This window comes from Halomonas sp. 7T, assembly GCF_025643255.1.
Classification (GTDB): Bacteria; Pseudomonadota; Gammaproteobacteria; order Pseudomonadales; family Halomonadaceae; genus Vreelandella.
The window spans coordinates 57,172-112,801 of sequence record NZ_CP087112.1; the positions used below are offsets into that span (position 1 = coordinate 57,172).

Here is a 55,630-nt window from a genome sequence, read left to right on the forward strand (position 1 = left end):
GGCGAAAGCCAACCCTTTTCTCGTCCCCTTTTGACGGTGCTATCGAGCATCAGTTCAAATGCTGCGGGTTACCGGCATATGGGTAGGCGCTTTTCGCTACCTTGGTAGTGCAGGATGAAAACTTGGTCGGAACAGGCCTTACCTTTCACCCGTCTAGTGATCTGATGTGACCACTGTTCGACCGGGCTTTAGGGATACATAAGATTTTCCAACTCATCTGCCCGTTGAGTGGTTTCGCTGAGCAAGCATGAATTGGCGTTGATGCGTGCCATTGTTCCCCCTTCAGGGTCAGCATAGAAACTGCAATTGGCTTCTTTGTATGTAATCCATGCGCGTTGGGCAGTAAGTAACTGGTCGCGCCGTTCACTGCTCAACTGGCTACGAAGCTGCTGGTAATTATCATTGAGCCTCTGATCCTGACGCTCATATTCGTTGGATATACAGGTGACTATATCGAGGGTGCTAAAAGCTTTCTGCATGCACGCTTCATAGGAGTGTGAATATTCGTTACCGTAAGCGATGCCGCTCGTCAGAAGGGTGGCGACGAGTAGAAGACGTTTGATGTGGAGGCGTTTCATAGCGCTATTTCTCGCTGTTCAGTTTTTGTACTAGCGCTTGCCAGTAGAAAGGCGACGGCTGATTTAAATCCATTTTTTCTATTACTAAGATAGCCAATTATTCTGAAGTTGGTCATGAGTGCATATCCCACAGAACAGCAGAGGTTACTAAGTCGTGCAGCTGTTACTTTTTATCAGTGGTTCCACCGGGGTATACAACGCCATCTCTCGTGCATGTCGTTCGGCGTTTTCATCCTGATGCGCGTCAATGCCTTCCAATGCACGAAGTTAATAGGTGGGTAGGCCATGCTCACGCGCCCCAGCGAGTACATGGTGTTTGTACCAGGTATACGGGCGCAGACCGAGCGCGGTGATGTTGCCGATATACGCCTGCACCTCAAACTGTCGGTCACTTGCTAGGTCCGTGACGGTGAGCCACGTCTCGTTATACGCCTCTCCCAGCCCCTCATAGCGATCAAGCGTCGGTTTGTGATGAGACGCCACGTCCCAAATCACACCATACACAGCGGATTGCGCTGAGGCCGGCACAATATCGCACTTGCCTGAACCGTCACCACCGCACTGATGAAACGCCAAGCGGTAGGCGGGCAGAAGGGCAGTGGCCACAAAGCGAGCAGGAACGCGAGCTGCTAAGCGCTGAGTGGCCATATTGGAGCCGTAAGCAAAATAGAGAATGGGAACCTTCCGTGGTGTAGAAAAGATAAGTAATAGTATTTGTTCGGCATGCCGAAAAACGTGTGTCAGACCGTTAGGCTAACGAGGTGTATGAAAATGCGAGGTTAGGGCCATAGTGTTGCCAACCCTGACTGAATTCATGAAAGCGTTGATTTTAGCGTGCCTCATAAAACTTAGCAAAAGGCCGCGTAAATCCTCGCCCAATCGAGTCACACCTTCTTAGTAACTAGCATAAAGTGGGCTTTTCTTTAAACGGTCACGTATCTGCAATGGCGGTGTGGGCACAATTTGGGCACAGAGCTTTTTGGAATGACAGGCATAAAAAAAGGCAGATCAGTAAGTAACTGATCTGCCTTTCAAAATATTGGTAGCGGGGACCGGATTTGAACCGATGACCTTCGGGTTATGAGCCCGACGAGCTACCAGACTGCTCCACCCCGCATCAACGTGTTGCGTATTTTACGCATTTTTCTCGGTAAGTCAACCCCCTGCATAAAACGCTAGAAGGGCAGGTTGAGACTTTCATCGTGCTGCAACATTAAACGAGTAGAGCTATGCTTTCATTAAGCATAACAAAAAGCTTACTGTTGGTAGGTCGCACAAGAAAAACAGCGACGTACTATGAGTGTTAGAAGCGCTTCCGCGCTTATTTAGAATGGCTTGCGGCGCTATAACATCGCTTAAAGTCCAAGCCATTTGTCATATCAGGGAGGTAGTCAATGGCCAATCAAGCCCCCGTCGCCTGGGTAACTGGTGGAACTGGTGGAATCGGAACGGCAATTTGCCGATCGTTGGCGGATGCTGGTTATTTGGTCGTGTCGGGGTATCGTAACCCTGATAAAGCCAAAACCTGGCTGGAAGCCCAGCAAGCCGATGGTTACAACAACATTGTGTTATCCGGTGTAGACCTTTCCGACCACGATGCTTGCCTTGCGGCCGCTCGCGAGATCCATGAAAAACATGGGCCAATCAGCGTGCTGGTTAACTGTGCAGGCATTACCCGTGATGGCACGATGAAGAAGATGTCGTTTGATCAGTGGCACCAGGTCATCGATACGAATCTCAACAGCGTGTTCAACACCTGCCGCAGTGTCATTGAAATGATGTTGGAGCACGGTTACGGACGCATTATCAATATTTCGTCGATTAATGGTCGTAAAGGCCAATTTGGTCAAGTCAACTACGCGGCGGCCAAAGCGGGCATGCACGGGCTGACGATGTCGCTAGCTCAAGAAACGGCGACCAAAGGTATTACGGTGAATACCGTTTCTCCTGGCTACATTGCTACCGATATGATTATGCAGATCCCTGAGAAGGTGCGGGAGGCTATTCGCGAGACAATCCCGGTAAAGCGTTATGGAACGCCTGAAGAGATAGGCCGTTTGGTCACCTTCCTGGCGGATAAGGAGTCTGGCTTTATTACCGGCGCCAACATTGATATCAATGGTGGTCAATTCATGGGTTGAGGGCGCTTCTGCCCGTGTCGTAAAGCGCGTAACAGTACTGAAAACGGGAGGCAGGTGCCTCCCGTTTCTGTTTTTCGTTACTGTTGCTTCTTACTCGCTTTCGGCTGTCGCGTGCTGATGCAGCAGGCGTTTTTCGTCGCTCAAGGATGGGGAACATGAGCCAAGCGGCTCAACATGCTATCAAGCTCTTCCACCTCTTTTTCCCACAGCGATTCTGGCATCGGGCCTAGCGCCAGCAGCGCTGCTAGCACATCGATAATTTCCTCTGCGCGGCTGCGTACAGTATGCATTCCTTCATTTAAACGCTCGACCTGAATGGCTAAGCGAAGCGGTTCATCGCGCTGTTTAACGCTACCCAACGCTAACAGCGAAAGATGGACACGCAAGCGGGCAAGGTTATCTTCCAGCGTGGCTAACTGTTCAGTAGAGAGCGGCGTTGGTGTATCACGCCGTGATTGATTGCGCTGCTGATGGGCGCGGATAAACACGTCGGGTACCTCAGTGTCCAACAGCGTAGAGGCATCCACCTCTTCTGTAGCACTGCCTGCGAGCGCCTGCTGATCGGCAGCGAGGTGTGCGTTGATCAAAGGTAGCAGGGCCTGCCACTGCTTCACGGTTGCCGCGACCGCTAGACGGCTTAGGCGCTCACGCTTGGCGCGGACAATGCCGCTTAATCGCCGCTGCATGCCATCGCTGCGGCGATTGCGAGGCAATGGCTCAAGCTGGCTGGCTTGTTTTAGGTAATCATCTAAGCGGGAAGCTTCGTTAGCGTGGGCAGGCTGCCAGCTATCCATTTGATCAATCAACGTTTGCATGTCATCCAGCTGCTGTTGCTGGCGGGCCGCTTGCTCGTTCTTATGGGCGTCTCGCTGAGCAAACAGCTGGTCGCAGGCGTGACGGAATGCTTTCCAGAGCGTCTGCTCTTCGCCTTTAGGAGCGCGTCCCAGCTGGCGCCACTGCTGCTGAAGCTGTTTGGTTTGGGTAATGCGTTGTGCTAACGGTTGTTCACTATCGTTTTGCAGCGCTTGTACTTGCTCAATCAGCGCGTGCTTTTGCTGTCCAATATGCTCAGCGCGTTGGTCAATGAGGCGCTGTAAACGATGCCGAACATTGCCAAAGCGACGCCCAATGGCTTCCGCTTGCTCTTTGGGAACCGGGCTGTAATCACGCCATTGATGACGGGCTTTGTCGCGAATCTCTCTTAGCACATCGGGGTCCGCATCTTGCGCGGGTTGGTCAAGCAGGGTTTCAAGCTGTTCACACAATGCTTCACGATGTTGCAGATTGGCTTCACGCACTTGGTTGAGCTGTTCACGCCATGGGGACAGTCGCTCGTGAATCCGGTCCGAGGCCGCGCGGAAGCGGGCGGACTGTTCACGATTGGCTGCGGCGTCGCCGAGTGATTTCCACTCTTTTACTAACTGGCGATGGTGGCGGTTCAACGCGTCTTCGGCCATGTGCTGGTCGTCTGCAAGCGCTTCGATGCTGGCACAGAGCTGCTCACGTTTGGGGCCTGCCACAAAGCCACGCCAGTCGCGCAGTTCCGCAAGCCGCGCGGCAAGGTGCTTGAGGCGGGCTTTGTGCGGTTTGGCGTCATCGGTGGTGAGCGCTTCTAACGAAGGCTTGAGCTGTTGATATAAACGGCTGGCGCTTTTAAAGGCGCCGCGCTCAAGCAGGTGCTCAAAGTTATCAAGCTCGCTTTTAAGGGCGTTAAGCGACGGTGACGGCTGATGTCGCGCCGCGGTTTGCGTCGTTAATGCGGCCTGTGCGCGTTTTAATAATGCCGGGGGGGCAAGGTCACTGGGCCATGCACACTGCTCAACCCGTGCCGCAAGGCTGGCGTGGTCGGGAAGAGCGAGCGCGTTTTCAAGCGCACTGGTGTTCTCTTTCCAGCGCTGCCACGCCTCCATGCAGAGTTCGTAGCGGGCCAGCGCTTGGGTATAGCGCTTCTGCACAGGTTCACTCGGCGGGTGTAGGTCTGAGAGCGACTGCCAGCGTTGTCCCAGCAGCTGGCGCTGGGCATGCAGGCTATCGATGTCTTGTGAGGTGACTTCGCTGGCTTGGTGTAAGCCTTCGAGTGTTTCTTCTAGTCCTTCTAGCAATTGGTCGCGCGTGTTTTCAGCCTCTTCTCTTCGCGCAAGGCTTTGCTGGCGTGCCAGCTCTTGTGTCTCATGGTCATGCAACGTTTTACGACAGCCCAGCAGGGCTTGGTGAAAGCGTTGTTCCTGCTCCATAGTGGGCGGATGTTCCAGATGTTGCCATTCACGCTCCAAATGCCGGAAACGACCGCCATACAGCGGCTCCCAAGGTGCTTTGGCATGCTTTTCTAACTGCTGAAGCAGCTGCTCTCGCTGGTTTTGCTGCTCGGCAAGCCACTCGGCATTGTTGCGGGACTGCGTCAGCTTTTCCCGCGCTAGGCGTACGACCTGGCGATCCCGTCGCGCTTCTTTAAGCAGCCGCTTGAGATTTTCTTCATTCTCAATGCGCTGGGCCGCCTGGTGGCGTACAGCTGCGACGCCGTTATGGCACGCTTGATGCGTAAGGTCTTGTTCGTCACTCAGCTGCTCAAGGGCGGTGAGGCGCAAATTGAGATTGTCGCCTTTTAAAGCGATGGCGTTGAGCAGCCGAGGTTCTGACAACTTGGCGACCAGGGCTTGGCGCTGAGGTAGGTCAGCGTGCCCTTCTGTGCCGGTTAACCGTTGGCAGGCAGCATTGAACCACGCTTCATGCTGTGGGTGATGAGCGTAGCCGTCCACAACGCCTTGAAGATCATCAAGGGCTAATAGCGCGGCAAGCTGTATATCATGGTCGCTATCTTGCGCTAACGCCTGTAGCGCGTCGCGCTGTGCGGGTTGCTGTGGGTCTAGCTGGTTGAGTGCCTTAAGACGCACCTCGGGATCTGGGTGTTGCCACCGAGGTGCGAACAGGCGTCGTAACAGTCCGTGCATGGATCATCCTGCTAAGAGGTGCGGAGTGTGAAAAAATTCAGACATCGATGAGCAGGCGGTTGCAGTCCTGGTCGCTGTCGCTTAGCTTTGCCTTAGCGCTGTGAGTTTTCCAGCGAGTCACAACGCAAAGCGCGAGATTGCGCTACCCTTATCTTACCTGAACATGACATGGAGTTCGGCCATGAGCCTCAACGCCAACAGTGCCGACATAGCCTTCACCTTCAAGGGCGGCATGCTGCCGATGACCGTCATGGAGCTAAATAGTGCTGACCCGGAACATATACGACGTCAGCTAGCGGGTAAATTGTCGCAATCCCCTGCATTCTTTCAGCATACACCGGTTGTGCTGAGCGTGGAAAAACTTGATGAACCGCACTTAGCGCTTGAGCGTATTTGTGCCGTATGCCGGGACCATAAACTGCTGCCCGTTGCCGTGCGAGGGGGGGCCGAGCCTGTGCGCCAATCCGCATGGGCACTGGGGCTAGGCTGGTTTGCCCCGATAGAAGAGGGCCGAACCAAACCCTTAGAAAGCGTTAGCCGGATGGCAGAGCCAGAAGCAGCAGATGAGTACGCTGCAGAAGAATCGAAGGCTCAAGAGAGCGTGCCGGTAGCCACGCGGCTCTATCGCGGCACGGTTCGCTCTGGGCAGCAGGTCAGTGCGGCAGAGGGGGATCTGGTAGTGGTGGGTGCGGTTAACGCAGGCGCTGAAGTGCTGGCAGCAGGCAGTATTCATGTGTACGGAGCGCTGCGAGGCCGTGCGCTGGCAGGCATTCATGGGAATACTCATGCAGGCATTTATTGCCGAGAACTGGACGCCGAGCTGCTCTCGGTGGCGGGTAATTATAAGCGGCTGGAAGATATTGATTCGCAGCTGCTGGGCCGGGCAGCAGAAGTCCATTTTGTAAAAGAGCAGCTGGAAATTAAACCATTAGGTTAAGTCGTCTGCATGAATGTGCGTTGATGTTTCATGCCTAGCGACGTCGCACGCGCTATCCGTTAAAGTGTGCCCGGTTGATGACATTGACGTGCTCGTTAAGTGCAGGACGAATTGAGAACAGCGTCCGCCGTATACGACTTCAAGAAGGAAGTGACTCTTGGCCAAAATTATTGTAGTGACCTCAGGTAAAGGGGGGGTCGGTAAAACCACTAGTGCAGCTGCCATCTCGACCGGGCTTGCCCTGCGCGGCAAAAAAACGGTGGTGATTGATTTTGATGTGGGGCTGCGAAATCTCGATTTAATCATGGGCTGTGAGCGTCGAGTGGTTTACGACCTGGTAAACGTTATTCAAGGCGAAGCAGCCCTTAACCAAGCGTTGATTCGTGATAAGCGTGTCGAGAACTTATTTATTCTTCCCGCGTCCCAAACCCGTGATAAAGATGCACTCACCCAAGAGGGCGTTGAGCGGATTTTGGAGCAGTTGAAAGAGGACTTCGACTTCATTTTGTGTGATTCGCCAGCCGGTATTGAGCGAGGCGCCCAGTTAGCGATGTATTTCGCCGATGAAGCGATTGTCGTCACCAATCCTGAAGTGTCGTCGGTGCGTGATTCTGACCGTATTCTGGGATTGTTAGGTTCTAAGACCCGGCGTGCTGAACAAAGCCTCGATCCGGTGAAAGAACATCTGCTGATTACACGCTATAACCCGTCGCGGGTAACCTCGGGTGACATGCTGACACTGGAAGATATACGTGAAATTCTTGCCATTGATCTGTTGGGTTTAATTCCTGAATCAGAAGCTGTGCTGCGTGCCTCTAACCAAGGGGTGCCGGTGACTCACGATGCCTCAAGTGACGCGGGTCAGGCGTATACCGATACCGTATCACGCTTGCTTGGGGAAGAGACGCCGCTACGCTTCCATGAAATGCAGCGCAAAGGCCTACTTAGCCGCATGTTTGGGGGTAGTCGTCGATGAAACTGCTGGAGTTCTTGAAGCGTGAGCGCAAGAAATCCGCCTCGGTGGCCAAAGAACGTTTACAAATCATCGTGGCGCATCAGCGTAGTCAGCGTGGTCAACCTGACTATATGCCGATGCTTGAGCGCGAACTGCTGGAAGTGATCCGTCGTTATGTCCATGTGGACGATAATGCCATTCAAATTTCGCTGGATAGTGAAGATAACTGCTCGGTGCTTGAGCTGAACGTAACGCTGCCGAAAAGCTAGGCAGGATAGCGTACTTGGCGAGGGCGGTGGTGCGGCGCGAGGGGTTGCGGTTGTGCTAGGCTTGAGTTTTTCATTGCCCAGCGGAGTGCTTTTTCATGGCGCCACCTAATGCCGCCCCTGTCAGCTTTCTTTGGCATGATTATGAGACATTCGGAGCCGACCCTCGTCGTGACCGGCCCGCTCAGTTTGCGGCGCTGCGCACCGATGCTGACCTGAATGAAATCAGTGAGCCAATAGAGCTTTACTGCAAGCCTGCCGACGATTACCTGCCGCATCCGGCTGCCTGTTTAATCACTGGTATTACGCCTCAAAAAGCCCAGCGCAAAGGCCTTCCCGAGGCTGAGTTTGCCGCGCAGGTTCAAGGGTATATGAGTGAGCCGGGAACCTGTGTGGTGGGCTACAACAGCCTGCGGTTTGATGATGAGGTTTCTCGCCACTTGTTTTACCGTAATTTGCTTGATCCTTACGCACGGGAGTGGCAAAACGGCAATTCCCGCTGGGATTTGATTGATGTCGTGCGCGCTTTTTATGCGCTGCGACCCGCAGGCATTGAGTGGCCGTTACGGGACGACGGCGCCCCCAGTTTTAAGCTTGAGGATCTAACGGCGGCAAATGGTATCGCCCATGAGGGCGCCCACGATGCGGTTGCCGATGTGCGCGCAACGATTGCCTTAGCGCGGCTGTTAAAATCGCGTAACCCCAAGCTGTTTGATTATTTACTCGGGCTTAGGGGTAAGCGTGCTGTTGCAAAGCAGCTCGATTTGCCCAGTGCTAAGCCGGTTTTACATATTTCTCGCCGCTACCCGGCTAGCCGTGGCTGCAGCGCCTTGGTAGTGCCGCTGGCTGAACACCCTTCTAACCCTAATGGCGTGATTGTTTACGACCTAAGCGTTGATCCCAGCGAGCTGCTTTCCATGAGCGCTGAGCAGATTCGTGAGCGGGTATTTGTTAGCCAGCAGGATCTTTCTGAGGGCGAAACACGTATTCCGCTGAAGGTTATCCATATCAACCGCTGCCCGGTGGTGTTTCCAGCGTCGGCGCTAAAAGATGTCGAAGGCCCGCAGAAAGGCGCATATGGCGTTATTGTTGAGCGTTTAGGACTGGATGTGGAGGCTTGCCGCCGCCATTGGAAAACCCTTCGCGACGCGAGCGGCGTGGCGCAGAAAGTGGCCGAGGTGTTCAGTGCACCTTACGAGGATGCGCCGCACGACCCTGACCTGATGCTCTATTCGGGCAGTTTTTTCTCTGCGGCAGACCGCCAACAAATGGAGCGGGTGATGGCGATGGAGCCTTGGGACTTGGTAGGCCAGCGTTTTGCTTTCCAAGATCCCCGCTTGGAGGAGATGCTATTTCGCTATCGCGCACGAAGCTACCCGGAAACCTTGGAAGGTGAGGAGCGCGAGCAGTGGGAAGCGTTTCGCTGGATGCGTATCAATGACCCGGCCATTGCAGGCTTTACACTGAAATCCTTTGCGCGGGAAATTGAGCGCTATAATCAGCAGTCGCTGACAGAGCGCGAGCGCCAGATACTCGAAGAATTGGTGATGTACGTTGAGGCAATGATGCCAGCCCAGGCGTTCGACGCCTGAGCTGGGAGGTGGTTAGCGCGCGTCGAACGGCTTGCGCGCTTCGCGATAAGCACTGATGTCGCTGGGCGCGTCGCCGGGATTAAAGCGAATATCTAGTTGGCGTGATAGAAGCTCCGGCCATAGCGCTTGAAGCTCCTCAACGCGTACGTTGAGGGCAAGGGCTGCTAACTGCTCGCGGCGGTCAAAGCGCACCTCATCGAGCGCCGTGGCCTGCCAAAAGCGGTTGGCCATGCCTTGCAAGCTGGTGTCCCGCTGGCGCAGGCGGTCGTGAACCGCTTGGCGGTGGGCAGTCAGCTCGTCATTGCTTAACGCGTTCAGGCGTTCTTCTGCGGCATTCATAAAGGCATCCATCCGCTCGGCTATGGTGCCGCTATCCACATCGGGTGACTGCACGATCAAGCCGATGCCCGGCGCTTCCAGCAGCGGTGAATAGCCCGCGTTAACGATATAGCCGAGCTGCTCTTCGGTGCGCAGCTGCTGGTAGAACGGCGTGTCTAACCACTGAGCCAGTACGCTTAAACGCGCTTGCTCTTCAATGCTGGTGTTGCGGCCTTGCAGATAGCGCAGCACCAGCGACTCCTCGCGGGTACTGTGAGGGTGTAACACCACCGGCTCTTCGCTCACTTCCAGCGGTTGCAGCGGCGGAATGTCGTCACGTGTCAAACGCGGGGTGAGCGCGCCACGGATCAGGTGGGCCTGTTCACGCGCTTGCTCTGTGTTGAGGTTGCCCACCGCCATTGCGTCGATATACAGGCTATCCAGAAAGCGCTGCCGGAAATTTTCCAAGTGGTGCTGCTCCAGTCGATGGCTCGCTTCCAACAACTCCGTTGTCGTCCACTGGGGAGTGAGCAGTGCTTCGCCGAGCGCGCGGCTAGCCTGACCAGTGAGCGATGCTTTGGGCGCGTTGCGCCACTCCCGCTGAAGCTGATAGCGCACTCGCTCAAACTCGCTGGGCGAAATGTGGGCCGTTTTCAACTGCTCAATAGTTTGTTCGATCAGCGGCGTTTGGCCATCGCGCCAGCCAGAAAACGACAGCGTCATACCGCGGGCATGGGCGTAAGCGCTGAACGACTGCCCTGCGAGCCACGCGGGGTAGAGCGATTCATTGAGGCTATCGTTGAGCCAGCCCGCTAGCAGGCGCGTCAGTACCGCTTCTTCAGCGGAGTAGCTGGCGCTGGGGTGCTGTAGGCTCACCCGCCACTCCACGCTGGGCGTGTTGAAACGGCTATCCTGCATGTGCCAAGCGGTAAAGGTTTCGGCGTCTAGCAGGACATTGGGCTGTTCATCTTGCCCTTCCAACAGCGCTAAATCGCTGGCGATAAAAGGGTTGGGCTCCGGTAGTGCTAAGCCGCTGAGCGCTTGGCCTGGCTGTGTAGGCGGCTGTTCTCTCCACTGAGTGTTAAACCAGGGTGATACGGTGTCACTCTCGACATCGGGTGCCGAGTAAAAACGCAGCATGTTGTCGGGGGTGAGTGCTTCCAGAAAAATCTGCTGGCGCTCGCTATCCATGCCGTCCATCCGGTAAGCCGCGTACTGCACATCCTCTACGGGGTAGCGGGAAAGGCTCATGGCTAGCCGCGTCGCTTCTTGCTGAGGAGCGCCATGCTGTTGAAAGCGGAACGCCTGTTCGCGCAGGTTTTGCTGCTCCTCGTAGCGCCATTGATCCAGACCTGCTGCTTGAATCTGTTCAATAGCGGTAAACAGGGTGGCTTCAATATCATCCAGCCGCTCCGCCCCACGGGGGGTGAGGCTGATGGAAATTGTGAATAGCGCGTCGTTGCCATCCCCACGACCAACGCCAGCAGAGAGCGCATCGGCCAAGCCCGCTTCTCGCAGCACGGACAGCAGGCTGCCATCACCCTCATCGCCCAGCAGGTGAGAGATTAGCTGAGTCGGCTTAGTACGATACTCGTCAGTGGGGTCGGGAATCGGGAAGTAGAAGCGCAGCTGGCGCCGATCCTGAAGCGACTGACGCTCAATATAGCGGGGTAGGGTGTCGGCATTCACCAACGGGACATCAATGGTTGGCACGCTAAGGCCGTTATCTGGAATGTCGGCAAATCGCGCCACCACGAGCGCTTCCAGCTCATCCAGGGGCTGAGGGGCGACCACCGCTAAATTCATCACATTGGCGTCGTAATGACGATGATAGAAGTCGATGACGCGTTCACGCAGCGTTGCTTCGCCTTCCGCCGGATTAGCGAGAGTTTCTCGACTGCCGACGGCAAAGCCAGTGGTGGCGTTTTCCGGGTTGAGGAGCTGGTTCAATACATCGTTTTCACGCCGCGACTCATCACGAATCCGGGCCATGTATTCTGAGTGAACAATATTGCGTTCGCTCTCTAGCTGGTCAGCATTGAACAGCGGCGATAGAAAAAACGCGCTAAAACGATCCAGCGCGCCCGGTAGCGCGGAGGGCTCTATGTCAAAAAAGTAGTTGGTGTCCTGCTGGGCGGTAAAGGCGTTGTGTGAGCCCGCGTTGTCGGAAATATATTGCTGGTAGGCGTCCGGTTCTGGGTAAGGCTCGGTGCCTAAAAACAGCATGTGCTCCAAGAAGTGCGCTAACCCTTGCAGGTCGTCAGGATCCTGGGCGCTGCCCACACGGACGTTCATCGATGCGGCGGCTTTATCAGCCTCAGGGTCGCTGACCAGAAGCGCTTGCAGACCGTTTTCAAGGGTAAGCACTCGGTAGTCACGGCTATCAAATGGGCTGACCTTGGGGGTAACCACCTCGGCAATGGGAGTTTCTTCTGCCAAAACGCTTGGTGATAAACACCAAGCTACGCCAACGGCAAGGCTGAGCAACGCTCGCCGCGCGGTCATGGGGGGCAGCATTATTTTATGGGGTCGCAACATTACAGCTCCTAGGACACAGCCCAGCGCAGCATTGGCCCGGTCGGGTGAGCACAGGCCGGTGACTGGTAGGCAGGGTTATTCACATGTTTTGATACCGGGAAAGCGCCTAACAGTTCCAAGGGAGCGGGTGTTAATAGCGCTTCAAGATCGGTTAATTCGGTAGAGGGGGCTAGCCAGCGCGTTAATGCTTCAGGCGCAATCGTCACCGGCAAGCGGTCGGTAAGCGACGATAGGCAGGCGTTAGCCGGTACGCTGATTAACGCCGTGGAGTCGGTAAACGTGGTGAGCGTGGTGTGATAGCGGCACCAAAGCGCGCCCAATAATAGGGGGGTGCGGGCCACGTGAGTGACCAAATAGGGCTGCTTGCTGCGCGGCTGCGTTTTCCAAACGTAAAATCCGCTTACCGGTATCACGCAGCGTCTGGCGCTAAATGCGTCGTTAAACATAGCGCGGGTTTTCAGCGTTTCGGCACGTGCGCAGTGGGGGGCATGGTCAAGCACTTTTAGCCAAGGCGGGGTCAGTCCCCAAAAGAGCGGCTGCAGTCGGTACTTGCCCTGCTCAAACCGGATGGCTGAAACGGGCTGGCGAGGCGCGAGATTGGGCGACTCAATGAGGGGGTGTGGCGTCTCAAGCGAAGGTGCAAGGTGAGCAAGAGAGAGGCGTTGCACGTGTAGTCGTCCTGTCATGCCTGTCTCCTTATGCGAAATTGCCCAAAAAGGTGTGGGGAGGCGAGTAGCGATAAGAATGCGGGAATTGTAGCGTTTTAGTGTCGAAAACAGTGTTCGATGTAAGGTATCCTATATCACCCCTTGCTCACGCTAAAGCGCGATGAGGCATTCTTCCTGTTTGCCGTTGACCCTAAGAGATCGCCATGGCCCGTCCTAGACAGCATGCGCCCGATGCCCTTCACGCGCAGGTCATGTACGCTTGTGATGAGTGGTTGGCTAACCAGCCAGTCCATGGCTTGTCACTGCGTGCCTTGGCCCGAGACGTGGGCTGCGCCCCCAGTACGCTGCTAAAACTGTATGGCAGCTTTAACAACTTATTGCAGCACGTCAACGTCGAGACGCTGGCACGTTTGCAGCATACCATTACCAGCCTGCCAGCGGACGATCCTGAGCCGTGGCTGCGCTCGCTGGCGCTTGCCTATTGGCACTTTGCAGAGCAAGACTGCTATCGCTGGCAGCTGCTGTTTGACTACCCGCTGGCTCAAGAAGGCGAGCTGGATCAGCGTCAAAGTGACTTGATCGAAGCGCTTTTTATGCAAGTTGAAACGTCATTAAAACAGTATCAGCCCGCGCTGGGTGATCTAGAGGCGCGTCGTTTGGGACGCACTTTATGGGGCAGCGTTCACGGGCTGGTGCAGTTGGGTTTAAATGAGCGTTTAGGCTACTGGCAGGGGCAGCAGCTTAAAGTAGACGAATTGCTGGAACAGCTCATGAGTACCGTGCTGGCAGGCTTGCGTCATCGGGAGGCGGCGACGTGACATGGCTGGTTAAATGCGTCCGCTATGTGCTGCGTAGCGCCATCTATTTAGCCATGCGCCTCTGCTATCGGCTTAGCGTTCACGGACGTCACCACTTGCCCAGGCAGGGTGCCGCACTGGTGGTGTGTAACCACGTTAGCTTTATGGACGCGCTGGTATTGGGCGGTGCTAGCCCCAGGCCGCTGCGGTTTGTGATGGATCAGCCTATTTTCGACTCTCGCTGGCTTAAGTGGTGGTTCCAACTGGTCGGCGCTATTCCTATTGAGTCGGAACGGCATAGCCCGGGTGCGCTGCGCCGTGCGCTGGATGATGTGAGTAACGCATTACGCCAAGGTGAGATTGTGATGGTCTTCCCGGAAGGGCGTCTTACCCCCGATGGCGAGATTCACACGTTTCGTCGCGGGCTGGAAACTATCCTGGCCCGGGACAGCGTGCCGGTTATTCCGGCTGGCTTGGCGGGACTATGGGGTTCCTGGACATCGCATTACGGTGGGAAAGCACTTAAGAAGTGGCCGTCACGCTTTCGTGCGCCGGTCAGTCTTCATTTCGGCCCCCCGGTCATGGCCCAAGAGGCTGAGGATATGCTGCTACGGCGCTTTTTAGAAGCGCGTGTGCGGGCGCTGAAGGCGGCGGGCGACAATGAAATTGCCCACCGCTAGTGGGTGCCAACACGAAATGGTCGAAAGTTAGCGGCGGGGCAGGCGCTGTTTTTGCCAGCAGCGTGCTGATGTAATCAAGTTGTCGCGGATTTCCAGAATTTCCATGCGGATATTGCCGATTTGTAGGCTAGCAGGCCCCTCCGGAAACGATTCTAAGTGCTCTAAAATCAAGCCATTTAACGTTTTTGGGCCGTCGGTGGGCAGCTGCCAGCCAAGCATTTTATTGATATCGCGGATGTTGGCGGTACCTTCGATAACATGGCTGCCGTCATCTTGCTTATGAATCTCATCATCTTCCGAAACGTCGGTGGTGAACTCGCCCACAATCTCTTCAAGAATATCCTCTAGCGTTACCAGTCCCTCTACGTCGCCGTACTCATCCACCACAATGCCGATGCGGCGCTTCTGCTTTTGAAAATTAAGCAGCTGCGTATGTAGCGGCGTTGACTCGGGGATAAAGTAGGGTTCGCGAGCCTCCTGCACAATTGCCGCTTTGGTAACTTCGCTGCGTGATAAAAAACGCGCGGCGTTGCGTAAATGGAGCATGCCGATAATGTTGTTGATATCGCCTTTATAGACCGGCAAGCGGGTGTGCTGGCTGGTGCGAATTTGGGTCAGAATATCCTCAAGCGAATCGTCTAGATCGATGCCTAATACTTCGTGGCGCGGCACCAAAATATCGTTAACAGTGACGTTTTCAAGATCAAGAATCGAGAGCAGCATGGCACGGTGGCGGTAAGGAATGAGCGTGCCCGCCTCGTGAACCACCGTACGCAGCTCGTCACGGGTGAGGCTGTCACCGCCGTTCTCAACGCTTTTAACCCCCATTAACCGCAGCAGGCCGTTAGATATGACGTTAACGAGCCAAACTAATGGGTAGAGCAGTTTCAGCAACGGCTCAAGCGCCACCGACGTAGGGTAGGCAATACGTTCAGGTTTGATGGCGGCGTAGGTTTTTGGCGTAACTTCAGCAAAGATCAGGATGGTGATGGTTAACAGCGCTGTTGAGATGGCGGGTCCTGATACATCACCAAAAAAGTGGATGGCAATAATGGTGGCAATAGAAGCGGCTAAGTTGTTAACAAAATTATTGCCAATCAGGATGACGCCAATCAGTCGATCAGGGCGCGAAAGCAGGCGTAGAACACGCTTTGCGCGACGATCACCGCTGCTAGCCTGGTGGCTTAGGCGGTAGCGGTTTATCGACATCATGCCTGTTTCAGAACTGGAGAAGAAGGCAGACAGCAGTATCAAGATAGCTAGCAGGCCGAACAGTAACCCCAGGGGGAAGTCGTCGCTCAAGTCGAAAGTTCCTTTATGGCGTATCAGGCTCGATTTGTAGAAGCAAGGCGGTTGCGTGTCAAGCGCGTGAACACTGAAGGCGCATCGTTAAGTTATCAGGCTTAGCGATTAAGTAAAATTTCCAATACAAATTTGCTGCCAAAATAAGCCAGTATGAGCAGGCCGCAGCCGCCCAGTGTCCAGCGGACGGCACGCATGCCGCGCCAGCCAAACCGGTAGCGTCCTATCAGCAGCGTAGTGAAAATAATCCAAGCCCCCAGCGAGAGAACCGTTTTATGGGCCAAGTGCTGGGCAAAAAAGTTATCGAGGAAAATTAGCCCGCTGGCAATCGACAGCGTGAGCAGCAAAATGCCTGCCCAGACCAGTTCAAACAGCACCCGCTCCATGGTAGTAAGCGGCGGCAATGACTGCACAATGCCGCGGATATGGTGATGGCGCAGCGCTTGGTTTTGCAAGCCGACGAGCACCGCCTGTACGGCAGCAATCGCCAGGATTGCAAAGGCCAGCGCAGAGCTGACAGCGTGTAGAAATATACCGGGCGTTAAACCGCTTTGGCTGCCTTGGCTAGGGAGCCAAGTGGCCACAATGAGCGCGATGCCCGCTAAGGGGAAGAGTACTATCCCTGCGTTTAGTACGGGTTTGAATAGGCTGGCAACCAGCACGACGTTGACCGCAACGGCCATTAATAACGTGGCACTGGTGGTAAATCCAGGTAAAAGCCCAGGGGCTTCACCCACCAGCTGCACCACAACCGGGATGTGCAGTAAAAGACCCAGCGCGCCTAATAAGCGCACCATGCCTTGCCGGGGTGGAACCCGACGAAACAGCGTCATACCCTGCCAAATGGCAGCGGCAACATAAACAACAAAAGCGATCGTGGCGAAAGGGAGCGCCTGCATGATGCTATCCGTGCGCCTTGCAGCGCGTTGCTGTGAAATCAATCAATCTTAAATTAACGCCTACTATAACGAATCACGGCGGCGTCGCACAGCCATGGATAGCCAACGCTGTCACCATGGAGACTCGCGGCGTGAGCGCGTATAATCGTTATCCACATTCGTCCGGTGAATCCGCCCGGCGACAGCGACGGAGGCAGAGGCCCCATGTTTCAGAATCTGAGCGAGCGTCTTTCCCAGACGCTGAAGTCGATTAAAGGCCAGGCACGGCTGACCGACGACAATATCAAAGACACCCTGCGCGAGGTGCGTAAAGCACTGCTTGAGGCGGACGTTGCGCTGCCAGTCGTGAAGGCGTTTATTGAGCGCGTGCGTGAACGTGCGGTGGGCCAAGAGGTTTCTAAGAGCCTCTCGCCAGGTCAGCAATTTGTCAAAATTGTTCAGCAAGAGCTGGAAGCGATTATGGGCGAGGCCAACGAAGGCCTAACGCTCAAAGGGTCTCCGGCCGTGGTGCTGATGGCTGGTTTGCAGGGGGCCGGTAAAACTACCTCGGTTGCCAAACTGGCCCGCTACTTGCGCGAGCGAGAAAAGAAAAAAGTGCTGGTGGTCTCGGCTGACGTATACCGTCCGGCGGCAATCGACCAGCTAGAAACGCTGGCTAAAGAAGTCCAAGTTGATTTTTTCCCATCGCGTTCCGATGAGAAGCCGGTTGATATTGCCACAGCGGCCATTAAGCACGCCAAAATCCAGTTCCATGATGTTGTCTTGGTAGATACCGCGGGCCGCCTAGCCATCGATGAAGCCATGATGGCGGAAATCCAGGCGTTGCATAAAGCCATTTCACCGGATGAAACGCTGTTCGTCGTCGATGCTATGACCGGCCAGGATGCGGTGAATACGGCCAAAGCGTTTAATGAAGCGCTGCCGCTGACCGGGGTGATTCTTACCAAGGCCGATGGTGACGCCCGTGGCGGTGCCGCGCTGTCCGTTCGCCATGTCACAGGCAAGCCGATTAAGTTTATGGGTGTCGGTGAGAAGGTCGACGCCCTTGAGCCTTTCCACCCGGATCGCGTGGCCTCGCGGATTCTGGGAATGGGCGACATGCTGTCGCTTATTGAAGAGGCCGAGCGCACGGTAGATAAAGACAAAGCTGCTCAGCTTGCCAAGAAGGTCAAAAAAGGCGATGGCTTTGATCTAGAGGATTTCCGCGACCAGCTGCAACAGCTTAAAAAAATGGGCGGCATGGGCGGCCTTCTGGGCAAGTTGCCCGGTATGGGGCAAATGGCGGAGATGGCCCAAGGCCCCGGCCCTGAGAAAGAGCTGGGCAAGCTTGAAGCACTCATCAATTCCATGACGCCGAAAGAGCGTCGTGCGCCTGATATCATCAACGGCTCTCGTAAGCGTCGCATTGCGGCGGGTGCTGGCCTGCAGGTGCCTGATTTAAATCGTCTGCTGAAGCAGCACAAGCAAATGCAGAAAATGATGAAGAAGGCCGGTAAGAAGGGCGGCATGCAGAAAATGATGCGGGGAATGTCCGGCATGATGGGCGGTGGTGGCCCCGGCGGTCCTGGTGGCCCAGGTGGTATGGGTGGCATGGGCGGCCCCGGCGGTTTGCCTTGGCGTTAAGCCGTTGATCACCGTTAATGAAGGCTTCGCAAGGTTGACGGCCTAAGAGTTTTCTGGCTGTCAGGCTTTCCAAGCCGGGCGCATTTGCGTAGAATGCGGCCTCTTCATGCGTGGGTGTTGGCACTGCTATGCGTAATTGTAGCCACGGCACCTTGTATTGAAGTGCTTAAAGTACTTTGTTATCACTGACTTATTTATGTGAGTGATCGCAGTACCCTGAAATCAGCATGATGAGTGTTCTGATAGCGATGTGCGCTATTTCACACTCTCGTAACCTCAACCGAAGGATAGTTATCGTATGGTTACCATTCGTTTGGCACGTGGTGGCGCCAAGAAGCGTCCCTTTTATCACCTGACTGTTACCGACTCGCGCAACGCCCGTGACGGCCGTTTCATCGAGCGTATCGGCTTCTTCAACCCGGTTGCCCGTGGTCAGGAAGAGCGTCTGCGCGTCGATCTGGACCGTGTGACTCACTGGCAGAGCCAAGGCGCCCAGCTGTCTGGTCGTGTTGCTGAGTTGGTTAAAGAAGCACGTAAGCAGGCCTAAGCTTGTTGTCGCGTGTTAAGTGCTGTTGCCGTTGGAGCTGTCGTCGATGACGCGTTTTGAAACTAGCCATACAGACGGCGCACATGTGGTGCTTGGTAAGCTCACCAGTCCCCACGGGATAAAAGGTTGGCTAAAGGTGTACTCCTATACCAGCCCCATGGACAGCATTTTGCAATACCCCGAGTGGTGGGTGCGCCAGGGTGATGCCCTGACGAAGATGACCATTGTTCAGGGGCGTCGGCAAGGTAAAGGCTTAGTGGTTCAGCTAAAGGGTATTGATGACCGGACGGCGGCGGAAGCGCTGGCGCAAACGGATATTCTAATGCCGAAAGAGTCACTTCCTACGCTTTCCGACGATGAATATTACTGGCATGAGCTTGAAGGCCTAACGGTTTTCACTCAGTCAGGCGAGCGGTTAGGGCAGGTCAGCTACCTGTTTGAAACCGGCGCCAACGATGTCATGGTGGTGCGTGGTGATAACGACGCGATCGACAAGCGCGAGCGTCTGTTACCTTTTTTGCCCGATGATGTGATTGTTGAAATCAGCCCGGAAAATGGCCGTATGGTTGTTAACTGGGATCCCGAGTTCTGAAAATAGGTTTGAAAACAGCGTTGAATAAACCGACTTCGAATGAGCTTACGGCAACTGATTCATCAGCCCTTGCATCAAGCGATGAAAAAGAGACAGAGCGCGTGCCTGCAATGTGGATTGGCGTGGTGTCGTTGTTTCCCGAGATGTTCGATGCGATTACCCAGCAAGGTGTGGTAGGTCGAGCAGTAGAGAAACAGCGTATTGCCCTGGAGTTTTGGAATCCACGCGATTATGCCACTGACCGCCACCGCAGCGTGGACGACCGCCCGTATGGCGGCGGCCCCGGAATGCTGATGAAGGTAGACACCCTGCGTGCTGCTATCTTCGATGCTCGCCAGCGAGCAGAACAGGCGACCGGCAAAACGCCAACGGTGATTTACCTTTCGCCCCAAGGGCGCAAGTTGGATCAGCAGGGCGTGCAGTTGCTAGCTTCAGCAGGCCCCTTAGTCGTTGTTGCGGGCCGCTATGAAGGCATTGACGAGCGCGTGGTGGAGAGTGACATCGATGAAGAGTGGTCAATTGGCGATTATGTGCTGAGCGGTGGTGAACTGCCTGCCATGGTGCTGATTGACGCAGCGGCAAGGCTGGTACCCGGCGTGTTGGGCCACCAGGACTCCGCTATCGAAGACTCGTTTAATGACGGCTTGTTAGACTGTCCGCACTATACCCGTCCTGATGTCATCGACGGGCGCCAAGTGCCTGAGGTGCTGCTGAGTGGTAACCATGCAGCTATCAAGCGCTGGCGTGCAAAGCAGTCGCTGGGACGTACCTGGCAGCGTCGTCCTGATTTACTGGCAGGGCGCACTCTTAACGCCGAGCAGCAGGCGCTGCTAGACGAGTTTATCGAGGAACACGCTTTGCCCCCTACGGCGGGAAGCCGCACGTAGACCAAAGCGGCGGTGCAGGACGACAGCAGCCAGCGTGCGTACCTGCGTCACCCATAACGACTCCCGCGTAGCTCGTTTCGAGCGCCGGGATCACGGTTTGCCCCTTCCACAACTGCGTGGCAAGCCATTACGTTATTTAGGAGTATCAAGATGAGCAGTAAGAACAAGGTGATCCAGGCGATCGAATCTGAGCAAATGAGCAAAGAGATTCCTGTATTTGCTCCGGGCGACACCATTGTCGTTCAAGTAAAAGTTAAGGAAGGCACCCGCGAGCGTCTGCAGGCGTTTGAAGGTGTGGTCATTGGTAAGCGTAACCGTGGCCTGAACTCCGCGTTCACCGTACGTAAAATTTCTCACGGTGTTGGCGTTGAGCGTACTTTCCAGACCTACAGCCCGCTGGTTGACTCTATTGAAGTCAAGCGTCGTGGTGACGTTCGCCAAGCCAAGCTTTACTACCTGCGCGAGCGCAGCGGCAAGTCGGCGCGTATCAAGGAAAAGCTGGCTTAATCGCCACTTTTTCACGGGCGCTCGGCGCCCGGATACAAGACCCCGTCTCCGCTCTGCGGGGCGGGGTTTTTATTTGCGGAGCCATACTCTTGAGACCGTTAGCCTATGAGCGTAGTTGATGCTTTTCTAGATGCCCTATGGCTTGAACAAGGGGCAAGCGATCATACGCTAGCGGCCTACCGACACGATTTAACAGCTTGGCAGCATCAGCTTGAGGCGGAGGGGGAAACGCTGCTCAGCCCTTCGCCGCAACGCTTTGCTGAATGGCTGGAGCGCCGTCGAGAGCAGGGGTATCAGCTGCGCAGTAATGCACGGCTGCTTTCTTCTCTGCGCAGCTTCTACCGCTGGGCGCGTCTTTATGGACATATTGAGCATGACCCATTGGCTGATATTACCCTGCCCTCCGTGCGGCCGAGTCTACCCAATACCTTGGAAGAAGATGAAGTCGAGCGTTTGCTGATGGCCCCGGATGTGAGTACGCCGCTGGGCGTGCGTGACCGCACTATGCTGGAACTTTTATACGCCTGTGGGCTGCGCGTCTCAGAGCTTGTAGGATTGACCGGTGATGCAGTCAATTTGCGTCAAGGGGTAGTGCGGGTGCGGGGAAAAGGTGACAAAGACCGCTTAGTGCCCATGGGGGAGGAGGCCGCCGAATGGCTGGCACGCTACATGGAAACCACAAGGCCGTTGCTCATGCAGGATCCTACGCGCCCAGCGCTGTTTCCTGGCCGGGCGGGCAAGGCCATGACGCGACAGACGTTTTGGCACCGCATTAAAGCCCACGCGATTACTGCGGGTATTTCACGGCCGCTGTCGCCGCACACGCTGCGACATGCCTTTGCGACTCACTTATTGAATCATGGGGCTAATTTGCGGGTCGTACAGCTGCTGTTAGGACATAGCGACCTATCCACCACGCAAATTTATACGCATGTTGCCCAGGCGCGCCTGGAGCAGCTGCATGCTGAACATCATCCGCGAGGTTAATCAAAGAATGCACCAATGTATGCCGTCAGTTGCAAAATCCTGTGCGCCTTGGCTAGTGTTGGCAGGCAGTTTGCTGCCCGCGGCTGCGTTCGCTGATGCCATCACCGAACGTCTTGCTGAGAATTTACAGGTTAACGGCCAGCCGATGCCGGTAGAGCAGGTGAACGCCACGCCGATGGAAGGGCTTTATCACGTTCGTTTGGAGAGCGGCGAGTCGTTTTATTCCAATGCGGACGGCAGCCATTTTTTGGTAGGGGATCTTTACCAAAATGCGGATAATGGGCTGGTGAATTTAACCGAGCAGTCCCGCAATCAAGAGCGCGCAGCGGCGCTGGCAGCGATTCCAGAGAGCGAGCGTGTGGTCTTTCGGGGTGTCGATGAGCCCAAAGCCACGGTGGTGGTGTTTACCGATCCCACCTGCCCCTACTGCGAACGCTTGCATGAGACCATACCCGAGCTTAATGCGCGGGGAGTTGCGGTACACTACCTAGCCTTTCCACGGGCCGGAATGGCCAGCGGCGCTGCCAACACCCTGCAGCAAGTCTGGTGCTCTGATAATCGCAGTGAGGCGATGAATCAGGCCAAAGAGGGGCAGGCGATTGCCGCGAGCGCTAACTGCGATAACCCAGTGGCAGATCAGTACGGCCTGGGGCAAGCGCTGGGCGTGCAGGGCACCCCAGCCATCCTGTTGCCAGACGGGCAGCTGGTGCCTGGATTTGTACCCGCCGAGCGGCTTGTTGCCATGTTAGGCTTGGAAGACGAATAACGTCACCTGAGTGACGAATGATCACGCTGAGACACTGATTAAGAAGCGGCACCTGCGGGTGCCCAACACGAAAGGGGAAGTATTTTGAAACCGGTAAGAGTAGGCATTTGTGGGTTAGGCACTGTCGGCGGCGGCACCTTTAACGTATTGACGCGCAACGCGGACGATATTAGCCGCCGCGCAGGCCGCCCGATTGTGATTGAGCAGGTTGCCCACCGCAGTATTCATCCCGACTGCGATATTACCGGCATTAACGCGACATCCGATGTCTTCGAGGTGGCAAACAACCCCAGCGTAGACGTGCTGGTTGAGCTGATTGGCGGCTACGATATTGCCCGCGAGCTGGTACTCACCGCGATTGCCAACGGCAAGCACGTGGTCACCGCGAATAAAGCGCTCATCGCGGTTCACGGTAACGAGATTTTCCGTGCGGCCCACGAGAAAGGCGTCATCGTCGCGTTTGAGGCCGCGGTGGCTGGCGGTATTCCGGTGATTAAATCCCTGCGCGAAGGCCTCGGTGCCAACCGCATTGAGTGGGTAGCCGGCATCATCAACGGCACCGGCAACTACATTCTGACCCATATGCGTGACGAAGGCCGTGCCTTTGAAGACGTACTGGCCGAAGCGCAGGCGCTGGGCTACGCCGAATCTGACCCCACCTTCGATGTGGAAGGGATTGATGCGGCCCACAAGCTGACCATTCTTGCCTCCATTGCGTACGGTGTGCCGTTGCAGTTTGAAAAAGCCTTTACGGAAGGTATTTCGCGCATTACCGCTGAAGACGTGGAGCAGGCCGACAACCTCGGTTATGTCATCAAGCACCTGGGTATCTCCAAGCGAACCGATCAGGGCCTTGAGCTGCGTGTCCACCCCACACTGATTCCTAAAGAGCGTCTGCTGGCCAATGTGCATGGCGTGAAAAATGCCATTGCGGTGATGGGTGACGCGGTTGGCCCCACGCTGTATTACGGCGCGGGCGCGGGTGCCGAGCCGACAGCGTCTGCGGTGGTTGCGGACCTGCTAGACGTGGCGCGGGATATCACTACCGACCACCACTACCGGGTGCCTTACCTGGCGTTTAGCGGCATTGATGAAGACGTTAGCCAGCTGCCGATTATGCCCATGGAAGATATTACCACGGCGTACTATCTGCGCCTGCTAGCGGTAGACCGCCCGGGTGTACTGGCCCGCGTGGCCACCATTCTGGCCGAGCAGGGCATCTCCATTGAAGCGCTGATTCAGAAAGAAGCCACTGAAGGCGAACTGGTGCCGATCATTCTGCTGACCCACCGCACTAAAGAGAAGCAGATGAACGAAGCCATCCGTGAGATTGAAGCCATGGCCGATATCGCAGGCCCTGTCACGCGCATCCGCGTGGAAAGCCTGGACGAGGGAGAGTAACCCATGCGCTATATCAGCACGCGCGGGCAAGCGCCCGCCCTCTCGTTTGAAGAGGTGGTGCTCACCGGTATGGCCAGCGATGGCGGCCTCTACGTACCGGAAACACTGCCTGAGTTCTCTAAAGAAGAGCTGGCCGAGATGGCCGGGCTCTCCTATGCCGAGATCGCTTTTCGAGTGATGAAGCCGTTTGTGAACGGTGAAATCGATGACGACACCTTCCGCCGTTTGGTGACCGAGGCGTACGCCACGTTCAACCACGATGCAGTGTTACCGCTGAAGCAGTTAGACGCCAGCCACTTCCTGCTGGAGCAGTTCCACGGCCCGACGCTGGCGTTTAAAGACGTGGCGCTGCAGCTGCTGGGGCGGCTGCTGGATCATTTCCTGAAAAAGCGCAACGAGCGCGCAGTCATCATGGGGGCAACCTCGGGTGATACCGGCTCTGCGGCGATTGAAGGCTGCCGCCACTGCGACAACCTCGATATCTTTATTCTGCATCCCCATAACCGGGTGTCCGAAGTGCAGCGTCGCCAGATGACCTCGGTACTGGCGAATAACGTCTTTAACATCGCCATTGAAGGCAACTTTGACGATGCCCAGGCAATGGTTAAGGCGAGCTTTGCCAACCAAGACTTCTTGAACGGCACGCGGCTTGTGGCGGTGAACTCGATCAACTGGGCACGCATCATGGCTCAGATTGTTTACTACATCGCTTCAGGCGTGGCTCTTGGTGCGCCTCAGCGGGAAGTGAGCTTCTGCGTTCCGTCGGCTAACTTTGGTAACGTCTTTGCAGGCTACATGGCCTACAAGATGGGCCTGCCGGTGAAGCAGTTCATCATTGCCACCAATGCTAACGACATCCTGCACCGCACCCTGGCGGCCAACGACTTCTCCAAAAAAGAGCTGGCGGCCACGCTGGCACCCTCGATGGATATCGTCGTGTCGTCCAACTTTGAGCGCCTGCTGTTTGATGCCTACGACCGTGACGGTGCCGCCGTGGCAGCCCTGCTGGAACGCTTTCAGCAAGAGCCCACCGCGCTTGCCGTTGCGCCGCTGGCCAAACTGCGCGAGAAGTTCGCCAGCTACAGCGTCGATGACGAAACGATCCTGGAAGTGATTCGTGAAGCGCACCACCGCACCGGCGAGATTCTTGATCCGCATACGGCCACCGGCTACCGAGCGGCCGAGCGCGCACGTGCAGACTCGACGACGCCTGTGATCACCCTGGCTACCGCCCACCCGGCGAAATTCGCCGAAGCGGTGGTGAAAGCGGGCTTCCAGGGCGTGCCGCTGCCGACCCACATGGATGACCTGCTAGAACGCGAAGAGCGCTATACGGTGCTGCCCGCAGAGCTAAGCGCGGTACAGCAGTTCGTTGCTGACAACCGCCGGGTGACATGACCCAGGTGTCAACATTGTCTCAGCAGAGTAGCCAGCCCCGCCTAGAGCCTCGTCCCCTGGACGAGGCTGTCTATTTGCGTGCCCAGGCAGAAGGGTTGAGCGAGCTACAGGCGCGGCTCTTGGCATCGCGGCTGCCTGGCTATACTGGAGAGCTTGCGCCGCTGGTAGCACCGAGCCTGCGCTACCTCGTGCACCCTGAAAAACTCGCCGATGGCCGCCGTGCGGCAGAGCGCATTGCGCAAGCGGTGTCCGAAGGCGAGTCTATTGGTATTCTGACCGACTATGACGTGGACGGCATTACCTCCCACGTGGTGATTCGGCGCACGCTGGTGGAGCTGTTTGGCGTGCCCGAACACAAGCTACACAGTTTAATTGGCCACCGCATTCACGACGGCTACGGCATCAGCCTGCCGCTGGTGGAGCGAACGCTCAGTTTAAAACCGCTGCCGACGCTGGTGATTACCGCCGACTGCGGCAGCTCCGACGAGCCGCGCATTGCGCGCTTAAAAGCGGCGGGTATTGATGTGGTGGTCAGCGACCACCATGCGCTGCCTCTGGAAGGCCCGCCGCCTTCGGCCTACGCCTGCGTGAACCCCACTCGAAGCGACTGCGCTTACCCGGATAAAACCATTGCAGGCTGCATGGTGGCCTGGCTGCTGATGTCGCTTGCCCGCGGCGTTTTGGTGGAGTGGGGCGCGTTGCCGGAGGCCACGCCCAAGCTCTCACCGTGGCTCTCCTACGTGGCGTTAGGCACTGTGGCGGACTGTGTATCGCTGGGTGGAAGCCCCGCCAACCGTGCGGTGGTGAGCTATGGCTTGACGCTGATCAACCGCATGGACGCCGCCTGCTGGCGAGCAATGGCCGCGCGCTTGGGGGCGGATAGCGTGCCCTTCAATGCCGAAACCTTGGCGTTCCAGATGGGCCCGAGGATCAACGCCCGTTCACGGCTGGATGACCCTTACGCGGCGCTGCATTTTATGCTGGCAGAAAGCGACGGCGTCGCGAACCGTCAGCTTGAAGTGCTTGACCAAGATAACCAGTCCCGCAAGGCGATTGAGGCGGATATGGCGGAAGAGGCGCGGGCGCTAGCCGTTCCTGCTTTAGAGGCCAACGAGCCTGCGGTGGTGGTGCTGCTAGAAGATGGCCACCCCGGCGTACAGGGCATTGTCGCCTCGCGTTTAGTGCAGGCCTATGGACGTCCTGCACTGGTGCTGACGCGGGCAGCAGCCCCCAATATGCTCACCGGCTCCGGTCGCTCGATTGAGGGGCTGCACCTAAGAGATGCCCTGCAGCGCACCTTTGAGCTGGTGCCAGAGGCGTTACCTCGCTTTGGAGGGCACAGTGGGGCCGCAGGTGTAGGCGTGCCACGGGATCAGCTGGCAGCCTTCAAAGCCGCGTTTTTGCAGGCAGTGGGTGAACAGTTGGGTGACACACCCCTCTACCCGCGTTTGTGGACCGATGGCGAGCTCTCCACCGCCCAGCTGTCACTGACGACGCTGGTGGAAATCGAGACGTTAGGCCCCTACGGGCGCGAGTTCGATCCGCCGCTGTTTGAGGGGCGCTTTATTGTGGAAGCGCTACGCCCGGTGGGCGCAGAGGGCTCGCACCTGATGATGGAGCTGTCTATGGGCGCGGTGACCAGCAAAGCGATTTGGTTTCGCGCACTAACGCCTGGGGAGCTGCCCTCGTTTAGCGTGGGTGATACGCTGCACTGCGCTTACAAGCTCAATCGCAACCGCTGGCGCGGTCGCGAGTCCTTGCAACTGATGGTTGAGCACGCTAGCCCCGTTTAACACTCTCCGCTATCCTCGCGTTCTTGGCCGCTCAAGCGGCCACCCCAACAATCCTCAAAAAGGACGCATCAATGCGGATGGAAGACCTTCCTAAGGACCCCCATAAGCCCTACGAAGACATTATGGCGATGCTCTTAGGCACGTTCTTTGTGGCGCTGGGAGTGACGTTTTACACCCACGCGGTGCTGCTCACTGGGAGTACGGCGGGGCTGGCACTGCTGTTGAACTACATGACGGGGTGGGGGTTTGGCGTATGGTTCTTTGCCATCAACCTGCCGTTTTACTACCTGGCGATTAAGCGGATGGGGTGGAGTTTTACGCTGCGCACTTTTTTGGCTATTGGCTTGGTGTCGCTGTTTTCAGAGCTCACCCAAGGGTGGGTCGAATTTGCCAACGTGCCGTCGCTCTACGCGGCCCTGATGGGCGGCGCGCTGATGGGGATTGGCATGCTGATGCTGTTTCGCCACCGTACTAGCCTTGGCGGCATCAATATTCTCGCGCTCTACCTGCAGGATAAGCATGGCCTGCGGGCAGGCTACGTGCAGCTCGGAATCGATGGCGTGATTCTGCTTATCGCACTGACTCAGCTCCCCCTGGACCGCGTGGGCTACTCGGTATTGGGGGCGCTGACGCTTAATCTGATTATCGCCCTGAACCACAAGCCAGGGCGCTATATCGGCGTGAGTTAGCGGTCACTTCAGCTCGCTGAGCTAAGCCAGAACCACCACACAATGGCGGCGATTAACGCAATGCCCGCTAAGTTGATAAGAAGGCTCATGCCGGTTGCTCCTGGTTGGCTGAGGAAGACGCTGGTGCTTGCTGGCTTTTCCATAGCCGTAGCCGGTTGGCGTTGCTGACCACGGTAATGGATGAAAGGGACATAGCCGCACCGGCGATCATCGGTGAGAGCAGCATGCCGGTTAGCGGATAAAGTATTCCGGCGGCAATAGGAATGCACAGCACGTTGTAACCGAAAGCGCCGACCAGGTTTTGCTTGATGTTGGTGAGCGTTGCCCGGCTGATTTCGATAGCGTCCGCGACGCCGTGTAACGAGCCGCGCATCAACGTCATACCAGCGCTTTCGATGGCTACATCGGTGCCCTGTCCAATGGCAAAACCGACGTTAGCGCGGGCCAGTGCCGGGGCATCGTTAATACCATCGCCTACCATGCCGACGACCTCTCCCGCTTTTTGTAAGCGCTCAATTTCGGCATGCTTATCTTCAGGTAGTAGCCCTGCGCGGTACTCATCAATGCCCACTTCTCGGGCGATGGCCGCGGCGGTGTGTGGGTTATCGCCGGTGAGCATGACAACCTTTAGCCCATCGCGCTGTAATCGCGCAATCGCGGTTTTGGTATCGCGGCGCAGTGGGTCACTGATGCCAAATAGGGCGGTCAGCTGGCCACCGACTGCAAGGTAGACCAGCGTGCGGGCTTTCTCTTCTAGCTGTCGGGCGGTTGCCTGCCCGGAGGTCAGGTCAACCCCCGCATTTTCCAACAGTCGTGCGTTACCGAGCAGCAACTCTTGGTCGTCTGCGGTTTGTGCTTTTACACCACCGCCGGTGACGCTATCGAAGCCGCGAATATCAGCAGCTGTGGCGCCGACCTCTTCACCATAGGTGGTTAACGCCGCAGCCAGCGGGTGTTCCGAGCCGCGCTCTAGCGCCACGACATAGCCTAGCGCGGTGTGGGTATCGCCATGCAGTGCCTCAGCATCCGTCACACTAGGCTTGCCTTCAGTCAGCGTGCCGGTTTTGTCCACCACCAGGGTGGTGAGCTTGCTAGCGGTTTGCAGCGCTTCGCCATTTCTAACCAGCACGCCATGTTCGGCTGCTTTGCCCACGCCAATCATGGTGGAGATGGGCGTTGCCAAGCCCAGGGCGCAGGGGCAGGCGATGATCAGCACGGTGGTCGCGGTGACAAGCATGTGAATCACTCGAGGCTCGGCGCCAAAGTTAAACCAGGCCAGCGCGGTGAGCACCGCAATAATCATCACCGAGGGCACAAAGATGCTGGAAATTTTATCCGCCAGTTCGCCAATCGGGGGGCGTGAGTTCTGCGCGCTGGCCACCTGTTCGGTGATTTGCCCTAGGCGCGTATCGGCCCCTACGCGGGTGGCTTGGTAGACCAAGCCGCCTTTGCCGTTCACGGTGCCAGCGCTGACTTCGTCACCCTCACGCTTTTTAACCGGCAGCGGCTCGCCGGTGAGCATAGACTCATCTATATGGCTTTCACCCTCCAGCACGTCGCCGTCGACCGGTAAGCGCTCACCAGGGCGCACGCGGATATGATCGCCCTGGCGAACCGCGTCGATGTCGATCTCTTGCTCTTCACCGTTGCGAATTACCCGTGCCGTGCGGCTTTGCAGGTCCAGCAGGCGTTTCAAAGCCTCACTGGTGCGCCCGCGCGCTTTGAGTTCTAGCGCATTGCCTAGCAGAATTAAACCGATCACCATGGCCGAGGCTTCAAAATAGATGCCGTGGGCAACCTCCGGTAGCCAGGGAGCAAAGGCTACCACCACCATCGAATAGAGCCAGGCGGTGCCGGTACCCATCGCCACCAGCGTATCCATGTTGGCTTGATGGTGTTTGAGGTTTTTCCATGCGTTTACGAAAAAATGACGGCCTGGAAAGACCAAAATGGCCAGGGTGAGCAGGCCGACCACTAGCCAGAAAAAGCGCCCAAACCCCACCGGATGAGGGTGGTAGAAAAACATGCTTAGCATCAGCGGTAAGGCTAAGGCCAGCGAGTAGGCGCTGCCTTTTAGGCGCTGTTTATAAAGCCGCGCTTCCTGTGCTGCCCGAGTATCTTCGGCTGCGCGCATATCGACAATCGGTTCGGCGCTATAACCTGCGGCTTCTACGGCGGCAATCAGCGTTGACTCATCAACGTGACCAAACACTTGGGCGGTATGGGTGCCGAAATTCACGCTGGCGGTATCAACGCCTTGCGTGCGCTCTAAGGCTTTTTGGACGCTTTTAACGCAGCTAGCGCAGGTCATGCCGCTAATGGCTAAGCGTACCTGCTTGCCACCCTGGCGGGCGGGGCTGCTGACGTCTTCGGTAGGCTGCTTAGCGTTGTCGTCTTCATCGCGCGTCTCGTGCTCCGCCGGTAACTCTCCGGGCGGGTAGCCTGCCTGCGTTAGCGCGTCATCAATGGACGCGACACTAAGGGTTGTGGTGACGTCCAGTCGCTTATCTGCTGGAAATCCTGTTACTTCGGCGCTTGCGTCCTGTGCCTGAATGGCTTCACGCATACGCTTAACGCAGCCCTGGCAGTTCATTCCAGGCACTGTGCGCGTTAGCGTGTTGGATTGCGCGGTGTTTTGCTGCATGGGGCCTCCTCAGGGAAACTCTCAATTAATCGGCAGAGGCTGTGGCCGTCTGGAGTGCCGTCGGGCATCGCCTGCCAACTTTCCAGTGCCTGTTCCATCCGTTGAGCAAGGGCTTCTAGCTCTGCAATTCGGTGGCGAATTTGTGGCAGCCGGGTAGCGAGTAGGTCGCGTACCAGGGGGCAAGGGGAGTCGCCTTGGTCGGCATGGGACAGGATGTCGCGAATTTCCGCGACGCTAAACCCCAGCTTGCGCGCCCGTTGAATGAACTGCAGGCGCTCAGCATCGGCACCGGAGTAGAGCTGGTAGCCATTGTCAGGATGTCGAGTAGGCGTTAACAGGCCTTCGCGCGTGTAGTGGCGTACCGTTTCTGCAGTCACATCCCCGCGTTTAGCTAGCTCGCCAACTTTCAGTGTGGCTGTTTGCATCACTACCTCGCCGTTTAAATTGCGCTACATTGAGTGTAAAACCTTTGGGTTACCCATAGGTCAAGCACTGTGTTGACGCTCAGCTAAAATAACTAAAACACTGATTTAAAACAGTCGTGCGACTAATGTATAAGTAAAAAACAAAATAAAACGCTCGTTTGCCCTTGAACCCAACCCAGCATTGGGCGAAAACTAACGCGTAAGAACAACGAGGGTGGATGGTACTATCCGCCGGATCATCGGGAAGAGAGGCCCACTATGTATAATAACTTCAAAAAACTTACTTTGACGGCAGCCGTCGCGGCAGTCGCCTTTGCCAGCCAGGCGAACGCAGGCGGATATCAAATCAACGAACAGAGCGTCAGCGGCCAGGGGTATGGGCATGCGGGCCGTAGCTCAAACGTTAACGATGCTACGATTGTTTACGGTAACCCGGCAGGTATGTCGTTCCTTAACCGCGCTCAACTGACAGCAGGTGCTACGTACCTGAATGTGAATTCAGATATATCTAACGTTGAAGCCAACCGCTTTATTGATGCGGGCGTAGCGCAAGGCGGTGCTCCCAACGGAAATCAAATTCCTGTAGGCAGCATTCCTGGCGGTAACGATGGCGATATGGTGCCAGGCACTGCGATTCCTTTTGCTTTCTATGCCCATCCGGTTACGGATCGGTTGGCGTTTGGTTTTGGTGTTTATGCGCCGTTTGGCTCTAAAACCGATTATGAAGATGATTTCCAGGGGCGCTATTTTGGCAACTACACCGAAGTCACGGTGATCAGCGCACAGCCTACGGTCTCTTATCGCTTTAACGATCAGTGGGCGGTAGGCGCAGGTATTACTTATAATCAAGTAGAGGGTGAGCTGCGTCGTCAGCTTCCATCAGAGGCTACGTTTAACCCAGATGCTGATATCGATTCACGCGTTGATGGCGATGATGAAGCATGGGGCTACAATTTGGGCGTAATCTATCGTCCGGCGCCTGAAACAACGCTGGGTCTGACCTACCGTTCAAAAGTAGACTACACCCTGGACGGCAACTTTAGTGCCACAGATCCTCTAGGGAACGTCCTGCGTTCTGATACTGCGAGTTTAGATTTAACGACTCCTGAAACGGTCAACTTCTCAGTGACTCAGCAAATGAGCGACCGACTGAAGCTGATGTTCGGTGCTTCTTGGGTGCGTTGGAGCCAGTTTGATCAGATTTTGGTCACCGGCAGTCAAGGTGACACTATTACTCAAGAGCAACAAAATTACTCAAATGCCTGGGCCTTTGCGACGGGTGGTGAATATCAGTTAACCCCGACTTTAGCGCTTCGGGCGGGTGTAACGCTGGACTTTACACCGACCAACGACAATGATCGTAGTGTCCGTATTCCCTCAGACGAGCGACGTATTTTCTCGTTGGGTGCTGGCTGGACTCCAACGCCTGATCTGACGCTTGATTTTGCTTACTCTTACCTGACTGAGCGTGGAACCTTTGTTGAACAGGAGCGCAGCGACCTACTGGCCAGCTCGGCGACAGGTGGCTTCCCTGTTGGCGGGGCTAACTACTCCGCCGACTACAAAAACGAAGCACACGGTTTCGGTGCCCAGCTGACCTATCGGTTCTGATCCGCGGTTCGTGCTTACTGTTCGATTTTCGTGATGACCTACTGACCCGGCCTCGGCCGGGTTTTTTACGTGGCGAACGCCGCCTAGGGTGGATGCGGTGGACGCTGGGTTTCGTTACAATGCATGCCAGAATTTCGCCGCTGGGGTAGCTCGGGGAGGTGTTTATCACCCAACCGTGAGCCGCCCCAGCGGCGCCTGTCTCTTTTGAGCTGCGTTTTAACGCGTGGTGAGACCCCGCTATTTACTGACCAAGGCTAGAGCGATCCATGTTGGAAACCAACCCGATTCATAACCAGATCAAGGACCTGTCTGAGCGGACAGACGTTCTTAGGGGGTATCTTTGACTATGCCGAGCGTAAAGATCGGCTAGAAGAAGTTTCCCGCGAACTTGAAGACCCCAATGTTTGGAACGACCCAGACTACGCCCAGAAGCTAGGTAAAGAGCGCGCCTCCCTTGAAGCGATTGTGGCGACCATCGACGAGCTAGACCAAGGCCTCGCGGATAGCCGCGACCTGTTAGAACTTGCCGAAATGGAAGAGGACGAAGCCACCGTTGAGGAAGTGCGTAAAGAGCTGGGTGGCCTGCAGACGGCGTTAGAGAAACTCGAATTTCGCCGCATGTTCTCGGGAGAAATGGACGAAAACAACGCCTACCTGGATATTCAGTCGGGCTCTGGCGGCACCGAGGCGCAAGATTGGGCGAATATTCTGCTGCGCATGTACCTGCGCTGGGCAGAGAGCCACGGCTTCAAAGCCGAGATTATTGAAATTTCCGCCGGTGAAGTGGCCGGTATTAAATCGGCGTCGCTGCATATTCAGGGTGACTACGCCTTTGGCTGGCTGCGCACGGAAACCGGCGTTCACCGTTTGGTGCGTAAAAGCCCGTTTGATTCTGGCGGCCGTCGGCACACCTCGTTTGCCTCGGTGTTTTTGTCACCGGAAATCGACGACAGCTTTGAAGTTGAAATCAACCCTTCCGACATACGGGTAGACACCTACCGCTCTAGCGGTGCGGGTGGCCAGCACGTGAACACTACCGACTCTGCGGTACGGATTACCCACGAACCCACCGGTATTGTGGTGGCATGCCAGAATCAGCGCAGCCAGCACGCCAACCGCGACTTCGCCATGAAACAGTTAAAAGCGAAGCTGTGGGAGCACGAGATGCAAAAGCGCAACACGGCTAAGCAGGAAGCGGAAGATTCTAAAGCGGATATTGGCTGGGGTAGTCAAATCCGCTCTTATGTATTGGACGATCAGCGCATTAAAGACCTGCGCACCGGCGTTCAGTCCAGCAACTGTGACAAAGTACTCGACGGCGACTTAGACCAGTTTATCGTCGCCAGCCTCAAGCAGGGTTTGTAATCTTTTTTAGCGTTTGAACATGAATAGGGTGCCCGATGGCTAACCAAGACGCGTCTTCTCTTGAAAACGAAAATCACCTGATCGCCGAGCGCCGTGCCAAGCTTGCTGCCCACCGTGAGCGCACGGCAGAGCAGGGTAAGAGCGCTTTCCCGAACGACTTCCGCCGCGACAGCTTAACTGTTGAGCTGCAAAACCTGCTGGGCGATAAGGAAAAAGCCGAGCTGGAAGCGCTGGATCATCAGGCGTCGGTCGCCGGGCGCGTAATGCGCAAACGTGGCCCCTTTATCGTGATTCAGGATGTGGCGGGACAGATTCAGCTCTACGTGGATAAAAAGGGCTTGCCGGAAGACGTGCTGGAAGACATCAAGGGCTGGGATATCGGCGATATCGTTGCCGCCCGTGGCCCGGTGCACAAATCTGGTAAGGGCGATCTCTACGTGATGATGGTCGAGGCGCAGCTGCTCACAAAGAGCCTGCGCCCGCTGCCGGATAAATTCCATGGCCTGACCGACCAAGAAGCGCGCTACCGCCAGCGCTACGTCGATCTGATCATGAACCCACAGTCGCGTAAGGTGTTTGAGACCCGGGCCGCGGTGATCAGCTCCATGCGCCGCTTTTTTGAAGCCCGTGGCTTTATGGAAGTAGAAACGCCGATGCTGCAGCCGATTCCCGGCGGTGCGGCGGCGCGCCCGTTTATTACCCACCATAATGCGCTGGATATCGACATGTACCTGCGCATTGCCCCAGAGCTTTACCTCAAGCGCCTGGTAGTAGGTGGTTTCGAGAAAGTGTTCGAGATCAACCGCAACTTCCGTAACGAAGGGCTATCCACACGGCATAACCCTGAGTTCACCATGGTGGAGTTCTACTGGGCCTACGCGGATTACCGTGACCTGTTAGACATGACCGAAGCCATGCTGCGTACGGCGGCCCAAGAAGTGCTGGGCACCACCACGATTACTTATCAAGGGGCCAGTTACGATTTCGGCCAGCCCTTCAAGCGCCTCACCTTGCGCCAAGCGATTCTTGATCATGGCGACGGCATCACCCACACGGACCTGGAGTCGTTGGAAGCTGCGCGATCACTGGCTGAAACGCTGGGTATCAAGGTGAAAGAGAGCTGGGGCCTGGGTAAGGTTCAAACAGAGATCTTCGAAGAGGTGGCCGAGCACAAGCTGGATCAGCCGACGTTCATCACCGAGTATCCAGCGGAAGTCAGTCCGCTGGCGCGTCGTAACGATGCGGACCCCTTCGTTACCGACCGCTTCGAATTCTTTGTAGGTGGCCGCGAGATCGCCAACGGTTTCTCCGAGCTTAACGACGCTGAAGATCAGGCTGAGCGCTTCCGCGAGCAGGCTACCGAGAAAGACGCGGGCGATCTGGAAGCGATGTACTATGATGCCGACTACGTGCGCGCCTTAGAGTATGGCCTGCCGCCCACGGCGGGTGAGGGCATTGGCATCGACCGGTTGGTGATGCTGTTTACGGACAGCCCCTCCATTCGCGATGTGCTTCTGTTCCCCGCGATGCGCCCCGAGGTAGATTAACGGTTCGGTTACGGACGAAAAGTTGGTAAGGGCGCGTTTTAGCGCCCATAATGGTCAACGTTTCGACGGCGAGGAGAATCCCATGAAACTGCTAAATCGCTCTGCCCTGAGCGTCAGGCCGACCCAGACCTTCGTGGACTGGATCAATGCGCTCGAACCCACCATGGGAGACGACGACCTGACCCTGGACGACGTCGAACGTGAAAGCACCGTGTATCTTATTCCTGAAATGGATACGCCGGAGGCGTTAGAGACGTTTGTTCGCGAACGTCACGTAGAAATCCTGGAGACCGAGCTGCGCGCTTGGGAAGAGGATGAGCGCCAGTGGCCAGAAAAATTAGACTGGTCGCTGTTTCAAAACTTCTTGCGTATTGAGCACAGCTACTTGGCCATCGACTTGGACGACGAAACCGCTCTAGAGATCTCTGAGGTCGAAGATGCGCTGCTGCTCGACAATGAGCAAGATTAGCGTGCTATGATTTTAGCGTAAGCGCACTGTGAAACCGGCTTCGGCCGGTTTCACTGTTTTTAAGGGGCCGTTTAGGAACTGACGACCATGCGACTGTTTGAAACCCGCTCTGGCGACGATGGGCTGCCAGGGCCTGAACGTCTGCTTGCCGTGCTGGCGCTGGTGACGGGCACGCTAATGGCGGTGGTCGACACCACGATGATTAACCTGGCCCTACCCACTATCGCGGCGGATCTTGGGATAACGGCCTCACGCGCGGTGTGGATCACCAACCTGTTTCAGGTCGTTTGTGCTGCGTTTTTACTGGTATTTGCGGGTATCAGTGAGCTGGTGACCCGCCGACGGCTCTACCTACTTGGGTTGGCAACCTTTGTGCTGGCGGCACTAGGGGCGGCGCTTTCACGTAATTTAGAAACGTTGCTGGTGTTTCGTGCCCTGCAGGGGCTAGGGGCGGCGGCTACGCTCTCGATTGGGCCATCACTGTATCGTGCGATTTTTCCTTCACGGCTGCTAGGCAGCGCCTTAGGCCTAAGCGCGCTGGTGGTGGCCGGAGGATATGCGGCAGGCCCTACGCTGAGCGGGGTAATTCTTTCGTTTGCGGACTGGCCATGGCTGTTTGCGCTCAACGTGCCTTTAGGCGTGTGCTCACTATGGCTAGCCTATCGGGCGCTGCCGCGGGATACCCCGCGCCAGGGCAGTTTTGACACGCAGGGGGCCGTGTACTCCATGATGATGCTGGCCAGCTTTTTTATCGCCATGGATGCTGTCGGGCACGCCGCGCCTGCGTGGCAAAGCGGCGGTTGGGCACTGCTAGCGGCAGGAGCCTGCGCGCTGTTTTTACGTCGCCAGCGGCGTGCCCCTTACCCCCTATTACCGCTGAGCGTGTTCGCTGAAAAGCGCTTCACGCTAGCGGTGTCCGCGTCTGGGCTGGCTTTTATCGGCCAGGGGTTAACCTTTGTGGCGCTGTCATTTTTTTACCAAGAGCAAATGGGCTTTTCGCCGCTAGAAACCGCCTGGTTATTCACGCCGTGGCCATTAGCCATTATGGTCATAGGGCCGATTGCTGGGCGGTTAGCCGACCGCATTAACCCCAGCGTACTGTCGAGTGCTGGGCTTGTGCTGCTAATGATAGGGCTGATTACGCTGGCACTGGTGGATGAGAGTACCGGCGTGGCGGGAAGCCTATGGCGCACGGCGCTGTGTGGGATTGGGTTCGGCCTTTTTCAGCCGCCTAACAATCGAGAGATGATGGGCAGTTTGCCACCAGAGCGCAGCGCAAACGTCTCGGGTGTGATGAGCACGACGCGCACTGTCGGGCAGTCGTTTGGGGTGGCGCTGGTGGGGGCAGCGCTGGCGCTAGGGTCACCCATTCAGGTCACGCTGTGGCTGGGAGCGGGCACCACCCTGTTGGCACTGCTGGCTAGCCTGTCCCGCGTTAGCGTGGCCCAACGGGCGCTGCTTGAACGGCGGGCATCGTCTGTTGGCAAGTAAGGGCGTACAATAGAGCGGTTGCTGATTGAAGGAGAGCCCCATGGCGATGCAGACACAAATTGAGCAAAAGTTAGCGGCATTAACCCCCGATGTGCTGCACGTAGAGAACGAAAGCCATATGCATAACGTACCGGCTAACTCCGAAACACACTTCAAGGTGACGCTGGTAAGTGAGAGTTTCGATGGCATGATGCCGGTAAAACGTCATCAGCAAATTTACGCGCTGCTGGCTGATGAGTTAACCGGCCCGGTGCACGCGCTGGCGCTGCATCTGTATACGCCCAAAGAGTGGCAGGCGCGGGGCGGAGCGCGCCCAGACTCCCCTAACTGTCGTGGCGGCGGCCAGTGACTCCAGAGGTTATTCGCAGGCAGTATCTTGATGCCATGGGCATTACAGCCTGGGCGTCTTGTTATCAGCTGCCCAATGCTCGCCCTACGCAAGCCTGCGAGTGGGAAGAGGCGCCTGCACAGGTGCCGTCCCGTGAACGGCTTCATGCGCTGTTAGATGATGCCCCGGCACCGCGCAGCCAGCCCTCCACCAAGCCAGATGCAGCAGCCTCGCCGTCGGCGGTGCGTGCATTATTAGATAATGCGCCGGTGGCGGAGCCGCCGCCGGAAGGCAGTGCTTCGACTGCACCTAGTGTGTCCGTGCCTGAGCCTGCTAAGCCGCTGAACTTTAGCTTTTCGTGCCAGTGTATCGGCGGCCGCCTGCTGAGTGTGAGTGAAGGTGAGATGTCTCCGGTAGAGCAGCAACTGCTGGCGAATATGCTGCGTGCAGCAGGCGTTCTGGAGGGCGACATGCCCACGGTGAGCTATTTCAAATGGCCCCCGATGGCGACCTCTTTTACCCCCGAAGAGCCGCTTGAGGAGGCTCAGGAAGGCATGGCTGCGTTTGTCGCAGGGGCTGCCAGCAGGCAGGGGTGGCGGTTGGAACAAGTGCTCTGGTGGGGGGCACAAGAAGCTGTTGAAGAGTCGCCGTTTGCTCGAGTAATGGCGCTTGCGAACGCGCAGAGCCAAACCCTGGCGCTACCGGTATGGCAAGGGCCTGCGTTGGCGTCGCTTACCCAATCTGCCGAGGCTAAGCGGGCGCTTTGGCCCCGTCTGGTCGCACTGGGCGAACAGTGGCGTAAAAGCGCACAATGATGAGCTGGTTGGTACCCTCACAAGCTGCCTTGCTCCATAGGCTTGAGGATGAGGTGAATAGCGGTGCCAGTCGCCAGCAGTTGGAGGATGCGCTGGCTGATGATCAGGCCTGGGTGATGGGCTATTGGCAGGACGCCGTGTTAGTGGGTTACGCGCTGGTGGCGAAGCTGCCGTTCGATGCCGAGCTGCAGGCGATTGGCGTGAAACCTGAGTGCCAAGGGCAGGGCATTGGCCAGCGATTGCTTCATGAGGTGATCGCCGTGGCGACCCAGTGGCAATCAGAGCGGCTGCTGCTGGAAGTGCGTGCCGGTAACCAGCGCGCCATTGCGCTGTATCAACAGGCGGGATTTCATGAGGAGGGGCGCCGGAAAGGCTACTACCCGGCCGCAAAAGGGGCGACCGGGCGGGAAGATGCGCTGCTGATGTCTCTACTGCTGACTTAAGACGCGCTGCTGTCTTCTATGCCGTCAAACTTTCCGAGTACCCCCTGTAAGCGGCGTTCCCACTCTTCACGCTCCTGCTTTAGCTGAGCATTTTCGTCACGCAGCTCTTCGTTCTCTAGTTTTATCATCTCCAACGCCTCAACGGTGTCGGTGACTTTTTGCTCTAACTGGTTAAAAAGCTCAAGGCTCATGCCTACCTCCGGTAACAAGTGACAAGCAGTGGCCTGTCATTCATGGATATTCAAAATGCAACTAAACCTGCCAATCAGTGGGGCGAGCGTAACGCCGCTGTTACTTGGCGGCAAGCGCTTTACGCGGGCAAGCGTTGATAGAGCCTAGCAATGCTTTCACCTGCTTGAGTTTCACGGTACAGCTGCCAGTTAGCCGGTACCGCCGGGGCGAGGCTCTGTTCGGTTTCCAGGTAGATCATCGCATCGCTGGCAAGCCACCCGCCAGACTCCAGCGCGGCACAGCAAGGCGCGGCTAAGCCTTGGTGAAAAGGGGGGTCGAGAAATACTACGTCCATGGGTTGCCCCGGCGCTTTTACAAACGCCTGGGCGTCGGCGGTGACGACCTTGCCCTGTGCGGTCTTCAACGTGGCGAGGTTCTCACGAATCAGCGCGGCGACGTGGATGTCTCGCTCAACGAAGGTGACCTGGGCGGCCCCCCGTGAAAGGGACTCGATGCCAAGCGCGCCCGTGCCGGCAAACAGATCCAGCACCTGCTTGCCGGACAGCGCCTGGCCTAACCAGTTAAACAGCGTTTCACGGACCCGATCTGGGGTGGGTCGCAGGCCAGGATGGTCAAGCACGGGGAGCTGGCGGCGGCGAAAATCACCGCCAATAATGCGCAGTTTGCCCAGTGGTTTGGCCGATTCGCGACGGGAAGCCGATGGGCGTGAGGATGAGCGGGGAGAGCGTTGTCGTTTCATAATGCGGATTGTAGCGGGCTACTTATCCAAAGTCTTGGTCTGCGGTGGTAGGATAATCGCAATGTTCACCTATTCAGTCGGATGACACCTATGTTCGGTTTTTTCAAACGTAAGAAAAAGCACGACTCCCAGCAGGAGCCCCAGGACACCCAGGCGCAGCCAGTGCCGCCGGAAGCGTCCGAAGACACGCCAGACAAGGCGGCCACGCCCGCTCCTGACGTCACGGTGTCCCCAGAGAAACCGGTTAAGGCTACCAAGCCCGTACCGGATGACTCTTCTGAAGCGTTGGCTAATGAGCAGGCGCCAGAGCCAGTAAACAAAGAGGACGTTCAGCCAACCGGTGTTGACGAGGAAGTCATCCCCGCGCCGATCATGGACACTGTGCCAGAGCCAGAGCCAGAGCCAGAGCCAGAGCCAGAGCCAGAGCCAGAGCCAGAGCCAGAGCCAGAGCCAGAGCCAGAGCCAGAGCCAGAGCCAGAGCCAGAGCCAGAGCCAGAGCCAGAGCCAGAGCCAGAGCCAGAGCCAGAGCCAGAGCCCGCCGCGAAGCCTGCGTTGCAAGAGAAGCCAGTAGCGGAAACGGGCGAAAAGAAAGGCTGGTTTGCGCGTATTAAGTCCGGCCTTGGAAAAACCCGCGCGAATCTGACCGACGGCCTTGCCGACCTGTTCCTGGGCAAAAAGCACATTGATGATGAGCTGCTGGAGGATCTGGAAACCCAGCTGCTGATGGCTGATGTGGGGATTGAAGCCACTAGCGAGATTATTGAGCGCCTGGAGGCGCGCGTGTCCCGCAAAGAGCTTAACGACCCTGAGGCGCTGTATCGTGGCTTGCAGGAAGAGCTTGTCGCACTGTTGGCCCCCGTCTCCACGCCGCTCAGCTTTGAAAAAGAGAGCGATGGCCCCTTTGTCATTTTAGTGGTGGGGGTTAATGGTGTGGGTAAAACCACCACCATCGGAAAATTAACCCAGCGCTTCCAGCGTGAGGGTAAGAGCGTCATGCTGGCGGCAGGGGATACCTTCCGCGCGGCGGCGGTAGAGCAGCTTAAAGTGTGGGGGGAGCGCAACAGCGTACCGGTGATTGCCCAGCATACTGGGGCGGATAGCGCTTCGGTGATTTACGATGCGGTCGCCGCTGCCAAAGCGCGCGGGGTAGATGTGTTGATTGCTGATACCGCTGGGCGGCTGCACAACAAAAGCCACCTGATGGAAGAGCTGAAAAAGGTGCACCGGGTGATGCAAAAGCTAGATAAGTCGGCCCCTCATGAAGTAATGCTAGTGCTGGATGCGGGAACCGGCCAAAACGCGGTGTCTCAGGCCAGCACCTTTAACGAAGCCGTGCCTATCAGCGGTATTACGCTCACAAAACTGGATGGTACCGCCAAAGGCGGAATTATCTTTGCCTTGGCAAAACAGCTGGAAACGCCGATTCGTTTTATTGGCGTAGGTGAGGGGCTGGACGATTTGCGTCCGTTTAATGCTGACGACTTCGTCACTGCGCTGTTTGATCGGCAAGGGGATGACCGCCGCGCATGATCGCTTTTGAACATGTGGGGAAGCGCTACGGAGGGCGCTTTGAAGCGCTGGCGCATCTGGACTTTCGCGTGGCGAGAGGCGAGATGGTGTTTCTTACCGGCCACTCTGGAGCCGGGAAAAGCTCGCTGCTGCGGCTGATCATGCGGCTGGAAAGGCCCAGTCGTGGCCGGGTAGTGGTGGCTGGGCACGACATTGCCCAGCTGCATGCCAGCCAGGTGCCGTTCTACCGTCGCCAGATTGGCGTTGTTTTTCAAGATCACCAGCTGCTGTTTGACCGCAGCGTGTTTCACAACGTCTCGCTGCCGCTGGAAATTCAAGGTGTTGACCCCCGCGAAACGGCGCGACGAGTGCGAGCAGCGTTAGATAAAGTGGGGTTGTTACACCGTGAAAAAGCGCTACCAGTAGAGCTTTCCGGTGGTGAGCAACAGCGGGTAGGTATTGCCCGCGCCGTGGTCAATAAGCCCGCTTTGCTGCTAGCTGACGAGCCGACAGGCAACCTGGATCCGCAGCTCTCCGCCGATATTATGGCGCTGTTTGAAGATTTTAACCGTATTGGTACCACCGTGATGATCGCGAGCCACGATCTAGCGCTGATCGCCCGCCTGCGTCATCGCATATTGCGGCTTCAGGATGGCCGCTTAGTGGCGGATGAAGGAGCTGTATGAAGCGCTCAACCACGCCTCGTCAAACCGGCGCCGCGCCCAGAGCCAAGCGCGCACCGGCAAAGCCCACCGCTCCCACGCCGGAAAAAGCACCACGCAGCGGGGCACGCTCGCAACAAACGCGTTTCAGCAGTCGTCTGCGGGCCTGGGGGCGCCACCACCGGGCCATGGCGTTTGATAGCTTCTATCGGCTGGTGCGCCACCCGGTGGGGAACCTGCTTACGATGCTGGCCATTGCGATTGCCTTGGTACTGCCCGCCGCCCTGTGGCTCACGCTCGATAGCGCTAAGCTGCTGGATGCGGAGTTGGATGAGAGCGCCACATTAACCGTGTACTTGGAAACCGCTGTGGATACCGCGCAGGCGACGCGTATTGAAGAAGCGGTGGGCGCGGAAAGCGATGTTGTGCAAACCCGTCTAATCAGCGCAGAAGAAGGTATGGCGGATTTTCAGCAATCGTTAGGGTTAGAGGATGCCTTGGCTGGCCTTGAGGGGAATCCGCTGCCCGCTAGTATTGTTATTTACCCGCAAAGCGTCGACCCCGCTGCGATGGCGCAATTAGCCCAGCGGCTTGAAACCTTGGCCGGCGTGGATGAAGTGCGCCTTGATTTAGCCTGGGTTGAACGCTTGCGTCATTTGGCGGACCTAGGTCGTCGCGTTGCGCTGGCGCTCGGCGTGCTGTTCGGGTTAGGCGTGCTATTGGTGGTGGGTAACACGATACGCCTGGCTGTCGAGAGTCGGCGGCGAGAAATCGAAGTGGTAATGTTAATTGGCGCCACTCACGCGTTTGTTCGTCGGCCTTTTTTATACAGCGGTGCTTGGTACGGTTTGGGCGGCGGAGTGCTGGCATTAGGTTTGCTCGGGCTTGGCAACCACTGGCTAGCAATGCCTGTTGCTGCATTAGCCGCAAGCTATGGCGCGAGCTTTGTCTTACCGCAATTGGACATGGCGGGGTCTACAATTCTGCTATCTTGCAGTACACTATTAGGGTGGTTAGGCGCATGGCTAGCTGTGACGCGTCATCTTTCCAGTATTCGTCCGCGTTAATAATGGCTAGAACGGCTTTCACCAGCGGATCCTATGCGTTATAGCGCTAATAGCCACTGTTATGTGGGCATAAACAGGAATTACCACCCCTGTTTTATAGATGGCGATGTATCGCCGTAAAGTGTGATATCGCTCGTTTGAACCTTATGCTTAGTCTAAGGTCTTAGTAGTTAATAAATAACGTATGGGTCATTTTTCCGGTACGTTTCCACGATTGGTTACAAGGGAGACCACCAGCACATGAGCACTAGTCTTATACCGGTGGGACAGCTTTCTCCAGGCCATGACCTGGGCGGTTATATTCAAGCGGTCAACGGTATTCCTGTTCTTAGCGTTGAGGAGGAGCGCGAACTTGCGTTTCGTCTCCACGATGAAGGGGATCTTGAAGCTGCACGCCGTCTGGTGCTTTCGCACTTGCGTTTTGTTGTGCATATCGCTCGCAGCTACTCAGGCTATGGCCTGCCGCAGGCGGATCTGATTCAGGAAGGTAACGTCGGCTTAATGAAAGCCGTTAAACGCTTTGATCCCAACCAGGGTGTTCGCCTGGTGTCATTTGCTGTTCATTGGATTAAAGCAGAAATCCACGAGTTTGTGCTGCGCAACTGGCGTATCGTTAAGATTGCCACTACCAAAGCTCAGCGTAAGCTCTTCTTTAACCTGCGTAGCGCTAAAAAGCGTCTATCTTGGTTGAATAACGACGAAGTGAGCGCGATTGCTAAAGATCTGGACGTTAAGCCTGAAGTCGTTCGTGATATGGAAGGCCGTCTTTCTGCGTTTGATGCAGGTTACGATGCCTCACCTGGCGAAGACGATGAAAGCACGTATCAAGCGCCTGCCTTCTTTTTAGATGATGCGTCGGCAGATCCAGCATCACAGATTGAAGACAGCGACTTTGAAGAGGACTCCACCCGTCGTCTTCAGCTGGCCTTGAAAGACCTGGATGAGCGCTCTCGGGATATTTTGCAGCGCCGTTGGCTGACTGACGATAAAGCCACACTTCACGACCTTGCTGATATCTATGGCGTAAGCGCTGAGCGCATTCGCCAACTTGAAAAGAATGCCATGAAAAAGCTGCGTCAGAAAATGGGCGAAGCGCTCGCCGCGTAAAGCCGACCCGGCCGCAAAAAGCCCCTGAAAATTCAGGGGCTTTTTTATACGCGAGTGTCTGGCTTGCGCTATCAGGATCAAGCGGGCTGCGCGACGTCTCTCAACAGCTGGCTGGAAAGTAGCGCCCACTGGTCTGGCCAGTACTCGGTGGGCAGGCGTTTAAAATCGCTGCGTACGTATTGGGATATACGCCCTTCTACGTGGGCAATCAACAGGTTGGCGATAGCCGATTCAGGAATTGTCGTACGCTGGCCCTCCCGAAGTTCGGCTTCTCTTAGCACCTGCTTAAGCTGAGTTTCCAAACGTTCAAATAGCTGGTGAACCCGTTGGCGTAAGCGGGCCGTTTCCCCGGTCAGTACGTCGCCACCGAGCACCCTGGCAAGCCCTGGGTTTTTTTCAGCAAACCCGAGTAGCAATGCCAACATGGTGCTACAGCGGCCCACCGCATCGGGTATATCTTCGAGAATGCGGGTAATACGCGCAAAAACACTCTCTTCGATGAAGTCGATCAACCCTTCAAACATACGCGCCTTGCTGGGAAAGTGGCGGTAAAGCGCCGCTTCCGAGACGCCTACTTGGCGGGCAAGGGCAGCGGTGGTGATACGTTTGCCGCTGTCCTCTTCCAGCATAGTGGCCAAAGCGTGCAGTATCTGCTCGCGGCGGTGCGGTTTCTGATCGTCGCTCATAGCGTTAGCCCTCCGTCGCGGTTACTCTGCGTCTGTAATGAGGGTGCCTACCCCAGCGTTGGTAAAGATTTCCAGTAACACCGCGTGAGGAACACGACCATCAATGATGTGTGCACTATTAACGCCCCCTTTTACGGCCTCTAGCGCGCAGCGTATTTTAGGCAGCATGCCACCATAAATGGTGCCATCGGCAATCAAACCATCTACCTGGGCAGTGGTAAGCCCAGTGAGCACATCACCTGCGCTATTCATTAGGCCGGCAACGTTCGTCAAGAGCATCAGTTTTTCAGCGTTTAGCGCTTCCGCGAGTTTGCCAGCTACCAGATCGGCGTTAATGTTGTAGCTATGCCCTTCGGCATCAACGCCAATGGGCGCAATGACCGGAATAAAGTCGCGTGCCGCAAGCATCTCGATTAGATCAGTAGAGATCGCCTCTACCTCGCCTACATGGCCGATATCGATAATTTCCGGTGCGGTCATCTCGGGGCTTTGGTGCTCAACCTTTAGCTGGCGCGCGCGGATTTGTGCGCCGTCTTTTCCGGTTAAACCGATCGCTTTGCCGCCGCTTTGGTTAATCAGGTTGACGATGCTTTTGTTCACCAGCCCGCCCAGCACCATCTCTACCACATCCATGGTTTGAGAGTCGGTGACGCGCATGCCATTAACAAAGCGTGACTCGATATTAAGCTTTTCCAGCAGGCTGCCAATTTGTGGGCCGCCGCCGTGGACAACAACCGGATTAATGCCGACCTCTTTCATCAGTACGATGTTGCGGGCGAAAGAGTTCATCAGCGTATCTTCGGTCATGGCGTTGCCGCCGTATTTAACCACCACGGTTTTGCCGGAAAACTGTTGAATATAGGGGAGGGCTTCTGACAGCACCTCCACAACGACCTGTGGGTCGCGGCTTGCTGAACTCATGACGTTGTCCCTTTGCTCTTTTAATCGCTACTGAAGTTGGCTGTTTTATTTTATGGCGCTTTTAAGGAGCGCTCATTGTCATTAGCTTTCTGGAATCTGCAGCGCTGGTGACACCACTGCCAGGGCGTTGGCAAAGCGCGCGCGTATACGGCCAAGTGCTGCGGCATCTTTGCCTTCAAAGCGCAGCACGAGGGCCGGCGTGGTGTTGGACGCTCGGCATAACCCCCAGCCGTCGGGGTAGTCGATGCGGATTCCATCCAGCGTCGTTCTGATACCTTCGCCGAAGTTGCCTTCACGGGCAAGCTTCTCGACGATGGCAAATTTATCTTCGTCCGGCACGGTGATGTTGATTTCGGGGGTGCCTACATCTTGCGGAAATTGATCAAACAGCGCATCAGCGCCGCCTGGGTAACGCGCTAGAATTTCCAGTAGGCGGGCAGCCGCGTAAAGGCCGTCGTCGAACCCGAACCAGCGTTCTTTAAAAAAGATATGCCCACTCATTTCGCCGCCCAGCAGCGCCCCAGACGCTTTCATGCGCGCCTTGATCAGCGAGTGCCCAGTGCGCCACATTTCGGGTTCGCCGCCTGATTCGCTGATGATTTTGGCTAGGTTACCGGTGCATTTGATATCGAACACCACCTTGGCGCCAGGGTTGCGCGACAGCATGTCAGTCGCAAATAGCATTAGCAGGTGGTCGGGATAGATCATGCGGCCGCTTGGCGTGACAACCCCTAAACGGTCGCCGTCGCCGTCAAAAGCAAGGCCAATATCGGCACCGGTTTGCTGCACGTGATGGATTAAATCCTGCAAGTTTTCCGGCTTGCCGGGGTCAGGGTGGTGGTTAGGAAAGCGGCCATCAATTTCAGCGAATAGCGGCGTTGTGACGACGCCCAGGCGCTCAATTAGCTGTGGGCCTAGTTCGCCCGCCACGCCGTTCCCACAGTCTACTACGGCGCTCAGCGGCCGCTCTACGTGAACGTCATTGAGAATGCGCTCCAGATAGGTGGCGCGGAGGTCATGCGCTCGCACGCTGCCTTCGCCCTGGGTAAAGTTGCCCGCTTGAATACGTTCATATAGCGCGGTGATGGCATCGCCTGAGAGTGTTTCGCCCGCCAAGACAATTTTAAAACCGTTGTAATCAGGTGGGTTGTGGCTGCCGGTGAGCATCACTCCCGAGGTGCTTTCGGGTAGCGTGTGGGTGGCGAAGTAAAGCACCGGGGTAGGCACCATGCCAATATCAATGACGTCCCGCCCAGCAGCCTGTAGGCCGCGAATCAGCGCTGCTTGAAGGCGTTGGCCGGAAATGCGCCCATCCCGTGCTACCACCACCGTTTGCTCGCCGCGGGCTGCGGCCTCAGAGCCGACTGCGCGGCCAATGAGTTCGGTGGTGGCTTCGCTTAAGGTGTCATCCACAATCCCACGAATGTCGTAGGCGCGAAATATCGAAGCGGGTACGGTCATGGTCGTTCCTTGCGAAGCGCTAAGGCGATGAGTGAGTTAGCGTGTTTATTGACGGCCGGTGCTGCCGAACCCGCCGCTGCCCCGGGAGGAGTCAGTAAAGCGCTCCACGATAGTCAGCTCAGCCTGCACCACGGGAACCAGGACATACTGAGCCAGCCGTTCGAAGGGCGTAATCGTGAAGCTCTCCTGCCCGCGGTTCCACACCGAGATCATCAGTTCGCCCTGGTAGTCGGAATCGATTAATCCCACCAGATTGCCCAGCACGATGCCATGTTTGTGGCCCAGGCCTGAGCGCGGCAGAATCATCCCTGCAAGGCTTGGATCTTCAATATAGATGGCAAGGCCGGTACGCACGAGCTGGCATTCTCCAGGCGCAAGCGTAAGCGGCTCATCCAGCAGTGCTCTTAAATCCATTCCAGCAGAGCCTGCCGTGGCGTAGGAGGGGAGGTAGTCGTGCAGGCGCTCGTCTAACACGTTGCACTGCAGGCGCGGGCTGCTCATGGTCAGGCTCCAGGGGTCATCAAAGAGAGTTGCTTAAGTGCGCGTTGAATAATCAGCGCAGCGAGTTGGGTCTTCGGCTGTGGGGGGGCGGCAAACTGCTCGTTACCCTGAGGAGTGCGCCACACTATGAGTGCTGCATTATCATCGCTGCCAAAGCCCAGCCCTTGCTGGGAAACATCGTTGGCAACGATCATATCCAGCCCTTTGCGGGTCAGTTTATCTTGGGCGTAGCGCTCGACGTTCTGAGTTTCCGCCGCAAAGCCCACCACAAAAGGGCGTTGCTCTTCAGGTAGTGCCGCGACATCGGCAATGATGTCGGGGTTTTTCACCAGCGTCAGCGTTAGCGTGTCGCTGTCGTCGGTTTTTTTGAGCTTATGCTCGGCAGCGTTTGCCGCGCGGTAGTCGGCCACCGCCGCGCAGCCAACAAACAGCGCTGCCAGTGGGGCTAAACGCAGCGCTTCTTGGTGCATCTGCTGCGCCGTCTCCACCTCAATGCGCTCAACCCCTTTCGGCGTGGGTAGGCTGACAGGACCGCTGATCAACGTGACGCGCGCGCCTTGCGCTGCTGCTTCAGCGGCTAGCGCGTAACCCATCTTGCCCGAGCTATGGTTCGACAAGTAGCGTACCGGGTCGAGCGCTTCCCGGGTGGGGCCTGCGGTAATCACCACATGGGGAGCCGTCGCGACCACAGGCGGCGCAAAATGGCGGGTAATCGCCTCCATGATCTCTTCAGGCTCGCTCATCCGCCCTGGCCCCACATCGCCACAGGCTTGTTCACCGGCCGCTGGGCCAATCAGCTGCCACCCATCCTGCACCAGCTGCTGAGCGTTGCGCTGGGAGGCTGGGTGGCGCCACATGGCTTGGTTCATCGCGGGTGCGATGAGACGCGGCGCTTCAGACGCAAGGCACAGTGTGGACAGTAGATCGTCAGCCATGCCGTGCACCAGCCGGGCAATGAGGTCGGCAGTCGCTGGAGCGATGACGATAACATCCGCCCAGCGGGCCAATTCAATGTGGCCCATGCCGGCTTCGGCTTCGGGGTCTAATAGTGAGGTGCGCACGGGTTCGCCAGAGAGCGCTTGCAGTGTTAGCGGTGTGATAAAGGCTTGGGCGCCCTCGGTCATTACCACGCGTACCTCGCAGCCCGCTTGCTTGAGAAGGCGAATAAGTAGCGCGCTTTTATAGGCCGCAATGCCCGCGCTGACACCTAAAAGTAGGCGTTTGCCGGCAAGCGACGATGGAGAGGAGAGCGAAAGTGAAGCCATGGCGGGCAATCCAATGTGACATTCGTAAAGTGGCTTACCATACCATTTGACCGATTATTTTGGCATGCTCGAACGAGGCCTATGCGGCTAGGTATAGTGAGGCGCGTGCTGGGTGTCACGCATTACAAAGTAAAGCAGGGAGGCAGGAATGGGTATTAATCACTGGCCAGAAGGCGAGCGACCAAGAGAAAAATTATTAAATATGGGGGCTCAGTCGCTTTCCGATGCCGAGCTTTTAGCGATTTTCCTACGGGTGGGCGTGCAAGGGCGCTCTGCCGTCGATTTAGCGCGGGATCTGCTGGCCGGCTTTGGTGGGTTAAGGCAGCTTTTGGAGGCCGATCAGGATCAGTTTTGCGCGGCGCGAGGGCTTGGCAGCGCGAAGTTTGCTCAGCTCCAGGCGACGCTCGAACTCTCCAGGCGCCATTTAGCCAGCCAGCTGGCGCGGGGGAACGCGCTTACTTCACCTGCGCTAGTGCGTCACTACCTGAGTTCACAGCTGCGTCACTTGGGACATGAAGAGTTTGCAGTACTTTTTTTGGATACCCAGCACCGAATTATTCGCTATGAATCCCTGTTTCGCGGTACCCTAGACAGCGCATCTGTTTACCCCCGCGAAGTTGCCAAGCGTGCGTTAGAATTGCACGCAGGTGCTGTCATCTTGGCACACAATCACCCATCGGGTGTGGCTGAGCCAAGCGATGCTGATCGACGTATCACCGAACGCTTAAAAGATGCGCTTGCACTCTTCGACGTGCGGGTGCTGGATCATTTTGTGGTGGGTGACGGTGATGTGGTTTCATTTGCCGAGCGCGGCTGGCTATAAAAAGATAAGCGACACGATGACGTTAAGGTTGTGGCTGTTTGTCTAAGTAAACTGACCAAAAAACGCCTTTTTTGGCCTTTTTGGCCTTTTTGGGCGGTTTCCCTTGCCGGTGGCTAGGCGCTCTGGTATAAAGTGCCACCTTTAAACTTGGGTTGAATAACGGATTTGGGTAAAGCTTGGCGGTTAACGGCGTCGACTCCTTCCCTGCTCCGGTTTGCCCGACAGTTTTGAACAACTCGCCAAGTGGTTGGAGGCTCTCATGTCCAAAGTATGTCAGGTTACCGGCAAGCGTCCGGTAACTGGAAATAACGTTTCTCACTCCCAGCGTAAGACACGTCGTCGTTTCTTGCCGAACCTGCACACCCATCGTTTCTGGGTTGAAGCTGAAAACCGCTTCGTCAAGCTGCGCGTTTCCTCCAAAGGTATGCGTATCATTGACAAGAAAGGTATCGAGTCGGTTCTGGTTGATATCCGCAAGCGCGGCGACGCGATCTAAGCAAGCATTTTTGGGAGAGTTAAACCATGCGCGATAAGATCAAGCTGGTGTCCAGTGCCGGTACAGGCCACTTCTACACCACTGATAAGAACAAGCGGAACACACCGGATAAGTTCGAATTCAAGAAATACGACCCGGTCGTCCGTAAGCACGTTATCTACAAGGAAGCTAAGATCAAGTAATCGCGGTTACGATGATCGGCTTTCACCGCAGGCGAGCGCCTGTTGAAAACCCGGCCCCAAGCCGGGTTTTTGCATGTCTGTAAGTTAGTGCCTTTGTTAGAAGGTGCCGCTTTTTGATCAGAAAAGAGTGGCAATGTCACTGCCAGAGGCGTCGTCACTGTGCTGTCATCATAGGCTTTCATCATGCCCGAATTGCCTGAAGTTGAAACGACACGACGCGGCATTGCCCCTTATTTGGAAGGGCAGGAGATCAGTGAAGTGCTGGTTCGCCAGCCGCGTCTTCGTGTGCCGGTGCCGGATGACCTTGCCGAGCGACTGGTAGGGGCGCGAGTGGGTGTGTTAAAACGCCGGGCCAAGTACCTGCAAATCCCTCTATGGGCGCCTGAGGGGGAGGCTACACTTTTGTGGCACCTGGGCATGTCGGGCAGCTTGCGCATTGCCCGTGTAGGTGATTTGCCAAAAAAGCATGACCATGTGGATGTGGTCACTACCTCAGGATACGTGCTGCGCTATCACGACCCACGCCGCTTTGGGTTTGTTGATTGGCAGCAGGGTGACGGCAGCCTGGATAAACGGTTGGCGCATCTTGGGCCAGAACCATTAGATGACGCGTTTAACGGCCGCTGGTTGTATAACGCGTCACGTAATAAGCGTGTCGCGGTGAAACCCTTTTTGATGGATAACCGCGTGGTAGTCGGCGCGGGTAATATCTATGCAGCCGAGGCGCTGTTTATGGCGGGGATTGACCCGCGCCGCGCGGCAGGGCGGATTTCCCTAGCTCGTTATCAAGCGCTCGCTGCTGCGGTTAAAGACGTACTGGCGGCGGCAATTACCCAGGGTGGTACGACACTGCGTGATTTTGTCAGCGGTCAGGGCGAGCCGGGCTACTTTGCTCAGCAGCTCAATGTCTATGGGCGTCATGGGCAGCCCTGCCTGCGCTGCGGCACCGAGCTTAGGCGCATTACGCTGGGGCAGCGCGCGAGTGTGTTTTGCCCTGGCTGTCAGCGCTAACAGCCTGCCGCCTGTCTGTTTACTGTTGTCTGTACTTTCAAAGCCTATAGGCTTTGTGAGATTGCTTTTTTGGAGATTGTTGTGACTCAACGCCTGCGCCTGAATAAAGATGCTGATCGCCGCCTAAAAGCGGGCCATCTGTGGATCTACTCTAACGAAGTAGATATCAAAGAGACGCCGCTGAAAAATTTTGCTGCAGGTGAGCCTGCGCTCATTGAAGCGTCGAACGGTAAAACGCTTGGGGTGGCTTACGTTAATCCGCACTCGCTCATTTGCGCGCGAGTGATGTCTCGCGACCCGGAAATGCGCCTAGACCGCTCGCTGTTTGTCCACCGCTTCAATCAAGCCTTGGCCCTACGCCAACGCCTGTTTGATAAACCGTTTTATCGTTTGATTCACGGTGAAGGTGATTTGCTGCCGGGCCTGGTGATTGACCGTTTTGGCGATGTGCTGGTGGTGCAGCTCAACACCGCGGGTATGCAGGCGCTGGCAGAAGATATCGTCGATGCTCTCGAAAAGGTTATTAAGCCTAGTGCGATTGTGTTTCGTAATGATACCGGTGGCCGTCGTCAGGAGGGTTTGGAAGCCCACGTGGAAGTCGTTAAGGGCACGCTGCCGGACGAAGTGCTGCTGGTAGAGAACGGGGTCACCTTTGCGGTTCCGGTGATGAGTGGCCAGAAAACAGGCTGGTTTTATGACCACCGTGTTAACCGCGCTTGGTTAAATAGCCAAGTGGCGGGCAAACGCGTACTCGATGTCTTTAGCTACGTCGGTGGCTGGGGTGTTCAGGCCGCGGCCAGTGGTGCGTCTGAGGTGCTTTGCGTTGACTCATCCGCCACTGCGCTGGAGCAGGTCGCGCGCAACGCGGAACTCAACGGTGTTCAAGAGCAGGTAGCGGTAGGTGAAGGAGATGCGTTTGAAGCGCTGGCGGCGCTGAAAGCCGACGGCGAACAGTTTGATGTGGTGATTCTTGACCCGCCTGCGTTTATCAAAAAACGCAAAGACATTCCTAACGGTGAGCGCGCGTACGCTCGCTTAAACCGTGAAGCGATGCGGCTGTTAGGTCGAGATGGCCTGCTGCTTTCGGCGTCGTGCTCTATGCACCTTGCACCTGAGCGTTTGGTGGATGTGGTGCGCGGTGCGGTGCGTCACCAAGACCGCCAAGGCCAGGTGATTTACCAAGGCCACCAAGGGCCTGACCACCCGGTGCATCCGGCGATTCCTGAAACGTCTTACTTAAAAGCACTGGGCGTGCGCGTGTTCCGCGACTAAGTGCAGTAGGCTAACGGTGTAACGTCATAAGGTGAGGAGCAAAGGCGATGGAGTGGGCGCTGCCGAATCCTTTTGTGATCGATATCCACGTCACTCAAGAAGCGATTGACGCTTACCAGCATGTCAATAACAGCGAGTATCTGCGCTGGGTTGAGCAAATTAGCTGGGCGCATTCTGAAGCGTTGGGCCTATCGCTTGAACGCTACCGAGCCCTGGATCGTGCGATGGTTGTACAGCGTCATGAACTCGACTACCTGGCGCCTGCCTTTGAAGGCGACGCACTTAAGCTTGCGACATGGATTGTGGCGTGCGACGGGCGATTTAGCCTAACGCGCCGGTTTCAGTTGAAGCGTGTAGGCGATAGCAAAACGCTGCTTAACGCGCGCACCCGTTTTGCCTGTGTGGCGCTTTCGAGTGGCCGCCCTAAGCGACTGCCAGATGAGTACCTACACTGCTATGGCGGTGCAGTGATAGCAGAGTCCTATCGCGATTAGACGACGATTTTTTCGCTTAGCGCCGTTAGCCACTATATTTTCCTTCTATAAAACGCCTTAACCGGCGTTTTTTTTGTTTTTCAATCCTGGGGTGGTGGTTAATGCCAGCAGTGCGGTAACTTTCTTATCAGCGTCTATTTATCGTTTATTGCGGACGCCCTTTATGATGATCTTCTGCTGAGAAGGAAAGCGCCCATGAAAATCGCCGTACCCAAAGAGATTAAAAACCATGAGTATCGCGTCGCACTAACACCTACCGGAGTGCGCGAGCTAGTCGAGCATGGACACACGGTGTGGGTTCAAGCCGCGGCAGGCGAAGGCGCTGGGTTTAGCGACAGCGACTATGAAGCCGCTGGTGCCCAGGTAGAAACGGATGTGGAGGCGCTGTGGCAGCGTGCCGAGCTGATTTTAAAAGTTAAAGAGCCGCAGGCTGAAGAAGTTGCGCGGCTAACGCCTGATCACACCCTGTTTACTTACCTGCACTTAGCCGCTGAAAAGTCACTGACCCACGGGCTAATGGAGAGCGGCGCTACCTGTATTGCCTATGAAACTCTTACCGATGCTAAAGGTGGCCTGCCGCTGCTGGCGCCGATGAGCACCGTCGCGGGGCGCATGGCGGTGCAGGCAGGGGCGCATAGCCTGGAAAAAGCGCAGGGCGGCTCTGGGGTGTTGCTGCCGGGCGTGCCGGGTGTAGCGCCGGGCAGTGTCACTGTGATTGGTGGTGGCGTGGTGGGTGAGAACGCAGCGCGCATGGCACTGGGTCTAGGGGCTGATGTCACGATACTCGATAAATCGATTGCTCGGCTGGAGGTGTTAGACGACCGCTACCAGGGAAGGATTAAGACCGTCTACTCTACAGCCGATGCGCTGGATTATGCGGTAAAAACCGCCGATATGATCGTAGGTGCCGTGCTAATACCCGGTGCTGCTGCCCCCAAGCTGATTACCCGTGCAATGCTGGCGAATATGAAGCCGGGCAGCGTGCTAGTCGATGTTGCGATCGATCAGGGCGGGTGTTTTGAAACCAGCAAGCCCACCACCCACGCTGAACCTACCTACCTTGTGGATGGCATCGTTCATTACTGTGTGGCCAATATGCCCGGCGCGGTGGCGCGTACTTCGACTCTGGGGCTCACCAATGCCACATTACCCTTTGTGCTTGCGTTGGCCGATAAAGGCTGGCGACAGGCGTTGGCAGACGATGCGCACTTCCTCCCCGGTCTCAATGTCCATGACGGCAAGATAACGTACCGTGCTGTTGCAGACGCGTTTGGGTTAGAGAGTGTAGACCCTGCCAGCGTGGTGAAGTGAGCCTACGCGTCGTGCCTACTGCATTCGTGCCTATTGCTTAGTAGTGGGGCGGTATTTCATCTTCTGGGCGGGACTCACCCTGTGAATCACCCGCTTGGAGGGCTTGATGCTGTTCTCGTAAGCGTTCACGCATCAGTATGCTTAGCTGCTCTAATTTCTCTAAACGGCGCTCTTGTTGTGCAACGGCCTGATCCAGCGTATCTAGCCAGTGCTCCTGGTACGCTAAACGACTCTCCAAAGATTCAAAACGTTGAGTTAGCTCAGCAGGCGATAAGTCGTTTGTCATGATAATATCGTTACCTTGTGTAGTATGCTCGGTACTGTTAGGAATGGGCCTAATCGTCTGAGTATTGTCCTTCGTCTGTTACCCATACAACAAGAGAGCTTTTATTATCTATGAATCCAAAAGTTGTTTTTCGCTGTTTCTTCATCAGTGTCTTACTAGCCGCCCCCACGCCGCTGCTGCTGGCGGGGATTGTTCATTTAACAAATGGGTTGCTCGCTGAACAGTTGTTAGCGGCGGGTGTTAATGGTGCTTATATTGCCGTTGCGTTGGGCTGTTTTGCCGTGCTGTTTATTGGCACTTTAGCCGCTGCTGCCCTGGCGCCACCTATGGTGGTAAAAGCAGATGTCGCCCGTGCACAGCCCGCACCCCGACAGCCTCAAGCGGCGCCTATGATGGAAGATGATGAGGAAGAGGAAGATATCATCGACCCCAATGATGGCCGCGAAGAGGGAGAGGTGAAGTGGTTTAATACCAATAAAGGATACGGTTTTATTACTCGTGATAACGGCGAAGACGTGTTTGTGCACTTTCGTGCAATTCGTGGCCGTGGCCCGCGTATGCTGGCCGAGGGTCAGATCGTTCGCTATCACGTGATTAAGAACGACCGCGGTTTACAAGCTGACGATGTGAGTATTATTGAGTAATTTTTCAGGTAGTGCTGAAATAGCAAACCCCCGCGAATGCGGGGGTTTTGCGTT

At 56.4% G+C, this 55,630-nt stretch carries 56 protein-coding genes and 1 tRNA gene (1 of these 57 cut by a window edge); 38 read left to right on the forward strand and 19 right to left on the reverse strand.

The window, feature by feature from the left end:
* Positions 1-188 precede the first annotated feature (188 nt).
* The 3 genes from LOS15_RS00275 to LOS15_RS00285 form a co-directional block, all read right to left on the reverse strand.
* The gene (locus LOS15_RS00275) at positions 189-578 is read right to left on the reverse strand and encodes a lysozyme inhibitor LprI family protein (protein WP_263067350.1); all 390 of its coding nucleotides are present in this window, start codon (positions 576-578) and stop codon (positions 189-191) included.
* 267 nt (positions 579-845) lie between these two features.
* The gene (locus LOS15_RS00280; protein ID WP_263067352.1) at positions 846-1,226 is read right to left on the reverse strand and encodes a gamma-glutamylcyclotransferase family protein; all 381 of its coding nucleotides are present in this window, start codon (positions 1,224-1,226) and stop codon (positions 846-848) included.
* Between the two features lie 392 nt (positions 1,227-1,618).
* Positions 1,619-1,695, reverse strand: a tRNA-Met gene (locus tag LOS15_RS00285).
* A 277-nt stretch (positions 1,696-1,972) separates the two neighbouring features.
* Here LOS15_RS00285 and phbB point away from each other — a divergent pair.
* Positions 1,973-2,719, forward strand: coding sequence for an acetoacetyl-CoA reductase (phbB, locus tag LOS15_RS00290; RefSeq protein WP_263067354.1), 747 nt, complete (start codon positions 1,973-1,975; stop codon positions 2,717-2,719).
* Positions 2,720-2,859: 140 nt separating this feature from the next.
* Here phbB and LOS15_RS00295 read toward each other — a convergent pair whose 3' ends face one another.
* Positions 2,860-5,667, reverse strand: a complete 2,808-nt coding sequence (locus tag LOS15_RS00295; RefSeq protein ID WP_263067355.1) for a DUF349 domain-containing protein — start codon at positions 5,665-5,667, stop codon at positions 2,860-2,862.
* Between the two features lie 181 nt (positions 5,668-5,848).
* Between LOS15_RS00295 and minC the strand changes: the two genes are divergently transcribed.
* The 4 genes from minC (at position 5,849) to sbcB (ending at position 9,417) form a co-directional block, all read left to right on the forward strand.
* Positions 5,849-6,604: a septum site-determining protein MinC gene (minC, locus tag LOS15_RS00300; RefSeq protein WP_263067357.1), complete on the forward strand. Its 756-nt coding sequence runs from the start codon at positions 5,849-5,851 to the stop codon at positions 6,602-6,604.
* 157 nt (positions 6,605-6,761) lie between these two features.
* Positions 6,762-7,580, forward strand: a complete 819-nt coding sequence (minD, locus tag LOS15_RS00305) for a septum site-determining protein MinD (RefSeq protein WP_263067358.1) — start codon at positions 6,762-6,764, stop codon at positions 7,578-7,580.
* Complete coding sequence (gene minE, locus LOS15_RS00310) at positions 7,577-7,828, forward strand: cell division topological specificity factor MinE (protein ID WP_009098536.1); 252 nt, start codon at positions 7,577-7,579, stop codon at positions 7,826-7,828. Before minD ends, minE begins: the two co-directional genes overlap by 4 nt.
* A gap of 95 nt (positions 7,829-7,923) precedes the next feature.
* Positions 7,924-9,417 carry an exodeoxyribonuclease I gene (gene sbcB, locus LOS15_RS00315; protein WP_263067361.1) on the forward strand — a complete coding sequence of 498 codons (1,494 nt, stop codon included), beginning with the start codon at positions 7,924-7,926 and terminating at the stop codon, positions 9,415-9,417.
* Positions 9,418-9,429: 12 nt separating this feature from the next.
* On the opposite strand, the gene LOS15_RS00320 is transcribed toward sbcB, so the two are convergent.
* Both LOS15_RS00320 and LOS15_RS00325 read right to left on the reverse strand, forming a co-directional pair.
* Positions 9,430-12,273, reverse strand: a complete 2,844-nt coding sequence (locus tag LOS15_RS00320) for an insulinase family protein (protein ID WP_263067362.1) — start codon at positions 12,271-12,273, stop codon at positions 9,430-9,432.
* A gap of 8 nt (positions 12,274-12,281) precedes the next feature.
* Complete coding sequence (locus LOS15_RS00325; protein WP_263067363.1) at positions 12,282-12,959, reverse strand: SOS response-associated peptidase; 678 nt, start codon at positions 12,957-12,959, stop codon at positions 12,282-12,284.
* A gap of 185 nt (positions 12,960-13,144) precedes the next feature.
* On the opposite strand from LOS15_RS00325, the gene LOS15_RS00330 reads away from it, so the two are divergent.
* Positions 13,145-13,759 (forward strand): TetR/AcrR family transcriptional regulator, encoded by a 615-nt coding sequence (locus LOS15_RS00330; protein WP_263067364.1) that lies wholly within the window; start codon positions 13,145-13,147, stop codon positions 13,757-13,759.
* On the forward strand, positions 13,756-14,418 hold the full coding sequence (locus LOS15_RS00335; RefSeq protein WP_263067365.1) for a 1-acyl-sn-glycerol-3-phosphate acyltransferase: 663 nt from the start codon (positions 13,756-13,758) through the stop codon (positions 14,416-14,418). The genes LOS15_RS00330 and LOS15_RS00335 overlap by 4 nt, the downstream gene beginning before the upstream one ends.
* Positions 14,419-14,445: 27 nt before the next feature.
* Here LOS15_RS00335 and LOS15_RS00340 read toward each other — a convergent pair whose 3' ends face one another.
* Positions 14,446-15,720, reverse strand: coding sequence for an HlyC/CorC family transporter (locus LOS15_RS00340; protein WP_263067367.1), 1,275 nt, complete (start codon positions 15,718-15,720; stop codon positions 14,446-14,448).
* A gap of 101 nt (positions 15,721-15,821) precedes the next feature.
* On the reverse strand, positions 15,822-16,619 hold the full coding sequence (locus tag LOS15_RS00345) for an inner membrane protein YpjD (protein WP_263067368.1): 798 nt from the start codon (positions 16,617-16,619) through the stop codon (positions 15,822-15,824).
* A gap of 204 nt (positions 16,620-16,823) precedes the next feature.
* Between LOS15_RS00345 and ffh the strand changes: the two genes are divergently transcribed.
* The 11 genes from ffh (at position 16,824) to LOS15_RS00400 (ending at position 27,809) form a co-directional block, all read left to right on the forward strand.
* A complete protein-coding gene (gene ffh / locus LOS15_RS00350) occupies positions 16,824-18,242 on the forward strand; it encodes a signal recognition particle protein (RefSeq protein WP_263067369.1) in 1,419 nt (472 codons plus the stop codon).
* Between the two features lie 298 nt (positions 18,243-18,540).
* Positions 18,541-18,789 carry a 30S ribosomal protein S16 gene (gene rpsP, locus LOS15_RS00355; protein WP_009098555.1) on the forward strand — a complete coding sequence of 83 codons (249 nt, stop codon included), beginning with the start codon at positions 18,541-18,543 and terminating at the stop codon, positions 18,787-18,789.
* A 46-nt stretch (positions 18,790-18,835) separates the two neighbouring features.
* Complete coding sequence (gene rimM, locus LOS15_RS00360; protein ID WP_263067372.1) at positions 18,836-19,381, forward strand: ribosome maturation factor RimM; 546 nt, start codon at positions 18,836-18,838, stop codon at positions 19,379-19,381.
* A gap of 110 nt (positions 19,382-19,491) precedes the next feature.
* Complete coding sequence (trmD, locus tag LOS15_RS00365; protein ID WP_263069567.1) at positions 19,492-20,268, forward strand: tRNA (guanosine(37)-N1)-methyltransferase TrmD; 777 nt, start codon at positions 19,492-19,494, stop codon at positions 20,266-20,268.
* Positions 20,269-20,418: 150 nt separating this feature from the next.
* Positions 20,419-20,775 (forward strand): 50S ribosomal protein L19, encoded by a 357-nt coding sequence (gene rplS, locus LOS15_RS00370; RefSeq protein ID WP_263067373.1) that lies wholly within the window; start codon positions 20,419-20,421, stop codon positions 20,773-20,775.
* 105 nt (positions 20,776-20,880) lie between these two features.
* Positions 20,881-21,762 (forward strand): site-specific tyrosine recombinase XerD, encoded by an 882-nt coding sequence (gene xerD / locus LOS15_RS00375; protein WP_263067375.1) that lies wholly within the window; start codon positions 20,881-20,883, stop codon positions 21,760-21,762.
* Positions 21,763-21,781: 19 nt separating this feature from the next.
* On the forward strand, positions 21,782-22,528 hold the full coding sequence (locus tag LOS15_RS00380; protein ID WP_263067376.1) for a DsbC family protein: 747 nt from the start codon (positions 21,782-21,784) through the stop codon (positions 22,526-22,528).
* Positions 22,529-22,612: 84 nt separating this feature from the next.
* On the forward strand, positions 22,613-23,929 hold the full coding sequence (locus LOS15_RS00385; protein WP_263067377.1) for a homoserine dehydrogenase: 1,317 nt from the start codon (positions 22,613-22,615) through the stop codon (positions 23,927-23,929).
* Between the two features lie 3 nt (positions 23,930-23,932).
* Positions 23,933-25,327, forward strand: a complete 1,395-nt coding sequence (gene thrC / locus LOS15_RS00390) for a threonine synthase (protein WP_263067379.1) — start codon at positions 23,933-23,935, stop codon at positions 25,325-25,327.
* Positions 25,324-27,120, forward strand: a complete 1,797-nt coding sequence (locus LOS15_RS00395) for a single-stranded-DNA-specific exonuclease RecJ (protein ID WP_263067380.1) — start codon at positions 25,324-25,326, stop codon at positions 27,118-27,120. Before thrC ends, LOS15_RS00395 begins: the two co-directional genes overlap by 4 nt.
* A 71-nt stretch (positions 27,121-27,191) precedes the next feature.
* Positions 27,192-27,809 carry a YitT family protein gene (locus tag LOS15_RS00400; RefSeq protein WP_263067381.1) on the forward strand — a complete coding sequence of 206 codons (618 nt, stop codon included), beginning with the start codon at positions 27,192-27,194 and terminating at the stop codon, positions 27,807-27,809.
* Between the two features lie 85 nt (positions 27,810-27,894).
* On the opposite strand, the gene LOS15_RS00405 is transcribed toward LOS15_RS00400, so the two are convergent.
* Positions 27,895-30,453 carry a heavy metal translocating P-type ATPase gene (locus LOS15_RS00405; protein ID WP_263067382.1) on the reverse strand — a complete coding sequence of 853 codons (2,559 nt, stop codon included), beginning with the start codon at positions 30,451-30,453 and terminating at the stop codon, positions 27,895-27,897.
* Positions 30,420-30,863, reverse strand: a complete 444-nt coding sequence (locus tag LOS15_RS00410; protein WP_263069569.1) for a MerR family transcriptional regulator — start codon at positions 30,861-30,863, stop codon at positions 30,420-30,422. Before LOS15_RS00410 ends, LOS15_RS00405 begins: the two co-directional genes overlap by 34 nt.
* 273 nt (positions 30,864-31,136) lie before the next feature.
* Here LOS15_RS00410 and LOS15_RS00415 point away from each other — a divergent pair, with 273 nt between their 5' ends.
* The 8 genes from LOS15_RS00415 (at position 31,137) to rimI (ending at position 38,947) form a co-directional block, all read left to right on the forward strand.
* Positions 31,137-32,489 (forward strand): OmpP1/FadL family transporter, encoded by a 1,353-nt coding sequence (locus LOS15_RS00415; RefSeq protein WP_263067383.1) that lies wholly within the window; start codon positions 31,137-31,139, stop codon positions 32,487-32,489.
* A 266-nt stretch (positions 32,490-32,755) separates the two neighbouring features.
* Positions 32,756-33,854, forward strand: a protein-coding gene (prfB, locus tag LOS15_RS00420; protein WP_411537260.1) for a peptide chain release factor 2 whose coding sequence is annotated in 2 segments (ribosomal slippage) — positions 32,756-32,830 and positions 32,832-33,854 — 1,098 coding nt in all. Because the reading frame shifts where the segments join, the coding sequence is not laid out codon by codon here.
* 35 nt (positions 33,855-33,889) lie between these two features.
* Complete coding sequence (gene lysS / locus LOS15_RS00425) at positions 33,890-35,401, forward strand: lysine--tRNA ligase (RefSeq protein ID WP_263067384.1); 1,512 nt, start codon at positions 33,890-33,892, stop codon at positions 35,399-35,401.
* Positions 35,402-35,483: 82 nt separating this feature from the next.
* Complete coding sequence (locus LOS15_RS00430; protein ID WP_263067385.1) at positions 35,484-35,870, forward strand: hypothetical protein; 387 nt, start codon at positions 35,484-35,486, stop codon at positions 35,868-35,870.
* A gap of 87 nt (positions 35,871-35,957) precedes the next feature.
* Positions 35,958-37,361: an MFS transporter gene (locus tag LOS15_RS00435; RefSeq protein WP_263067386.1), complete on the forward strand. Its 1,404-nt coding sequence runs from the start codon at positions 35,958-35,960 to the stop codon at positions 37,359-37,361.
* A 40-nt stretch (positions 37,362-37,401) separates the two neighbouring features.
* Positions 37,402-37,710, forward strand: coding sequence for a BolA family protein (locus tag LOS15_RS00440; protein ID WP_263067387.1), 309 nt, complete (start codon positions 37,402-37,404; stop codon positions 37,708-37,710).
* Positions 37,707-38,504, forward strand: a complete 798-nt coding sequence (locus LOS15_RS00445; RefSeq protein WP_263067388.1) for a hypothetical protein — start codon at positions 37,707-37,709, stop codon at positions 38,502-38,504. Before LOS15_RS00440 ends, LOS15_RS00445 begins: the two co-directional genes overlap by 4 nt.
* Positions 38,504-38,947 carry a ribosomal protein S18-alanine N-acetyltransferase gene (gene rimI, locus LOS15_RS00450; protein ID WP_317629620.1) on the forward strand — a complete coding sequence of 148 codons (444 nt, stop codon included), beginning with the start codon at positions 38,504-38,506 and terminating at the stop codon, positions 38,945-38,947. Before LOS15_RS00445 ends, rimI begins: the two co-directional genes overlap by 1 nt.
* Here the strand turns inward: rimI and LOS15_RS00455 are convergent.
* On the reverse strand, positions 38,944-39,138 hold the full coding sequence (locus LOS15_RS00455; RefSeq protein WP_263067390.1) for a cell division protein ZapB: 195 nt from the start codon (positions 39,136-39,138) through the stop codon (positions 38,944-38,946). The genes rimI and LOS15_RS00455 overlap by 4 nt on opposite strands.
* 119 nt (positions 39,139-39,257) lie before the next feature.
* Positions 39,258-39,878 carry a 16S rRNA (guanine(966)-N(2))-methyltransferase RsmD gene (gene rsmD, locus LOS15_RS00460; protein ID WP_263067391.1) on the reverse strand — a complete coding sequence of 207 codons (621 nt, stop codon included), beginning with the start codon at positions 39,876-39,878 and terminating at the stop codon, positions 39,258-39,260.
* A gap of 90 nt (positions 39,879-39,968) precedes the next feature.
* Between rsmD and ftsY the strand changes: the two genes are divergently transcribed.
* The 4 genes from ftsY (at position 39,969) to rpoH (ending at position 44,223) form a co-directional block, all read left to right on the forward strand.
* A complete protein-coding gene (gene ftsY, locus LOS15_RS00465) occupies positions 39,969-41,408 on the forward strand; it encodes a signal recognition particle-docking protein FtsY (RefSeq protein ID WP_263067392.1) in 1,440 nt (479 codons plus the stop codon).
* Positions 41,405-42,073 (forward strand): cell division ATP-binding protein FtsE, encoded by a 669-nt coding sequence (ftsE, locus tag LOS15_RS00470; protein WP_263067393.1) that lies wholly within the window; start codon positions 41,405-41,407, stop codon positions 42,071-42,073. Before ftsY ends, ftsE begins: the two co-directional genes overlap by 4 nt.
* Positions 42,070-43,116, forward strand: coding sequence for a permease-like cell division protein FtsX (gene ftsX / locus LOS15_RS00475; RefSeq protein WP_263067394.1), 1,047 nt, complete (start codon positions 42,070-42,072; stop codon positions 43,114-43,116). Before ftsE ends, ftsX begins: the two co-directional genes overlap by 4 nt.
* A gap of 240 nt (positions 43,117-43,356) precedes the next feature.
* On the forward strand, positions 43,357-44,223 hold the full coding sequence (rpoH, locus tag LOS15_RS00480) for an RNA polymerase sigma factor RpoH (RefSeq protein ID WP_263067395.1): 867 nt from the start codon (positions 43,357-43,359) through the stop codon (positions 44,221-44,223).
* A 77-nt stretch (positions 44,224-44,300) separates the two neighbouring features.
* Here rpoH and slmA read toward each other — a convergent pair whose 3' ends face one another.
* From slmA to coaBC, 5 genes are all read right to left on the reverse strand, one after another.
* Positions 44,301-44,909 (reverse strand): nucleoid occlusion factor SlmA, encoded by a 609-nt coding sequence (slmA, locus tag LOS15_RS00485; RefSeq protein ID WP_263067396.1) that lies wholly within the window; start codon positions 44,907-44,909, stop codon positions 44,301-44,303.
* Between the two features lie 21 nt (positions 44,910-44,930).
* The gene (argB, locus tag LOS15_RS00490; protein ID WP_263067397.1) at positions 44,931-45,830 is read right to left on the reverse strand and encodes an acetylglutamate kinase; all 900 of its coding nucleotides are present in this window, start codon (positions 45,828-45,830) and stop codon (positions 44,931-44,933) included.
* 81 nt (positions 45,831-45,911) lie between these two features.
* Entirely contained in the window at positions 45,912-47,291 is a 1,380-nt protein-coding gene (locus tag LOS15_RS00495; protein ID WP_263067398.1) for a phosphomannomutase/phosphoglucomutase, read from the reverse strand.
* Between the two features lie 45 nt (positions 47,292-47,336).
* Positions 47,337-47,792 carry a dUTP diphosphatase gene (gene dut, locus LOS15_RS00500; RefSeq protein WP_263067399.1) on the reverse strand — a complete coding sequence of 152 codons (456 nt, stop codon included), beginning with the start codon at positions 47,790-47,792 and terminating at the stop codon, positions 47,337-47,339.
* 2 nt (positions 47,793-47,794) lie between these two features.
* Complete coding sequence (gene coaBC, locus LOS15_RS00505; protein WP_263067400.1) at positions 47,795-49,057, reverse strand: bifunctional phosphopantothenoylcysteine decarboxylase/phosphopantothenate--cysteine ligase CoaBC; 1,263 nt, start codon at positions 49,055-49,057, stop codon at positions 47,795-47,797.
* 148 nt (positions 49,058-49,205) lie between these two features.
* On the opposite strand from coaBC, the gene radC reads away from it, so the two are divergent.
* The 7 genes from radC to ald all read left to right on the forward strand — a co-directional run bounded on the left by radC (position 49,206) and on the right by ald (position 54,646).
* Complete coding sequence (radC, locus tag LOS15_RS00510; RefSeq protein ID WP_263067401.1) at positions 49,206-49,880, forward strand: RadC family protein; 675 nt, start codon at positions 49,206-49,208, stop codon at positions 49,878-49,880.
* Positions 49,881-50,139: 259 nt separating this feature from the next.
* The gene (rpmB, locus tag LOS15_RS00515; RefSeq protein WP_009098620.1) at positions 50,140-50,376 is read left to right on the forward strand and encodes a 50S ribosomal protein L28; all 237 of its coding nucleotides are present in this window, start codon (positions 50,140-50,142) and stop codon (positions 50,374-50,376) included.
* A 26-nt stretch (positions 50,377-50,402) separates the two neighbouring features.
* Positions 50,403-50,558 carry a 50S ribosomal protein L33 gene (gene rpmG, locus LOS15_RS00520; protein ID WP_009098622.1) on the forward strand — a complete coding sequence of 52 codons (156 nt, stop codon included), beginning with the start codon at positions 50,403-50,405 and terminating at the stop codon, positions 50,556-50,558.
* Positions 50,559-50,741: 183 nt separating this feature from the next.
* The gene (gene mutM / locus LOS15_RS00525; RefSeq protein WP_263067402.1) at positions 50,742-51,569 is read left to right on the forward strand and encodes a bifunctional DNA-formamidopyrimidine glycosylase/DNA-(apurinic or apyrimidinic site) lyase; all 828 of its coding nucleotides are present in this window, start codon (positions 50,742-50,744) and stop codon (positions 51,567-51,569) included.
* A gap of 81 nt (positions 51,570-51,650) precedes the next feature.
* Complete coding sequence (locus tag LOS15_RS00530; protein WP_263067403.1) at positions 51,651-52,841, forward strand: class I SAM-dependent rRNA methyltransferase; 1,191 nt, start codon at positions 51,651-51,653, stop codon at positions 52,839-52,841.
* 47 nt (positions 52,842-52,888) lie between these two features.
* Positions 52,889-53,335 (forward strand): acyl-CoA thioesterase, encoded by a 447-nt coding sequence (locus LOS15_RS00535; protein WP_263067404.1) that lies wholly within the window; start codon positions 52,889-52,891, stop codon positions 53,333-53,335.
* Between the two features lie 195 nt (positions 53,336-53,530).
* The gene (gene ald / locus LOS15_RS00540; RefSeq protein WP_263067405.1) at positions 53,531-54,646 is read left to right on the forward strand and encodes an alanine dehydrogenase; all 1,116 of its coding nucleotides are present in this window, start codon (positions 53,531-53,533) and stop codon (positions 54,644-54,646) included.
* Between the two features lie 37 nt (positions 54,647-54,683).
* Here ald and LOS15_RS00545 read toward each other — a convergent pair whose 3' ends face one another.
* Positions 54,684-54,932, reverse strand: coding sequence for a SlyX family protein (locus LOS15_RS00545; RefSeq protein ID WP_263067406.1), 249 nt, complete (start codon positions 54,930-54,932; stop codon positions 54,684-54,686).
* Positions 54,933-55,042: 110 nt separating this feature from the next.
* Here LOS15_RS00545 and LOS15_RS16960 point away from each other — a divergent pair, with 110 nt between their 5' ends.
* Positions 55,043-55,576 (forward strand): cold shock domain-containing protein, encoded by a 534-nt coding sequence (locus LOS15_RS16960; protein ID WP_317629621.1) that lies wholly within the window; start codon positions 55,043-55,045, stop codon positions 55,574-55,576.
* Between the two features lie 53 nt (positions 55,577-55,629).
* Here the strand turns inward: LOS15_RS16960 and LOS15_RS00555 are convergent, their stop codons facing one another.
* A protein-coding gene (locus tag LOS15_RS00555) for a hypothetical protein (protein WP_263067407.1) crosses the window boundary here: on the reverse strand, position 55,630 shows a 1-nt sliver of it. Its footprint extends 389 nt past the window's final position; just 1 of its 390 coding nucleotides falls inside the window; the start codon falls outside the window, past its right edge — the gene reads right to left on this strand; the stop codon is cut by the window's right edge — 1 of its three bases falls inside, at position 55,630.

What these genes read in the sequence shown, in the direction of transcription:
- LOS15_RS00275 (WP_263067350.1), bottom strand. Translation starts at nt 578, where the DNA reads ATGAAACGCCTCCACATCAAACGTCTTCTACTCGTCGCCACCCTTCTG.
- LOS15_RS00280 (WP_263067352.1), bottom strand. Translation starts at nt 1,226, where the DNA reads ATGGCCACTCAGCGCTTAGCAGCTCGCGTTCCTGCTCGCTTTGTGGCC.
- phbB (WP_263067354.1), top strand. Translation starts at nt 1,973, where the DNA reads ATGGCCAATCAAGCCCCCGTCGCCTGGGTAACTGGTGGAACTGGTGGA.
- LOS15_RS00295 (WP_263067355.1), bottom strand. Translation starts at nt 5,667, where the DNA reads ATGCACGGACTGTTACGACGCCTGTTCGCACCTCGGTGGCAACACCCA.
- minC (WP_263067357.1), top strand. Translation starts at nt 5,849, where the DNA reads ATGAGCCTCAACGCCAACAGTGCCGACATAGCCTTCACCTTCAAGGGC.
- minE (WP_009098536.1), top strand. Translation starts at nt 7,577, where the DNA reads ATGAAACTGCTGGAGTTCTTGAAGCGTGAGCGCAAGAAATCCGCCTCG.
- sbcB (WP_263067361.1), top strand. Translation starts at nt 7,924, where the DNA reads ATGGCGCCACCTAATGCCGCCCCTGTCAGCTTTCTTTGGCATGATTAT.
- LOS15_RS00320 (WP_263067362.1), bottom strand. Translation starts at nt 12,273, where the DNA reads ATGTTGCGACCCCATAAAATAATGCTGCCCCCCATGACCGCGCGGCGA.
- LOS15_RS00325 (WP_263067363.1), bottom strand. Translation starts at nt 12,959, where the DNA reads ATGACAGGACGACTACACGTGCAACGCCTCTCTCTTGCTCACCTTGCA.
- LOS15_RS00330 (WP_263067364.1), top strand. Translation starts at nt 13,145, where the DNA reads ATGGCCCGTCCTAGACAGCATGCGCCCGATGCCCTTCACGCGCAGGTC.
- LOS15_RS00345 (WP_263067368.1), bottom strand. Translation starts at nt 16,619, where the DNA reads ATGCAGGCGCTCCCTTTCGCCACGATCGCTTTTGTTGTTTATGTTGCC.
- ffh (WP_263067369.1), top strand. Translation starts at nt 16,824, where the DNA reads ATGTTTCAGAATCTGAGCGAGCGTCTTTCCCAGACGCTGAAGTCGATT.
- rpsP (WP_009098555.1), top strand. Translation starts at nt 18,541, where the DNA reads ATGGTTACCATTCGTTTGGCACGTGGTGGCGCCAAGAAGCGTCCCTTT.
- rimM (WP_263067372.1), top strand. Translation starts at nt 18,836, where the DNA reads ATGACGCGTTTTGAAACTAGCCATACAGACGGCGCACATGTGGTGCTT.
- trmD (WP_263069567.1), top strand. Translation starts at nt 19,492, where the DNA reads ATGTGGATTGGCGTGGTGTCGTTGTTTCCCGAGATGTTCGATGCGATT.
- rplS (WP_263067373.1), top strand. Translation starts at nt 20,419, where the DNA reads ATGAGCAGTAAGAACAAGGTGATCCAGGCGATCGAATCTGAGCAAATG.
- xerD (WP_263067375.1), top strand. Translation starts at nt 20,881, where the DNA reads ATGAGCGTAGTTGATGCTTTTCTAGATGCCCTATGGCTTGAACAAGGG.
- LOS15_RS00380 (WP_263067376.1), top strand. Translation starts at nt 21,782, where the DNA reads ATGCCGTCAGTTGCAAAATCCTGTGCGCCTTGGCTAGTGTTGGCAGGC.
- thrC (WP_263067379.1), top strand. Translation starts at nt 23,933, where the DNA reads ATGCGCTATATCAGCACGCGCGGGCAAGCGCCCGCCCTCTCGTTTGAA.
- LOS15_RS00395 (WP_263067380.1), top strand. Translation starts at nt 25,324, where the DNA reads ATGACCCAGGTGTCAACATTGTCTCAGCAGAGTAGCCAGCCCCGCCTA.
- LOS15_RS00400 (WP_263067381.1), top strand. Translation starts at nt 27,192, where the DNA reads ATGCGGATGGAAGACCTTCCTAAGGACCCCCATAAGCCCTACGAAGAC.
- LOS15_RS00405 (WP_263067382.1), bottom strand. Translation starts at nt 30,453, where the DNA reads ATGCAGCAAAACACCGCGCAATCCAACACGCTAACGCGCACAGTGCCT.
- LOS15_RS00415 (WP_263067383.1), top strand. Translation starts at nt 31,137, where the DNA reads ATGTATAATAACTTCAAAAAACTTACTTTGACGGCAGCCGTCGCGGCA.
- lysS (WP_263067384.1), top strand. Translation starts at nt 33,890, where the DNA reads ATGGCTAACCAAGACGCGTCTTCTCTTGAAAACGAAAATCACCTGATC.
- LOS15_RS00430 (WP_263067385.1), top strand. Translation starts at nt 35,484, where the DNA reads ATGAAACTGCTAAATCGCTCTGCCCTGAGCGTCAGGCCGACCCAGACC.
- LOS15_RS00435 (WP_263067386.1), top strand. Translation starts at nt 35,958, where the DNA reads ATGCGACTGTTTGAAACCCGCTCTGGCGACGATGGGCTGCCAGGGCCT.
- LOS15_RS00440 (WP_263067387.1), top strand. Translation starts at nt 37,402, where the DNA reads ATGGCGATGCAGACACAAATTGAGCAAAAGTTAGCGGCATTAACCCCC.
- rimI (WP_317629620.1), top strand. Translation starts at nt 38,504, where the DNA reads ATGAGCTGGTTGGTACCCTCACAAGCTGCCTTGCTCCATAGGCTTGAG.
- LOS15_RS00455 (WP_263067390.1), bottom strand. Translation starts at nt 39,138, where the DNA reads ATGAGCCTTGAGCTTTTTAACCAGTTAGAGCAAAAAGTCACCGACACC.
- rsmD (WP_263067391.1), bottom strand. Translation starts at nt 39,878, where the DNA reads ATGAAACGACAACGCTCTCCCCGCTCATCCTCACGCCCATCGGCTTCC.
- ftsY (WP_263067392.1), top strand. Translation starts at nt 39,969, where the DNA reads ATGTTCGGTTTTTTCAAACGTAAGAAAAAGCACGACTCCCAGCAGGAG.
- ftsE (WP_263067393.1), top strand. Translation starts at nt 41,405, where the DNA reads ATGATCGCTTTTGAACATGTGGGGAAGCGCTACGGAGGGCGCTTTGAA.
- ftsX (WP_263067394.1), top strand. Translation starts at nt 42,070, where the DNA reads ATGAAGCGCTCAACCACGCCTCGTCAAACCGGCGCCGCGCCCAGAGCC.
- rpoH (WP_263067395.1), top strand. Translation starts at nt 43,357, where the DNA reads ATGAGCACTAGTCTTATACCGGTGGGACAGCTTTCTCCAGGCCATGAC.
- slmA (WP_263067396.1), bottom strand. Translation starts at nt 44,909, where the DNA reads ATGAGCGACGATCAGAAACCGCACCGCCGCGAGCAGATACTGCACGCT.
- argB (WP_263067397.1), bottom strand. Translation starts at nt 45,830, where the DNA reads ATGAGTTCAGCAAGCCGCGACCCACAGGTCGTTGTGGAGGTGCTGTCA.
- LOS15_RS00495 (WP_263067398.1), bottom strand. Translation starts at nt 47,291, where the DNA reads ATGACCGTACCCGCTTCGATATTTCGCGCCTACGACATTCGTGGGATT.
- dut (WP_263067399.1), bottom strand. Translation starts at nt 47,792, where the DNA reads ATGAGCAGCCCGCGCCTGCAGTGCAACGTGTTAGACGAGCGCCTGCAC.
- coaBC (WP_263067400.1), bottom strand. Translation starts at nt 49,057, where the DNA reads ATGGCTTCACTTTCGCTCTCCTCTCCATCGTCGCTTGCCGGCAAACGC.
- radC (WP_263067401.1), top strand. Translation starts at nt 49,206, where the DNA reads ATGGGTATTAATCACTGGCCAGAAGGCGAGCGACCAAGAGAAAAATTA.
- rpmB (WP_009098620.1), top strand. Translation starts at nt 50,140, where the DNA reads ATGTCCAAAGTATGTCAGGTTACCGGCAAGCGTCCGGTAACTGGAAAT.
- rpmG (WP_009098622.1), top strand. Translation starts at nt 50,403, where the DNA reads ATGCGCGATAAGATCAAGCTGGTGTCCAGTGCCGGTACAGGCCACTTC.
- mutM (WP_263067402.1), top strand. Translation starts at nt 50,742, where the DNA reads ATGCCCGAATTGCCTGAAGTTGAAACGACACGACGCGGCATTGCCCCT.
- LOS15_RS00535 (WP_263067404.1), top strand. Translation starts at nt 52,889, where the DNA reads ATGGAGTGGGCGCTGCCGAATCCTTTTGTGATCGATATCCACGTCACT.
- ald (WP_263067405.1), top strand. Translation starts at nt 53,531, where the DNA reads ATGAAAATCGCCGTACCCAAAGAGATTAAAAACCATGAGTATCGCGTC.
- LOS15_RS00545 (WP_263067406.1), bottom strand. Translation starts at nt 54,932, where the DNA reads ATGACAAACGACTTATCGCCTGCTGAGCTAACTCAACGTTTTGAATCT.
- LOS15_RS16960 (WP_317629621.1), top strand. Translation starts at nt 55,043, where the DNA reads ATGAATCCAAAAGTTGTTTTTCGCTGTTTCTTCATCAGTGTCTTACTA.